Annotated in this window: 62 protein-coding genes (2 of these 62 cut by a window edge); 29 read left to right on the plus strand and 33 right to left on the minus strand. The window is 29.1% G+C overall.

From position 1 onward, the window contains the following. Together LXD69_RS10465 and LXD69_RS10470 are read right to left on the minus strand one after the other, a co-directional pair. Positions 1-194: the beginning of a hypothetical protein gene (locus LXD69_RS10465; protein WP_045968044.1), read on the minus strand. 457 nt of this gene lie to the left of the window's left edge; 194 of the gene's 651 nt are visible here — the first part of the coding sequence; its start codon is at positions 192-194; its stop codon lies off the left edge, out of view. Between the two features lies 1 nt (position 195). Further along, the gene (locus LXD69_RS10470; protein WP_246915241.1) at positions 196-909 is read right to left on the minus strand and encodes a hypothetical protein; all 714 of its coding nucleotides are present in this window, start codon (positions 907-909) and stop codon (positions 196-198) included. Between the two features lie 347 nt (positions 910-1,256). On the opposite strand from LXD69_RS10470, the gene LXD69_RS10475 reads away from it, so the two are divergent. The 3 genes from LXD69_RS10475 to LXD69_RS10485 all read left to right on the plus strand — a co-directional run bounded on the left by LXD69_RS10475 (position 1,257) and on the right by LXD69_RS10485 (position 5,869). Then, positions 1,257-1,478 carry a class I lanthipeptide gene (locus tag LXD69_RS10475; RefSeq protein ID WP_045968048.1) on the plus strand — a complete coding sequence of 74 codons (222 nt, stop codon included), beginning with the start codon at positions 1,257-1,259 and terminating at the stop codon, positions 1,476-1,478. Positions 1,479-1,571: 93 nt separating this feature from the next. Next, positions 1,572-2,750, plus strand: coding sequence for a lanthionine synthetase C family protein (locus tag LXD69_RS10480; RefSeq protein WP_246915244.1), 1,179 nt, complete (start codon positions 1,572-1,574; stop codon positions 2,748-2,750). 5 nt (positions 2,751-2,755) lie between these two features. Next, positions 2,756-5,869, plus strand: a complete 3,114-nt coding sequence (locus LXD69_RS10485; RefSeq protein ID WP_246915247.1) for a lantibiotic dehydratase — start codon at positions 2,756-2,758, stop codon at positions 5,867-5,869. Here the strand turns inward: LXD69_RS10485 and meaB are convergent, their stop codons facing one another. Then, a complete protein-coding gene (gene meaB, locus LXD69_RS10490; RefSeq protein WP_045968053.1) occupies positions 5,870-6,958 on the minus strand; it encodes a methylmalonyl Co-A mutase-associated GTPase MeaB in 1,089 nt (362 codons plus the stop codon). Positions 6,959-6,986: 28 nt separating this feature from the next. On the opposite strand from meaB, the gene LXD69_RS10495 reads away from it, so the two are divergent. Beyond that, a complete protein-coding gene (locus LXD69_RS10495) occupies positions 6,987-7,967 on the plus strand; it encodes an AEC family transporter (RefSeq protein ID WP_317236289.1) in 981 nt (326 codons plus the stop codon). Between the two features lie 82 nt (positions 7,968-8,049). Here LXD69_RS10495 and LXD69_RS10500 read toward each other — a convergent pair whose 3' ends face one another. Then, positions 8,050-8,250 carry a hypothetical protein gene (locus LXD69_RS10500; RefSeq protein ID WP_045968055.1) on the minus strand — a complete coding sequence of 67 codons (201 nt, stop codon included), beginning with the start codon at positions 8,248-8,250 and terminating at the stop codon, positions 8,050-8,052. Between the two features lie 274 nt (positions 8,251-8,524). On the opposite strand from LXD69_RS10500, the gene LXD69_RS10505 reads away from it, so the two are divergent. Beyond that, positions 8,525-9,928 carry an FAD-binding oxidoreductase gene (locus LXD69_RS10505; RefSeq protein WP_246915250.1) on the plus strand — a complete coding sequence of 468 codons (1,404 nt, stop codon included), beginning with the start codon at positions 8,525-8,527 and terminating at the stop codon, positions 9,926-9,928. A 76-nt stretch (positions 9,929-10,004) separates the two neighbouring features. On the opposite strand, the gene LXD69_RS10510 is transcribed toward LXD69_RS10505, so the two are convergent. Beyond that, entirely contained in the window at positions 10,005-10,424 is a 420-nt protein-coding gene (locus LXD69_RS10510) for a nucleoside-diphosphate kinase (protein WP_045968058.1), read from the minus strand. A gap of 203 nt (positions 10,425-10,627) precedes the next feature. Between LXD69_RS10510 and LXD69_RS10515 the strand changes: the two genes are divergently transcribed. From LXD69_RS10515 to LXD69_RS10530, 4 genes are read left to right on the plus strand one after another with little or no spacing between them, the layout of a single operon-like run. Further along, positions 10,628-12,895 carry a glycoside hydrolase family 20 protein gene (locus LXD69_RS10515; protein ID WP_246915253.1) on the plus strand — a complete coding sequence of 756 codons (2,268 nt, stop codon included), beginning with the start codon at positions 10,628-10,630 and terminating at the stop codon, positions 12,893-12,895. Between the two features lie 28 nt (positions 12,896-12,923). After that, positions 12,924-13,922 carry an isoaspartyl peptidase/L-asparaginase family protein gene (locus tag LXD69_RS10520; protein ID WP_246915256.1) on the plus strand — a complete coding sequence of 333 codons (999 nt, stop codon included), beginning with the start codon at positions 12,924-12,926 and terminating at the stop codon, positions 13,920-13,922. 40 nt (positions 13,923-13,962) lie between these two features. Next, on the plus strand, positions 13,963-14,631 hold the full coding sequence (locus LXD69_RS10525; protein WP_045968062.1) for a copper homeostasis protein CutC: 669 nt from the start codon (positions 13,963-13,965) through the stop codon (positions 14,629-14,631). Next, a complete protein-coding gene (locus LXD69_RS10530; RefSeq protein WP_246915259.1) occupies positions 14,628-17,105 on the plus strand; it encodes a beta-mannosidase in 2,478 nt (825 codons plus the stop codon). The genes LXD69_RS10525 and LXD69_RS10530 overlap by 4 nt, the downstream gene beginning before the upstream one ends. On the opposite strand, the gene LXD69_RS10535 is transcribed toward LXD69_RS10530, so the two are convergent. The 3 genes from LXD69_RS10535 to LXD69_RS10545 all read right to left on the minus strand — a co-directional run bounded on the left by LXD69_RS10535 (position 17,102) and on the right by LXD69_RS10545 (position 21,282). Continuing rightward, positions 17,102-18,073, minus strand: a complete 972-nt coding sequence (locus tag LXD69_RS10535; protein ID WP_246915262.1) for a YeiH family protein — start codon at positions 18,071-18,073, stop codon at positions 17,102-17,104. The two genes, LXD69_RS10530 and LXD69_RS10535, sit on opposite strands and share 4 nt — an antisense overlap. Before the next feature lie 78 nt (positions 18,074-18,151). Further along, positions 18,152-19,045 carry a LysR family transcriptional regulator gene (locus LXD69_RS10540; protein ID WP_045968067.1) on the minus strand — a complete coding sequence of 298 codons (894 nt, stop codon included), beginning with the start codon at positions 19,043-19,045 and terminating at the stop codon, positions 18,152-18,154. A 386-nt stretch (positions 19,046-19,431) separates the two neighbouring features. After that, on the minus strand, positions 19,432-21,282 hold the full coding sequence (locus LXD69_RS10545) for a CocE/NonD family hydrolase (RefSeq protein WP_246915265.1): 1,851 nt from the start codon (positions 21,280-21,282) through the stop codon (positions 19,432-19,434). A gap of 130 nt (positions 21,283-21,412) precedes the next feature. Between LXD69_RS10545 and LXD69_RS10550 the strand changes: the two genes are divergently transcribed. From LXD69_RS10550 to ftsY, 11 genes are all read left to right on the plus strand, one after another. Beyond that, entirely contained in the window at positions 21,413-22,543 is a 1,131-nt protein-coding gene (locus tag LXD69_RS10550; RefSeq protein WP_246915268.1) for a glycosyltransferase family 2 protein, read from the plus strand. Positions 22,544-22,624: 81 nt separating this feature from the next. Beyond that, positions 22,625-23,938 (plus strand): dihydrolipoamide acetyltransferase family protein, encoded by a 1,314-nt coding sequence (locus tag LXD69_RS10555; RefSeq protein ID WP_246915270.1) that lies wholly within the window; start codon positions 22,625-22,627, stop codon positions 23,936-23,938. 25 nt (positions 23,939-23,963) lie between these two features. Then, on the plus strand, positions 23,964-24,215 hold the full coding sequence (locus LXD69_RS10560) for a DUF2306 domain-containing protein (RefSeq protein WP_246915274.1): 252 nt from the start codon (positions 23,964-23,966) through the stop codon (positions 24,213-24,215). Then, positions 24,199-24,972 (plus strand): 3'-5' exonuclease, encoded by a 774-nt coding sequence (locus LXD69_RS10565; protein ID WP_045968077.1) that lies wholly within the window; start codon positions 24,199-24,201, stop codon positions 24,970-24,972. Before LXD69_RS10560 ends, LXD69_RS10565 begins: the two co-directional genes overlap by 17 nt. 53 nt (positions 24,973-25,025) lie before the next feature. After that, entirely contained in the window at positions 25,026-25,637 is a 612-nt protein-coding gene (locus LXD69_RS10570) for a fumarylacetoacetate hydrolase family protein (protein WP_045968078.1), read from the plus strand. 9 nt (positions 25,638-25,646) lie between these two features. Beyond that, positions 25,647-25,991, plus strand: a complete 345-nt coding sequence (locus LXD69_RS10575; protein ID WP_045968080.1) for an Hpt domain-containing protein — start codon at positions 25,647-25,649, stop codon at positions 25,989-25,991. A gap of 15 nt (positions 25,992-26,006) precedes the next feature. Further along, the gene (locus LXD69_RS10580) at positions 26,007-27,254 is read left to right on the plus strand and encodes a competence/damage-inducible protein A (protein ID WP_246915277.1); all 1,248 of its coding nucleotides are present in this window, start codon (positions 26,007-26,009) and stop codon (positions 27,252-27,254) included. Between the two features lie 79 nt (positions 27,255-27,333). Beyond that, on the plus strand, positions 27,334-27,570 hold the full coding sequence (rpmB, locus tag LXD69_RS10585) for a 50S ribosomal protein L28 (RefSeq protein ID WP_045968084.1): 237 nt from the start codon (positions 27,334-27,336) through the stop codon (positions 27,568-27,570). A 26-nt stretch (positions 27,571-27,596) separates the two neighbouring features. Continuing rightward, a complete protein-coding gene (gene rpmG / locus LXD69_RS10590) occupies positions 27,597-27,779 on the plus strand; it encodes a 50S ribosomal protein L33 (protein ID WP_045968086.1) in 183 nt (60 codons plus the stop codon). Between the two features lie 8 nt (positions 27,780-27,787). Beyond that, entirely contained in the window at positions 27,788-27,940 is a 153-nt protein-coding gene (locus LXD69_RS10595) for a DUF4295 domain-containing protein (RefSeq protein ID WP_008253891.1), read from the plus strand. A 95-nt stretch (positions 27,941-28,035) separates the two neighbouring features. After that, positions 28,036-29,016 carry a signal recognition particle-docking protein FtsY gene (ftsY, locus tag LXD69_RS10600; RefSeq protein ID WP_246915280.1) on the plus strand — a complete coding sequence of 327 codons (981 nt, stop codon included), beginning with the start codon at positions 28,036-28,038 and terminating at the stop codon, positions 29,014-29,016. A gap of 34 nt (positions 29,017-29,050) precedes the next feature. Here the strand turns inward: ftsY and LXD69_RS10605 are convergent, their stop codons facing one another. Beyond that, on the minus strand, positions 29,051-30,121 hold the full coding sequence (locus LXD69_RS10605; RefSeq protein ID WP_045968090.1) for a serine hydrolase domain-containing protein: 1,071 nt from the start codon (positions 30,119-30,121) through the stop codon (positions 29,051-29,053). An 89-nt stretch (positions 30,122-30,210) separates the two neighbouring features. On the opposite strand from LXD69_RS10605, the gene LXD69_RS10610 reads away from it, so the two are divergent. Continuing rightward, positions 30,211-30,648 carry a hypothetical protein gene (locus LXD69_RS10610; protein ID WP_246915283.1) on the plus strand — a complete coding sequence of 146 codons (438 nt, stop codon included), beginning with the start codon at positions 30,211-30,213 and terminating at the stop codon, positions 30,646-30,648. Further along, the gene (locus LXD69_RS10615; RefSeq protein ID WP_045968094.1) at positions 30,632-30,928 is read left to right on the plus strand and encodes a DUF721 domain-containing protein; all 297 of its coding nucleotides are present in this window, start codon (positions 30,632-30,634) and stop codon (positions 30,926-30,928) included. Before LXD69_RS10610 ends, LXD69_RS10615 begins: the two co-directional genes overlap by 17 nt. A gap of 7 nt (positions 30,929-30,935) precedes the next feature. Here the strand turns inward: LXD69_RS10615 and LXD69_RS10620 are convergent, their stop codons facing one another. The 4 genes from LXD69_RS10620 to rmuC are packed head-to-tail and all read right to left on the minus strand — an operon-like array spanning position 30,936 to position 34,268. Next, positions 30,936-31,487 (minus strand): acyl-CoA thioesterase, encoded by a 552-nt coding sequence (locus LXD69_RS10620; protein ID WP_045968096.1) that lies wholly within the window; start codon positions 31,485-31,487, stop codon positions 30,936-30,938. Beyond that, positions 31,477-32,514, minus strand: a complete 1,038-nt coding sequence (locus tag LXD69_RS10625) for an isoaspartyl peptidase/L-asparaginase family protein (protein WP_246915286.1) — start codon at positions 32,512-32,514, stop codon at positions 31,477-31,479. Before LXD69_RS10625 ends, LXD69_RS10620 begins: the two co-directional genes overlap by 11 nt. 3 nt (positions 32,515-32,517) lie before the next feature. Continuing rightward, positions 32,518-32,892: a hypothetical protein gene (locus LXD69_RS10630; protein ID WP_045968100.1), complete on the minus strand. Its 375-nt coding sequence runs from the start codon at positions 32,890-32,892 to the stop codon at positions 32,518-32,520. A gap of 5 nt (positions 32,893-32,897) precedes the next feature. After that, the gene (rmuC, locus tag LXD69_RS10635) at positions 32,898-34,268 is read right to left on the minus strand and encodes a DNA recombination protein RmuC (RefSeq protein ID WP_045968102.1); all 1,371 of its coding nucleotides are present in this window, start codon (positions 34,266-34,268) and stop codon (positions 32,898-32,900) included. Positions 34,269-34,460: 192 nt separating this feature from the next. Between rmuC and LXD69_RS10640 the strand changes: the two genes are divergently transcribed. The 3 genes from LXD69_RS10640 (at position 34,461) to LXD69_RS10650 (ending at position 36,803) form a co-directional block, all read left to right on the plus strand. Then, positions 34,461-35,030 carry a pseudouridine synthase gene (locus tag LXD69_RS10640; RefSeq protein ID WP_045968104.1) on the plus strand — a complete coding sequence of 190 codons (570 nt, stop codon included), beginning with the start codon at positions 34,461-34,463 and terminating at the stop codon, positions 35,028-35,030. Positions 35,031-35,263: 233 nt separating this feature from the next. After that, the gene (locus tag LXD69_RS10645; RefSeq protein WP_246915289.1) at positions 35,264-35,815 is read left to right on the plus strand and encodes a hypothetical protein; all 552 of its coding nucleotides are present in this window, start codon (positions 35,264-35,266) and stop codon (positions 35,813-35,815) included. 10 nt (positions 35,816-35,825) lie between these two features. Beyond that, the gene (locus LXD69_RS10650) at positions 35,826-36,803 is read left to right on the plus strand and encodes a hypothetical protein (RefSeq protein ID WP_045968107.1); all 978 of its coding nucleotides are present in this window, start codon (positions 35,826-35,828) and stop codon (positions 36,801-36,803) included. Between the two features lie 62 nt (positions 36,804-36,865). Here LXD69_RS10650 and LXD69_RS10655 read toward each other — a convergent pair whose 3' ends face one another. Continuing rightward, positions 36,866-37,630: a dienelactone hydrolase family protein gene (locus tag LXD69_RS10655; protein WP_246915292.1), complete on the minus strand. Its 765-nt coding sequence runs from the start codon at positions 37,628-37,630 to the stop codon at positions 36,866-36,868. A 142-nt stretch (positions 37,631-37,772) separates the two neighbouring features. After that, entirely contained in the window at positions 37,773-38,552 is a 780-nt protein-coding gene (locus LXD69_RS10660; RefSeq protein ID WP_246915295.1) for an ABC transporter ATP-binding protein, read from the minus strand. Between the two features lie 372 nt (positions 38,553-38,924). On the opposite strand from LXD69_RS10660, the gene LXD69_RS10665 reads away from it, so the two are divergent. Together LXD69_RS10665 and LXD69_RS10670 are read left to right on the plus strand one after the other, a co-directional pair. Then, positions 38,925-39,677 carry an arylamine N-acetyltransferase family protein gene (locus LXD69_RS10665; protein ID WP_246915298.1) on the plus strand — a complete coding sequence of 251 codons (753 nt, stop codon included), beginning with the start codon at positions 38,925-38,927 and terminating at the stop codon, positions 39,675-39,677. Between the two features lie 312 nt (positions 39,678-39,989). Then, on the plus strand, positions 39,990-40,448 hold the full coding sequence (locus LXD69_RS10670; RefSeq protein ID WP_246915300.1) for an SRPBCC family protein: 459 nt from the start codon (positions 39,990-39,992) through the stop codon (positions 40,446-40,448). A 398-nt stretch (positions 40,449-40,846) separates the two neighbouring features. Here LXD69_RS10670 and LXD69_RS10675 read toward each other — a convergent pair whose 3' ends face one another. From LXD69_RS10675 to LXD69_RS10750, 16 genes are all read right to left on the minus strand, one after another. Continuing rightward, a complete protein-coding gene (locus LXD69_RS10675; RefSeq protein WP_246915303.1) occupies positions 40,847-41,551 on the minus strand; it encodes a hypothetical protein in 705 nt (234 codons plus the stop codon). A gap of 102 nt (positions 41,552-41,653) precedes the next feature. Then, a complete protein-coding gene (locus LXD69_RS10680; RefSeq protein WP_246915306.1) occupies positions 41,654-42,172 on the minus strand; it encodes a DUF4468 domain-containing protein in 519 nt (172 codons plus the stop codon). Positions 42,173-42,334: 162 nt separating this feature from the next. Beyond that, positions 42,335-42,817 (minus strand): hypothetical protein, encoded by a 483-nt coding sequence (locus LXD69_RS10685; RefSeq protein ID WP_246915309.1) that lies wholly within the window; start codon positions 42,815-42,817, stop codon positions 42,335-42,337. A 1-nt stretch (position 42,818) separates the two neighbouring features. After that, positions 42,819-44,183 (minus strand): hypothetical protein, encoded by a 1,365-nt coding sequence (locus LXD69_RS10690; protein WP_246915311.1) that lies wholly within the window; start codon positions 44,181-44,183, stop codon positions 42,819-42,821. A 1,331-nt stretch (positions 44,184-45,514) separates the two neighbouring features. After that, positions 45,515-46,948 (minus strand): hypothetical protein, encoded by a 1,434-nt coding sequence (locus tag LXD69_RS10695; protein WP_246915314.1) that lies wholly within the window; start codon positions 46,946-46,948, stop codon positions 45,515-45,517. A 717-nt stretch (positions 46,949-47,665) separates the two neighbouring features. Continuing rightward, positions 47,666-48,127 carry a hypothetical protein gene (locus LXD69_RS10700; protein ID WP_246915317.1) on the minus strand — a complete coding sequence of 154 codons (462 nt, stop codon included), beginning with the start codon at positions 48,125-48,127 and terminating at the stop codon, positions 47,666-47,668. A 216-nt stretch (positions 48,128-48,343) separates the two neighbouring features. Beyond that, a complete protein-coding gene (locus LXD69_RS10705) occupies positions 48,344-48,727 on the minus strand; it encodes a VOC family protein (protein WP_246915320.1) in 384 nt (127 codons plus the stop codon). A gap of 56 nt (positions 48,728-48,783) precedes the next feature. Next, the gene (locus tag LXD69_RS10710; protein WP_045968123.1) at positions 48,784-49,392 is read right to left on the minus strand and encodes a hypothetical protein; all 609 of its coding nucleotides are present in this window, start codon (positions 49,390-49,392) and stop codon (positions 48,784-48,786) included. A 97-nt stretch (positions 49,393-49,489) separates the two neighbouring features. Continuing rightward, complete coding sequence (locus LXD69_RS10715; RefSeq protein WP_246915323.1) at positions 49,490-49,864, minus strand: iron chaperone; 375 nt, start codon at positions 49,862-49,864, stop codon at positions 49,490-49,492. After that, positions 49,842-50,504, minus strand: a complete 663-nt coding sequence (locus tag LXD69_RS10720; RefSeq protein WP_246915326.1) for a DUF998 domain-containing protein — start codon at positions 50,502-50,504, stop codon at positions 49,842-49,844. The genes LXD69_RS10715 and LXD69_RS10720 overlap by 23 nt, the downstream gene beginning before the upstream one ends. Positions 50,505-50,521: 17 nt before the next feature. Next, a complete protein-coding gene (locus LXD69_RS10725; RefSeq protein ID WP_246915329.1) occupies positions 50,522-51,019 on the minus strand; it encodes an SRPBCC family protein in 498 nt (165 codons plus the stop codon). Beyond that, positions 51,009-51,341 (minus strand): metalloregulator ArsR/SmtB family transcription factor, encoded by a 333-nt coding sequence (locus tag LXD69_RS10730; protein WP_246915332.1) that lies wholly within the window; start codon positions 51,339-51,341, stop codon positions 51,009-51,011. Before LXD69_RS10730 ends, LXD69_RS10725 begins: the two co-directional genes overlap by 11 nt. A gap of 364 nt (positions 51,342-51,705) precedes the next feature. Then, complete coding sequence (locus LXD69_RS10735) at positions 51,706-52,080, minus strand: VOC family protein (RefSeq protein WP_246915335.1); 375 nt, start codon at positions 52,078-52,080, stop codon at positions 51,706-51,708. Between the two features lie 253 nt (positions 52,081-52,333). After that, positions 52,334-52,534: a hypothetical protein gene (locus tag LXD69_RS10740; RefSeq protein WP_246915338.1), complete on the minus strand. Its 201-nt coding sequence runs from the start codon at positions 52,532-52,534 to the stop codon at positions 52,334-52,336. A 196-nt stretch (positions 52,535-52,730) separates the two neighbouring features. Further along, positions 52,731-53,546 (minus strand): DNA alkylation repair protein, encoded by an 816-nt coding sequence (locus LXD69_RS10745; protein ID WP_246915341.1) that lies wholly within the window; start codon positions 53,544-53,546, stop codon positions 52,731-52,733. Further along, on the minus strand, positions 53,540-54,163 hold the full coding sequence (locus LXD69_RS10750; protein ID WP_246915343.1) for an FMN-dependent NADH-azoreductase: 624 nt from the start codon (positions 54,161-54,163) through the stop codon (positions 53,540-53,542). Before LXD69_RS10750 ends, LXD69_RS10745 begins: the two co-directional genes overlap by 7 nt. Before the next feature lie 95 nt (positions 54,164-54,258). Here LXD69_RS10750 and LXD69_RS10755 point away from each other — a divergent pair, with 95 nt between their 5' ends. Next, complete coding sequence (locus tag LXD69_RS10755; protein ID WP_045968146.1) at positions 54,259-54,594, plus strand: winged helix-turn-helix transcriptional regulator; 336 nt, start codon at positions 54,259-54,261, stop codon at positions 54,592-54,594. Positions 54,595-54,760: 166 nt separating this feature from the next. On the opposite strand, the gene LXD69_RS10760 is transcribed toward LXD69_RS10755, so the two are convergent. Next, positions 54,761-55,783 carry an iron ABC transporter permease gene (locus LXD69_RS10760; protein WP_246915345.1) on the minus strand — a complete coding sequence of 341 codons (1,023 nt, stop codon included), beginning with the start codon at positions 55,781-55,783 and terminating at the stop codon, positions 54,761-54,763. A 1-nt stretch (position 55,784) separates the two neighbouring features. Further along, positions 55,785-56,921, minus strand: a complete 1,137-nt coding sequence (locus LXD69_RS10765) for an ABC transporter substrate-binding protein (protein ID WP_246915347.1) — start codon at positions 56,919-56,921, stop codon at positions 55,785-55,787. A gap of 81 nt (positions 56,922-57,002) precedes the next feature. Between LXD69_RS10765 and LXD69_RS10770 the strand changes: the two genes are divergently transcribed. Then, positions 57,003-57,289, plus strand: the 5' portion of a protein-coding gene (locus LXD69_RS10770; RefSeq protein ID WP_246915349.1) for a DUF5522 domain-containing protein. 76 nt of this gene lie beyond the right edge of the window; only the first 287 of its 363 coding nucleotides appear in the window; the start codon lies at positions 57,003-57,005; its stop codon lies beyond the right edge, outside the window.

Genomic DNA, 57,289 nt, shown 5'->3' on the forward strand with positions numbered 1-57,289 from the left:
AATTTTTTATATTGTAAAAAATTCGCAAAACCATATTTACCATTTAATTCTAATAGAAATATAGTAATCAAATAATAAGCAAACCATTTCCAATAAGTGTTTTTTATTTTATTATATTTTAAAATTGCAATTACTGCACTTAAAAATTCTATATATAAAGATGAACTACTTAAAATTGCTTGAAAAGTTGTCATATTAAATATTAAAGATTTGATTATAATCTATATCTGGAGGAAATAATTGTCCGTGATTCTGAGCACTCATAAAGACATCTGGATCTGTTCCATCATCCATTTTTGCTATTAATAAAGCAGCAGTTCTTGTATTTGCATAATTATAATGATATCCAGATCTGTCATATAGTCCATTTGCATAAGTATCATAATCCAAAGGATTAAAATCAAATGTTTTACCTCCTCTACTCCTAGTAGGAATCATTACTAGTGTATGTAAATGACCATATTTATTTGTTATTGGGTTTAAAGCTTGAAAAGAAATTAAATCATCATATTTACCCCAGTCTTTAATTTCTGGATAAGCTGCATAATAAACTCTGATTCCAAGTTCTTTACTGGTAATCTCTTCATTGTTTTCTAAACCTTTATTTTTAGATTGTTTTTCAATATTGTATATGAATTTTTTTAAAGTTTCTAAATCAAACCAAATAGAGTGAGCATCACTTTCTTCTTTAAAATCATTAAGAGCATTTATACAATTCAATTGTTTTCCTCTATACTTATTAACCATAGTATGTATCAAATCTACAGATAAATCACTCATAGGAGTGCTATAATCCATACATATTTTGTCTGAACATGGACAAGGTGTTGACGTTCTTTTGGTTGGTGGAAATTTATAAATATAAACTCCAAAAACAAGTAGTACAGCGATTAAAATTCCAGTTATCATATTGTTTGTGTTTTAAATTATGAAATTACTTTTTTTATTCTTTACAAAGAAATAACTCTTGTGTTTTTTTATTAGAAGTTGATAAACGTTTTCTTTTAAGGTTAAATGACCCTATTAAAAATAACCTTGAATAAATGGGTAATGTTTTTTAAAATAAGGCACATACTATAGTATTTAATGGTGTTAAAAAATATTTCATGGGTAACAATTATTTATCCTTGTTGATATAAAAATAGAAAAGTTATAAAAACATACATGTACGTGCACATACATGTTTAGGAGAAAACCTTAGAATCCGTTTAGTCCACGTAAAAGGATAAACAATATTAATTTTAAAAATTTTAATTATGAAAAAATTTAAATTTTCAGGAAAATTAAACCTGAACAAAGAAACAGTAGCAAAATTGAGTCAAGATCAAATGAAAGAAGTTAATGGTGGTGCATTACCTTCAAAATATGAAAATGCAGGTGGTTCTATGGCATGGGCAGTGGGTACTCGCAATACTTGTAACTGTGAAGGATTTAGTTGTGTTGAAGGAATTCCTTCTAGATTGAACTATGGGAGATAAATAAGTAATTGATTTTGTTAAAAAAATCAGATAATAAGAGGCTGATATTTATATCAGTCTCTTTTATTTTCAATCCTATTTAAATAAAATATTATGTTGCATAAAGTCAGAGATTCGGTTTTTATAATTGAAAAAAATATACAATTACAAAATAATCTAGAATATAATTTATACTATTCTCATGGTGGTTTTTTGTTGTTTCAACTTTTGTTTACCAAATTAAGATTAATAGAAAAGAATCATGATGTTTTTGAAACTAAATTGATAGACTTTTTAGAACATTTTCAAAATTCTAAAGAAGTTACTTTTAGTGAAGGAATTTCAGGAAATATTTGGTTATTGAATTATTTAGTAGAAAATGATTTAATAGATGACTTATTACCAACTATAAAAGAAGAAATACAAGATTTATTGTCTTTGAATAGTGAAAATTTTAATAAAATAACAAATTACGATTTTTTGCATGGTTCTCTAGGTCTTTTGTTTGTTGCAAATAGTTGTAAGAAACTGTTAGGAGAAAAATTCATAACAGACTTAGTAACTGACCTTTTAAAAGGACTAAAATCTAACGAAAGAGGTAAATATTATAATAGCTGGATGAGCCTTTTTAAAGCAAATAAATATATTGCTGATAGTACTGATATCAATTTTAGCTTGTCACATGGATTACCCTCAGTGGTTATTATTTTATCTCAGATAAATATTCCAAAAAATAAAGAAATAGTTAGGGATATTTTAAAATTAATTAAATCATATAAAACAAATACCAATACACTTTCACTTTATCCAAGCGTAGTAAAAGTGGGTTATGAAATTGAATATAAATCGAGGTTAGCTTGGTGTTATGGAGACACTGGTGTAGCATTTGCTTTTTGGCAAGCTGGAAAAATATTTAAAAATGAAGAATGGAAGAAAGAAGCAATTCAAATCATGCTACACGCTTCAAAACGAAGGGATTTAAAAGAAAACTTGGTTGTTGATGCAGCTTTTTGTCATGGTACTTCTGGATTAGCTCATATTTTTAATAGATTTTATAAAGAAACAGGAATTAAAGAATTTGATGAAGCACGTTGGTATTGGTTAGCACAAACATTTTTAAAACTTGAAGGTGAAAATAATTTAGAAAACTTTAAATCATTTCATGGTTTAAAAGGATGGACTCCAGACAGTAGTTTGTTAGATGGAATAACAGGAATTGGATTAGCTATGTTAGGATTTTTAACAGAAGATGTAGAAGATCTGAATTGGGACAAATGTTTATTATTAAGTTAGAAAGTATGAAGTTTTTACCACAATTTATAGTTAGAACACCATTAGTAGCCTTTGGAAATAGAACAGACAATGCTGTTTTTTCTGAAGCATTATATTTATCGACACCCGTTTTACATGATGAATATAAAAAACACCTTATAAAGCCAATTGAAACCGAAAAAGAATTAAAAAAACTTAAAGTTTCTTTGTATAAATACGAATCTAGAGCTAGTCAACGTTGCACACCGTTTGGCTTATTTGCAGGATTAAGTATAGGTGAATGGCAAGACAAAAATCAAATTATACTAAATTCAGATTTAAATAAAACACTAATTCGCAACACACGACTAGATATGAATGTATTAAATTCACTAGTACAAGAATTAGCCAAACTAGAAAGTATAAAAACACACTTGAAATTTTTTCCTAATACAAGTATTTATCAAGTAGGAGAAAATTATAGATATATTGAATATTACTACAACAATGCAAAGCGATTTCATAAAATTTGCAAAGTAGATTATTCAGAATATTTAGCCTATATTTTGAATCAATCAAATAAAGGATTAACCATTAACGAACTAATAAACTTACTTATTGATGATGAAGTAACATTTGAAGAAGCATCAGAATTTATACAAGAATTAATAGATGCTCAAATTTTAATAAACGAACTTGAGCCAACAGTTACAGGAACAGATTATTTTAATTCAGTATTAAATAAATTACAAAAAATACATGATTTAAATAGAGATGCTAATTTATTTCAAATAGTAAATACATTAATTTCTGTAGATCAGTCAATCAAAAAAATAGATGCCAATATTTTAAATAAAATTGAATCATACAGGCAAGTTCACGAACAACTTAAAACAATTTTACCTAATTTAAGTGAAACCAATTTGTTTCAAACTGACTTGTACAAGCAAACCGTACAATCGGAAATACATAGTAAAGTTCAAGAACAATTAAAAGATGCATTACAATTTTTAAATAAGATTACACCAATAAATACTAATGAAAAACTAGAAAGTTTTAAAAAACGCTTTCAAAATAGGTTTGAAGATGATGCTATTCCTTTATTACTAGCACTTGATGTAGAAACAGGTGTTGGTTATATAGAAACAGGAAATCATGGAATTAATGATTTAATAGAAGATATTTATACTCCAAATGCAAATTACGGAAGCGAATTAAAATGGAATGAATTACAATCTTGTTTATTACAGCTATTAACAAAAAGTAGAGAAGAAAAGAAAAAAAGTGTTGAAATATCAGAAAAAAATTTTCCATCAATAGATTTTTCAGAAAACAATTTACCATCTTCATTTTCAGCTATGTTTAAAATGTTGGATGTAAAAACGAATAAGATATACATAAATGGAGCAGGAGGAAGTAGTGCTGTAAATTTATTAGGAAGATTTGCAGTAGGAAATGAAGCCGTAAACAAAATAATAAATACAATTTCAGAATTTGAACAAGAGCAGTTTCCTAATAAAATTCTTGCTGAAATAGTACATTTACCAGAAAGTAGAACAGGGAATATTTTAGCCAGATCTGCTTTTAGAAAATATGAAATCCCTTATTTAGCAAAAAGTGCAGTTGCAGATGATTTTCAAATAAAAATGGAAGATCTCTATATAAAAATAAGAAACAATAAAGTTATATTATTTGATAAAAGATTACAAAAAGAAATTATTCCTCGCTTAGGAAATGCTCATAATTTCGGATTTAATAGTCTACCCGTTTATCATTTTTTATGCGATTTACAAACCCAATACTTTTCAAAACCTTATGTAGGTTTTCATTGGGGAATACTTTCTAATCAATTTGATTTTTTGCCAAGAGTCGAATATCAAAATACAATATTAAGTGCTGCAAAATGGCAACTAAAACAAAAAGATTTAGAACCCTTACAAGACAAGAAAAAAACTAATGTTGAAAAACATCACTATTTTTTTGAACTGAAAAATAAAATAGAATTACCAGATTTATTTTTAATAGTACAAAGTGATAATGAATTATTGATTAATACGAACAACCCTATTGCAATTGACACTTTCATAGATACAATTAAAAAGAGTAATGAAGTTGTACTTGAAGAATATTTATTTACAAGTAAAGACGCATTAGTAAAGGACACCAATGGAGAAATGTTTACCAATGAGTGTATTGCAATTGTTTTAAACGAACAAACTGAAAAATATCAAGGTCATCAAGATGATTTTAAATTCACATATACTACTAAGCAACAGTTTTCAATAGGAAGCGAATGGTTGTACTACAAAATATATAGCGGAGCTAAAACAGCCGATTATATATTAACTGAAAAAATAAAAAAAATCACTGAAAAATTGGTTGAAGAAAAAGTAATTGATTCCTGGTTTTTTATACGGTATTTAGATCCAGATACACATTTAAGATTCAGATTACACATCATAGATTTAGAAAAATATAGTTACATTCTGAATTATATACATTCTGAATTAGAACCACTTGTCAATCAAAATAGTATTTCTAAAATTCAAAATGATACATATAAAAGAGAATTAGATAGATACGGAGATAATACTATAGAACTTGCAGAACAGTTTTTCTATAATGATAGTAAGTTTGTTGTAGAAATGTTAGACTTACTAGATACTGAAAGTGGTGGAACTATTCGATGGCAAATGGCAATACGATCAGTAGATGCTTTTTTAGACGATTTTGGATTTAATTTAAATCAAAAATTTGATATTATTGATATTCTTAGTGATTCCTTTTTTAAAGAACATGGAGGACAACAAACATTAAAAGTTTCATTAAACACAAAATATAGAAATCTTAGAGAACAAATAGAAAAAATATTAGATAAAAACAATGAAACAGAAGAAGATTATTACCCAATTATTGAATTAATACAGAAAAGAAGTTTGTTAAATAAACCTTTAGTTGCACAATTATTGCAAATTGAAAAAGAAAATAGGTTGCAAGTAAGTATCAATAACTTAATAGCAAGTTTATTACACATGAATTTAGATCGATTATTCATGGGAAGAAATAGAACTAATGAGTTTGTAGTGTATGAATTATTATCACGATACTACAAAGGACAATTGGCTAGAAAGAAATACGAGGTAAAAGAGCAAATAGTGTAATTACTTGTAATAGTTTTCTAATAAAATTTTAGCAGCAGCAAAAGGTGAAATTTCATTGTTTTGTACTGCTTTTTTATTTTGCTCCAATAAGGAAATAATATCAGGATGATTATAGAAATGTGTTTTCAATTGTTCATTAATCGTTTCCATCATCCAAAACTGATTTTGCTCTTGTCTTTTATTTTGAAAGTATTGATTTTCTTTTGCTAAATCAAAATAATCAGAAATAATTTTCCAAACATCGTTAATTCCTTCTTTGGTAATAGCGCTACAAGTTGTCACTTTCGGAATCCAACCACTTTTTTTAGCAGGAAATAAATGTAAAGCTCTGTTAAATTCGGTTTTGGCTAGCTTTGCTTTTGAAATATTATCACCATCAGCTTTATTAATTACAATAGTATCAGCCATTTCCATGATTCCCCTTTTAATACCTTGTAATTCATCACCAGCTCCAGCAATTTTAAGTAATAAAAAGAAATCAACCATACTATGAACAGCCGTTTCACTTTGTCCAACTCCTACAGTTTCTATAATAATAGTATCAAAACCACAAGCTTCACACAAGATAATAGCTTCACGTGTTTTTCGAGCCACACCGCCTAAACTGTCACCAGAAGCACTAGGACGAATAAAAGCATTCTCATCTTTTACCAATTCTTCCATTCTCGTTTTGTCTCCTAAAATACTACCATGGCTTATAGATGAACTTGGGTCAACCGCTAAAACGGCTACTTTTTTGCCTAGTGAGGTTAAATGTTTACCAAATGCTTCAATAAAAGTACTTTTTCCAACACCTGGAACACCTGTTATTCCTATTCTAACAGAGTTATTAGCATAAGGCAAACAACCTTGAATAACCTCATTAGCTTTTTCTAAATGTTTAATATTTGTGCTTTCAATTAAGGTAATGGCTCTACTTAAAGCAATCTTATCACCTTTAATAATCCTAGTAATTAATTCATTCGCAGATGGTTGTTTTCTACGAAATTGCTGAATTTGTTTTGCAACAGCATCACTAATCGAATCAGGCTGGTTAATACCATTGATTTCAGATAAAGCCGATTTGTTTTCTGGTGTTTCCAAATGCATTGAATCTTTGTGTAAAAGTACGAATTTTTTGAAAAATAGTTCTCCAAACTATAATTATCAAATAATGCTTTCTAACTTTGCAATTCAGTTTAAAAATATGGATAATATCATTTTAATATTTCTTTGTTTGTTCACAGGAATTGCCTTTCAATTTGTAAAAGTCTTTCCAAAAAACATGCATGTTTCTCTAAATCAATTTGTAATTTATGTATCACTTCCAGCATTAGCTCTATATTATATTCCTAAAATTGAAATCTCTTCTGCCTTATTATACCCATTAGGAATTGCATGGATAGGATTTGGATTATCATTTCTTTTTTTCTATTCATTAGGAAAATATTTAGGTTGGTCAAAAAAATTAATAGGTTGTTTAATTCTAACAGCAGGATTAGGAAACACATCATTTGTGGGTTTTCCAGTAATTGAAGCGCTATATGGGAACAAAGGATTAGAAATAGCAATCATTGTAGATCAACCAGGTTCATTTGTAGTAATGGCAACATTAGGAATTATTACAGCAACATTATTTTCAAGAGAAACATTAAACACAAAATCAATTGTTTTAAAAATAATTTTATTTCCACCATTTATAGCCTTTTTTATAGCTTTAATACTAAATTTTCTCCAACAAGATTTTCCAGAAATGTTTCAAAATGTATTTCAAAGGGTAGGAAACACAGTTACACCAATTGCATTAGTTGCAGTAGGATTACAATTAAAAATTGAGAAAAAAAGTAAACATTGGGGGTTTTTAGTATTAGGACTCTTTTTTAAATTAATGATAACACCTGCTTTTTTCTATGTAATTTATAGGAAAGTATTTAATGGAACAGGTTTGTTGATTGATGTATCTATTATGGAAGCAGCAATGGCGCCAATGATTACAGCTACTATTTTAGCTTCTAGTTATGGGTTAAAACCAAAGTTAAGTAGTATGATGGTAGGAATAGGAATTCCATTATCATTTATTACTTTGGCTTTTTGGTATTGGGTTTTAACTAGTTTTTAAAAATAAATACACAATAAAAAAACAAATTCTTATTGTGTATTTTGGATTAAGAGGGGTTAGTTTTAGTGTTTAAAGAGTAATTTTATACTTCATTAGCAGAAATTTTAACGTTTTGCAATTCAGGTTTACCTTTTGTGAAATTTACAAACCAAATAGCTAGTTCTTCTAGTTCAGTAGCTAATAAAAATTTTATTGCTTTTAATAATTCTCTGCTAAATAAAGCAGGATCAAAACTAACTTTTTCTAAAGCTAATTTAGTACGATTGATTAGTGTATTAGGCATAATTTTAATTTATTGGGTTAACCAAATTTAATCAAAAAAAAATATTAACCAAAAAATGTTGAAAAAATAAATAGAAAAAAGAAGTGTTTTTTTGTAAATAATTTAGTATGAAGTAATCATTATAATTGAGTTTTTATTGTAAGTTATTGATTTTTAGTTGCTTTGGCTATTGTGATTCAAAAAGTATATATTTTTTAAAAAATAAGCATAATGAGATAGTTTTAGGCAAAAACGACTATTTTTTCTACTTTTACACCATAATTCCTTTAATAAAATGCAAATTATTCCTAAAATTCTTAATGAACTTCAACAAATTGTAGGAGAAAAGTTCGTTTTCATTGATGATGAAACTAGATATGATTACGGACATGATGAAACGGAAGATTATAATTTTCCACCTCATGTTGTGGTTAAACCAACGACAGTTGAAGAAGTTTCTGCTATAATGAAGATGGCTAATATTAATAAAATTCCAGTTACGCCTATAGGAGCAAAAACAGGATTAAGTGGTGGAGCATTGAGTATTCATGGAGGAATTGGGCTTTCTATGGAGCGTTTCAACAAAATTATAAATATTGATGAACAAAACCTTCAAGTTATTACAGAACCAGGTGTTATTACTCAAATACTTAAAGATGCTGTAGGAGAAAAAGGATTGTTTTATCCTGTAGATCCTAGTAGTATGGGAAGTTGCTTTATAGGTGGAAACATTGCCGAGAATTCTGGTGGAGCAAGAGCTGTAAAATATGGTGTAACGAAAGATTATGTTTTAAACTTAGAAGTGGTTTTGCCTAATGGTGAAATTATTTGGACAGGAGCTAATACCTTGAAAAATTCAACAGGTTATAATTTGACTCAATTAATGGTAGGAAGTGAAGGAACACTTGGAGTGATTACTAAAATTGTATTAAAATTAATCCCAAAAGTAAGTCATAATGTATTAATGTTGGTTCCTTTTTATAAAGCCGAACAAGCCTGTGAAGCGGTTTCTGCTATTTTTAGAGCAGGAATTGTCCCAAGTGCTTTAGAATTTATGGAAAGAGATGCGATTGACTGGACTATGAAGTATGTAGAAGGAGTAAGTGTCTCAATAAAGGACGAAATTCAAGCACATTTGCTAATTGAAGTAGATGGAAATTATACTGACATCTTGTTTCAAGAAGCTGAAAAAATAATGCAAGTAGTAGAACAATTTGAAATAGATGAAGTATTATTTGCAGATTCGGACGAACAAAAAAATGCATTATGGAAATTACGTAGAGCAGTAGGAGAAGCTGTAAAATCAAATTCAGTTTATAAAGAAGAAGATACTGTAGTACCAAGATATGAATTACCAACATTACTAAAAGGAGTAAAAGATATTGGTAATAAATACGGATTTCAAACTGTTTGTTATGGTCATGCAGGTGATGGTAATTTACACATCAATATTGTAAAAGGAAACATGACTGATGAAAATTGGCAAACAGAAGTACCAAAAGGGGTTGTTGAAATATTTGAATTAACCGTAAAATTAAAAGGAACACTTTCAGGAGAACATGGAATAGGCTATGTGCAAAAAGATTTTATGCCAATAGCTTTTAGTGAAATGGAATTGGAATTAATGAAAGGAATTAAAAAGGTATTCGATATAAATAATATTATGAATCCAGGTAAAATTTTACCACATAGTTTATAAAAAAATCCCATTTTGATTTTCAAAATGGGATTTTTTATTTCTAAGTAGTCAACATTACTGTTAACCGACTTTAATATTAGAATTGCTCTCTTCCAGCAAAATGAAAAGCACCTTCAATAGCAGCATTCTCATCAGAGTCTGAACCATGAACAGCATTTTCACCAATTGATTTAGCATATTTTTTACGAATAGTTCCTTCAGCAGCATCAGCAGGATTTGTTGCACCAATTAATGTTCTGAAATCTTCAACCGCATTGTCTTTTTCTAAAATAGCAGCAACAATAGGACCTCTTGACATAAACTCTACTAATTCACCATAGAAAGGTCTTTCACTGTGAACAGCATAAAATTTTTGAGCATCTGCAACAGTTAATTGAGTTAATTTTAAAGAAACAATTTTAAAACCACCTTCAGTAATCATGTTTAAAATTCCACCAATGTGTCCGTTCTCAACAGCATCTGGTTTAATCATTGTAAAAGTTCTATTCGTTGCCATAACGTTTATCTATTTTTAAATTTTGTGCAAAAGTAATCTTTTTTATTGAATCTAGAAATTTCGATTTAAAAGTTTAATAATTTAAAAACGTTTAACACATATTATGTGTTGAAATATGTGTTTTTTGTGAGATATATTTTATTTTATTCACTTTTTTAAGTATAACTCTTTTATGTATATTTGAAATATATAAAGATTGAAATATGAAAATAAAACACTTTTTATTTATTATACTTAGCGTTACTTTTTGCTACAGCCAAAAGGAAGTACTACCTATAATTCCAAAACCTTTATTTAGTGAAAACACAAACGAACAATTTACTTTAAATTCTAAAATAAAGATTATAGAGCAATATCAAGATTCTTTTGAAGCAATATACTTGAAAGAGCATATAAAAAAACAAACAGGATTAGAAATTGATATTGAATCCAATAAGAAAAATATAAAAACAATAACTCTTCAAATTATAGATTCTAATTCAGAATTACAATCAGAAGAAGCTTATAGTATAAAAATTGCAAACAATGAAATTCTAATTAATGCCTTAACAAATAAAGGACTGTTTTATGGAGTTCAAAGCTTATTACAATTAATTCCTTATGAAAAAACCAAAGCCATAAAGCTACAAGGAATAAAAATTATAGATCAACCTAAATTCTCTTGGAGAGGAATGCATTTAGATGTTTGTAGACACTTCTTTTCTACCGATTTTATAAAAAAGTATATTGACTATTTAGCATTATTAAAACTAAACACTTTTCATTGGCATTTAACAGAAGATCAAGGATGGAGAATAGAAATAAAAAAATATCCAAAATTAACGTCTGTTGGAGCTTGGAGAAATGGAACAATGATAGGAGCTTATAACGATCAAAAATTTGATACTATTCGATATGGTGGATATTACACACAAGAAGAAATTAAAGACATTGTTGCTTATGCACAAGAAAGGCATATAACAATAGTTCCAGAAATTGAAATGCCTGGTCATGCTTTAGCAGCTCTAGCAGCATATCCTGAATTAGCTTGTACGAATGGTCCATTTGAAGTGGCTCAAAAATGGGGCGTATTCGATGATGTATATTGTCCAAAAGAAGAAACATTTACTTTTTTACAAAATGTTTTAGATGAAGTAGTAGCATTATTTCCTTCAGAATATATACATATAGGAGGAGATGAATCTCCTAAAACTCGTTGGAAAAATTGTAATCATTGTCAAAACTTAATAAAAAAAGAAAATTTAAAAGACGAACATGAATTACAAAGTTATTTCATAACCCGAATAGAAAAATATCTAAACACAAAAGGACGTCAAATTATAGGTTGGGATGAAATATTAGAAGGAGGATTAGCTCCTAATGCAGCGGTTATGAGTTGGAGAGGAACAGAAGGAGGAATAGCGGCTGCAAAACAAAATCACAATGTAGTCATGTCGCCTGGTGGTTATTGTTATTTCGATCACTATCAAGGAAATCCTAAAAATGAACCTTTAGCTATAGGAGGTCATACAACATTAGAAAAAGTATATGGTTTTAATCCTATTCCAGAAGATTTATCTGAAGAAGAACAAAAATATATTTTAGGAGCGCAAGCAAATGTATGGACAGAATATATCTTAAATGATAAACATGTAGAATATATGATTTTCCCAAGAATCTTTGCTTTATCAGAAGTTGTATGGGGAACATCAGATAAAGAAAACTATGAAAATTTTGAAAAACGAGTAGTTTCTTTTTTTCCAAGATTAGAAAAAATGGATGTAAAGTATAGTAAGGCAATATATGAAGTTTCTGCCCAACCCAAAATTAAAAATGGGAGATTATGGGTTCAATTAAAATCAGGGAAACTAGATAGAATTAGATATACATTAGATAAATCTGAACTTACTAACTCTAGTCAATTATATACAAAACCTATTGAAATTTCTACGAGTTGCACCTTAAAAGCAGCTTATTTTGAAGATAATGAACAAAAAAGTACAATTTACTCACAAGATTTTTATGTATCAAAATCAACAGGAAGAAAAATAGAACTTTCAGAACAACCAAATCCTAATTACTTTGGACAAGGAGCAACAACTCTAGTAAATGGAATTGTTGGAGAAACTTCAAATCACGGAAGTGATTGGATTGGCTTTTCAGGTAAAAATTTAGAAGCTATCATCGATTTTGAAAAGCAAGAAACGATTTCAAAGTATGAAATTCAATTTTTTCAAAGTAAAGCTAGTTGGATTTATTATCCTCAATCTGTTGAGATATTCATTTCTAATGATGGGAATACTTTTAATAAAATAGCACAATGTGATGCAAATTACATTCGTAATAATAGAGGAAAGGTAGTATTAGAATTTCCTGTTTCCAAAGCCAGATATGTAAAAACAATAGCTAAGAATTATGGTAAAATTCCAGAAGGAGAACCAGGTTCAGGAACTACTGCATGGTTATTTGTTGATGAAATAGAAATTCATTAAAGAAAATAAAAAATAGTAATGCAAACAAATGAAAAATAATAGAAGAAACTTTTTAAAGACGTCAGTAATAGCTACTGTAGGAATGGCTATGAGTTCTTTTCAATTCAAAGAAGAAAATCAAATTGATACAAAATATAAAAAAGTTAAGAAACCAATTGTACTTTCTACATGGCGATTTGGTATAGAAGCAAATGTTGCAGCTTGGCAAATTTTAAGTCGAAAAGGAAAAGCTTTAGATGCAGTTGAAGCAGGAGTAAAAATACCAGAAGGAGATCCAAATGAAAGAAGTGTAGGATATGGAGGAAGACCAGACAGAGATGGGAAAATAACACTCGATGCCTGTATTATGGATGAATTTTCAAATATAGGATCAGTTGCATGCTTAGAACATATAAAACATCCTATCGCAGTAGCTAGAGCAGTAATGGAAAAAACACCTCATGTAATGCTAGTAGGTGATGGAGCTCTACAGTTTGCATTAAGTCAAGGTTTCCAAAAAGAGAACTTATTAGTTGAAGCATCTGAAAAAGAATGGAAAGAATGGCTTCAAAAAAGTCAATACAAACCAGAAGTGAATATTGAAAACCATGATACCATAGGAATGATTGCTTTAGATGAATTTGGAAATCTATCAGGAGCTTGTACAACTAGTGGAATGGCGTATAAAATGCATGGAAGAGTAGGAGATTCTCCTATTATTGGTGCGGGTTTATATGTAGATAACGAAATAGGAGCTGCCACGGCTACAGGACATGGAGAAGAAGTAATACGAATTGCAGGTTGTCATTTAGTAGTAGAATTAATGCGTCAAGGTCATACACCTCAAAAGGCTTGTGAAGAAGCAGTTATGCGTATTGTAAAACTGACTAAAAATAGAAATAAAAGCCTAAAAGATATTCAAGTAGGATTTATCGCTTTAAATAAAAAAGGAGAACATGGTTCTTATTGTGTACAAGGTGGATTTAATTATGCAATTCATGATACATCAGGTAACAGATTAGTAGATGCTGATTTTTACTTAAAATAATAAGCATTGATAAAGAGTCTTTTCCGAACTTAAATATAATATGAAAAAAATAGAGATAGCCTGTTTCAATGTAAAATCAGCAATAATAGCTTCTAAAGCAGGAGCAGATAGAATTGAATTCTGTGAAGGATATGAAATAGGAGGAATTACTCCCAAAATAGAAGATGTAAAAGAAGTTAAAAATAAAATTCGTACAGACTTATATGTAATGATAAGACCTGTAGGAGGTAAATTTAATTACACAGAAAAAGCTTTTTTACAAATGAAACAATCCATCCAAGAAATGAAGTTATTAGGAGTTGATGGCTTTGTTTTTGGAATATTAACACCACAAAATACAATAGATATTGAGAGGAATAAAGAACTATTAGAACTTGCTAAACCATTACCTTGTACTTTTCATAGAGCTTTTGATACTATAGAAGATAAGAAAACAGCTTTATCAATACTTATAACATTAGGATTCACAACAGTACTTACTTCGGGAATAATTACAACTGCTTTAGAAGGAAAAGAAATATTGAAAACACTTTTACAATTATCTAAAAATAAAATAACAATAATGCCAGGAGGAGGTATTCGCGCTACAAATATTCAACTTTTAGATAGTTATATAAATGCATCATATTATCATAGCGCAGCTTTAAAAAAAGAAGAAGAAATAACCGATTTTGATGAGGTAATTCAATTAAAAAAGAATTTATCATGAAGATAAAATTTGAAACTATAAAAATTTATACACTTTTATTTATAGTCCATTTTTCTTGGTCTCAACAAAATATTAAAAATTTAGCAAATGAAGAATGGTATTTTAAAAATGCTAAAGACAGTATAAAATATAAAGCTTCAATTCCAGGTACAATTCATACCGATTTGCTAGCGAATGCATTAATTCCTGACCCTTTTTTAGAAACAAATGAAAAAAAAGTACAATGGGTTGAAAATGAAGATTGGATATATGAAACGGATTTTTATCTATCTAAAAAAGAAAAGCAGTTTAAAAATATTGATTTAGAATGCTTTGGACTAGATACTTATGCAATACTTTATGTTAACGGAAAAGAAATAAGTAAAACAAATAATCAATTTAGAAAATGGACTTTTTCTGTACAAGAATATCTAAAAGAAGGAAAAAATAAAATCGCAATTTATTTCCAATCGGCTGTTAAAAATGGGAGAAAAGAGAGCGAAAAGTTAAAATATACATTACCAGGAGAAGAAAAAATTTTCACACGAAAAGCGCAATATCAATATGGATGGGATTGGGGGCCAAGATTAGTAACATGCGGAATAATTGACACTATTCAGTTAAAATTTTGGAATAAATCAATTATCGAAAACCTTCAATATGATCAAAAACAATTAGAAGATTCTTTTGCAGAAATAGAATGGATGGCAGATATTATTTGTGAAGAAGAAGGAACATATCATTTCCAGTGGAATGAAAATACTTTTATAAAACAATTAACCAAAGGGAAAAACAAAATAAACTGGACCGATACAATTCATCAACCTAAAAAATGGTGGTGCAATGGTTTAGGAGAGCCAAATTTATATGGTTTCGGATTAACCTTATCTCAAAACGGAGATATACTCGATAAAAAAGAATTAAAAATTGGATTAAGAACAATTGAATTAGTTCGAGAGAAAGATGCTATTGGTAGTAGTTTTTATTTTAAAATAAATGGTATTCCTGTTTTTATGAAAGGAGCTAATTATATTCCACCAGATAGTTTCATATCTAGAGTAACAGATAGTATTTATCAAAGTATTGTAATCAATGCCAAAAAAGCGAACATGAATATGTTACGAGTTTGGGGTGGAGGAGTTTATGCTTCGGATAGTTTTTATAAAGCATGTGATGAAAATGGAATATTAGTTTGGCAAGATTTTATGTTTGCGTGCGCCATGTATCCTGGAGATGACTCTTTCTTAGAAAATGTAAAATTAGAAGTAATCGATCAAGTAAACAGATTACAACATCATCCCAGTATTGCTTTATGGTGTGGAAATAACGAAATAAACGAAGGATGGCATAATTGGGGTTGGCAAAAACAGTATAATTATACAAAAGAAGAGGAAAATATTATCTGGAACGACTATGAAAAAATGTTTCATGAAATTATTCCAAATGCAATAAAAGAAACTGTTGCTAATAAACAAACCATTTATTGGCCGTCGTCACCTTCTATTGGATGGGGAAAAAAAGAAAGTTTATATCAAGGAGATTCCCATTATTGGGGAGTTTGGTGGGGAAAAGAACCTTTTGAAATCTATGAAAAAAAAGTCGGACGTTTTATGAGCGAATATGGCTTTCAAGGTATGCCAGCATTGTCAACAATAACCAGTTTTACAGATAAATTATCATGGAAAAATGAAGCAATAAAAACCCATCAAAAGCATCCTGTAGGGTATGAAACCATTAAAGAGTATATGGAAAGAGATTATCATGTGCCTAAAGATTTTGATAATTATTTATATGTTTCACAATTGTTACAAGCAAGAGGAATGCAAATAGCAATAGAAGCTCATAGACGAGCTAAACCTTATTGTATGGGAACATTATATTGGCAATTAAATGATTGTTGGCCAGTTACTTCATGGAGTTCTATGGATTATTATGGTAATTGGAAAGCTTTTCATTATCAAGTAAAAAGGAGTTATGAATCGTTACTTTTATCAGTGTGTAAAGAAAATGAAAAGTACGTAATTTATGGAATAAACGATGAGGTAGAAACAAAAAAAGGGAACTTAAAAATTCAATTGATAGATTTTGATGGAACCATATTATGGCATAAAGAAGAATATATCACTATTAAAGAAAATAAAAATAAAATAATAACTGTTTTAGATGATTCTTTGTTACAAAAAGTTAATCAAGAAAAAGTAGTCCTATCTGTGAAATTAGAAACAGATAAAGAAAAAATAACATCAAATTATTACTTCGTAAAACCAAAGAAATTAAAATTAAAAAAACCAACTATTATTATAAAAAGACAAAACGAAACAACTATAGAAATAACCACCAATACGTTAGCTAAAGATGTTTTTTTATTTTCAGAAGGAGTTCATTTTGAAGAAAATTATTTTGATCTTTTACCTCATGAAAAACGAATTATTCATTTATCAAGTCCAATAGAAAATATAATAGTAAAATCATTATTTGACACACTTAAAAATTAAACTACAAGTGAAATAATCATAAAAAGTGAACCTAGCATAATAACTAACCAAACGATTAAGCCTTGTATTAAAGGTTTAAAGCCAACAGAAGTTAAGGTTTTTCTGTTTAATCCGCATCCTATAAGAAATAGAGTTAATGTTAATCCTGCTTTTGCAAGTCCTGTTACATAATGATTATATTGCTGTACTATTGGAATATAAGTATTTGCTATCATTGCCAAAACAAATAATCCAATGAAATAAGGAATTCTTATTTTGATGCCTTTATTCTTAAAAAGGAGAGTAGATAAAAAAGCAAGAGGAATAATCCATAATGCTCGTGCAAGTTTCACTGTAGTTGCAATTTCTAATGCTTCCGATCCATATTTGTTTGCAGCACCTACAACCGAACTTGTATCATGTATAGCAATGGCACACCACATTCCAAATTGTGTTTGAGATAAATTCAATTGATGTCCTATAAAGGGAAATAAAATTAAAGCAATAGAATTTAAAATAAATATAGTGCCTAATGCTACTGATATTTGTTTTTCATTTGCCTTTATTACAGGAGAAATAGCAGCAATTGCACTTCCACCACAAATAGCTGTTCCTGTTGAGATTAAATACGATGTTTTCTTTTCTATATTTAAAAATTTTCCAATGAAAAAACCAGCAATCAGAGTTCCTATAATAGATAATATAGTGAAAAATAAACCTTCTTTGCCTACTTGTAAAGCACTTGTAATATTCATTCCAAAGCCTAATCCAACAACAGAAAACTGTAATAAAATATGAGTAGCCTTATGATTAAGATGTAAATAGGGATGGCCAATAAATTGTGCAATTATTAATCCCATTAATAAAGCAATAGGAGGAGTAATTAATGGCGATAAACAAAATACAACAGCTAATAAAAAAATCAATTCTCTAGTTGTAATACTTTTGTTCAATATAGATTCAATTCCCTTTTTATCTTGATTTTTCATTACTTAAAACTAATTTTTGTTTGATACAAAATTCAGTCAAGAATATTATAAAAGGAAATGGTTAAATATTATACACCATTACTTAAAGTTATAGTGACTAGCAAATTTCATAAATAATTCAGGTAATGCTTCTGTTTGCCCTTGTTGTTGAATAAAATAGAAATCGCGTTCTATCACAAAATCTTTAATATCAATAATACTATATTTGTTTTCTTTAAGTTCTGTAAATATAGAATGAACAGACAAAAAAGCCATGCAATTACTGTTAAGAATATAATTCTTTATGCTTTCAGTACTTCCTAGTTGCATTTCAATATTTAAATCGGAAATTTTTATTCCTAATGGTTTTAAATGATGCGCAATTACTTCTAATGTTCCAGAACCTTGCTCTCTAAACAAAAGTGGAATGTTTTTCAATTCATCAATAGTAATATTCTGTTTTTTTGAAATAGAATTATTACTATTTGCAACCAAAACAATTTCGTCTTTTACAAACTGAGTATATTTAAGATAGGATTTTTTAGATTTCCCTTCGATTACACCTAAATCAATCTCATTGTTCTGTAAAGCAATTTCAATTTGTTCTGTATTATTAGCAACTAGGGAAACTTTAAGATGATCAAATTTTTCATGAAAACGAGCTAAAATTTGCGGCAAAACATATTGTGCAATTGTAGTACTTGCTCCAATTCTCAGTTTTCCATTAAACTTTTGAGTCACAGTATTGAGTTCAAACTCTAAATCACGGTAAATTTCAAAAAGTTTTTCAGTATGAGAAAGTAAAATAATTCCAGCTTGCGTTAATTTAATTTTAGATCCATTTCTTTCAAACAGTTTTATTTTAAGATAACTTTCAATTTCTTGAATATGTTTAGAAACAGCAGGTTGAGTAATAAATAACTCATCCGCTGCTTTTGTGAAATTGAGTCGTTTTGCCACTTTATGAAAGACTTGTAAACGAAAATCAAACATAATACTTAGATATAATTTTTATTTGATAAGCAATAATATTGTTTATAGCTTAATCAATAATAGTTTTATTGTTCAAAGATAAAGCATTTAAAGTTTTTTATATCTTTAAAAACAGACAAGGTACTTTATTTCCAATCGGAAATTAATTTTTCTAAACCTTTTTTAATTCCGTTATAATAATTTTCATTTTTTTAAGAATAGGATTCTCAAATTTTAATAACGTATTTGATTCGTTTGTTTTACAAGAAATTAAACTTATAATTACAAAACCACTGTAAATGATACGCTTTGTTTAATCATTTACAGTGGTTTTAATTCAAAAACAGTTTAGTATTCATAATCTATTTCATGAATATAAAAAATTATTGGGCTGTTTCTGTAAATTTCTATTTCAAAACATCAACTTCAATATAGCTATCATTAAATACTTTAATAAAAGCTTTAGTATAATCTTCTTTGTTTGCTAAATATGGATTTTCTAAGAATTTTTGAGGATTTACAGCAATTAAAGGATACCAAGTGCTTTGAATCTGGATTTGGATTTTGTGTCCTTTCTTGAACGTATGTAAAACATCTTGTAACCTAAAATTAACTTCAGTAGTCGTATTTGGAGTTAGCGCTTCTGGTTTTTCAAAACTGTTTCTGAAACGCGCAGGCATAATTTCACTTCTCACCATTTGATGATAATTTGCATAAATCACATTAGGTTTGTCTTTATTTTCTGGCTCATCAAGCGGATAAATGTCAATTAGTTTTATCACAAAATCAGCATCAGTTGAAGAAGAAGCAATTTTTAATTTTGCCATAATTTCTCCCGCAAGCGTAGTGTCTTCAGTTAAATAATCGGTAGTAAAAGTTATTACATCAGGACGACTAAGAGCAAAACGTTGATCTTCGCTCATGTAGTTTCTTGGTGTAAAACCATTAAAATCAGCATAATTTATACTACTTGGAACAGGATTATTCGGGTCGCTATAGTATTCGGTAAATTCAATTTTACTTGATTTGTTAGTTTCTAATTTACCATTTGAACTTAAATAAAAATTAAGTTTACTTGCTTTATTTGGAGGCCAATTTGTAAATTCATTCCATTCTTTTTTACCAGTATCAAACATATAAGCTTCTGGTAGAGCAACAGTAGTTTTTGAATCTCCTTTTAAATAGTGATCAAAGAATTTGTATTCAATATTTTTTTGATAAAAAGTAGCAATACTATCGCCAAAATAAATGTCATTATGAAAATGTTTTCCTTTTTCTCTACTCCATCCACCATGTGAAAAAGGTCCCATAACAATAGTGTTTTTAGCTTTTGGACTTGTTTTTTCAATTGTTTTGTAAATATTTAAAGGACCTGTTAAGTCTTCTGCATCATACCAACCTCCAACAGTCATCACGGCATGATTTATTCCTTTTAAATGAGGTAATAAATTTCTTTTTTGCCAAAAATCATCATAATTAGGATGCTCAATAATTTCTTGCATAAAAAAGTTGTCTTTGTAATATTTATCGGTTGCTTCTTTTACTGTGCCTAATTCATTATAGAAAACCGAACCGTCTTTTGAAGTAGGTCTAATATATTGATCCATGTACCAAGCTTTGTCTTCTGCTTTTGTTTTTTGTACTCCAAAAACAGGAAAAGTTTTAAAATATCCCATTAAGAAAGCACCATTATGGTGAAAATCGTCAAAAAAGAAATCAGAAATAGGAGCCTGTGGAGATGAAGCAACTAAAGCAGGGTGATTTGCTAATGTTCCAACAGCAGTGTAAAAACCTGGATAAGAAGTACCATATTGACCTACTTTTCCATTGTTGTTTTTAATATTTTTTATAAGCCATTCTATTGTGTCATAAGTATCGGTGCTTTCATCAACGTTTTTCTTGTTTTTGTGTTCCACTTGTGGTGTCATGTTAGTAAAAGTTCCTTCACTCATATATCTTCCTCTAACATCCTGATATACAAAAATATATTTATCTTCAGATAGAAAAGTATTCGGACCAATCGATTTTTTGAAATTTTCTTCTCCATAAGGTGCTACACTATAACATGTACGTTGCATTAAAAAAGGATATTTTTTATCCTTTGAAATATCTTTAGGTATATAAATAGAAGTAAACAGTTTTACACCATCTCGCATAGTAATATAAATCTCTTTTTTGTCATAATTTGATGCCAAATCTTCTTGTGAGAAAGCACTTAAAGACAAAATCAATAATAAGGTTTTAATTAAAAATTTCATTTAATAGATATTAGTGAATTAATAGATGTTTATTTAGTTCTTCGAAGATATTAAGTTTTTTTGAATAAATTTAATGGTATGATTATATATTAGTTTTTAAAAAGTTTGTAAGAATAACTATATTCGCAAAATGCAATTATCCGTAATCATTCTTAACTATAACGTACGCTATTTTTTAGAGCAATGCGTTCTAAGTGTCCAGAAATCACTTGAAGGTATTCAAGGAGAGATTATCGTAATAGACAATGATTCATCTGATAGTAGTTGCGAAATGATGAAAAATCGATTTCCAAATGTGAAATTGATTGAAAATAAAGAGAATTTAGGTTTTCCAAAAGGAAACAATATAGGAGTTGCTGAAGCTAAAGGAGAATATATTTGTATTTTAAATCCAGATACTGTTGTTGCAGAAGACACATTTAAAAAGATTTTAAATATTAAAAATTGGAGCGATAACACAGGAATTATAGGTTGTAAATTAGTTGATGGAACAGGAGAATTTTTACCAGAATCTAAAAGAGGAGTGCCAACACCATGGATTGCTTTTACTAAAATATTTAGATTGTATAAAATCTTCCCAAAATCAATGTGGTTTAACCAATATTATGCTCAACATATTAAAGAAGATCAATCTGGAATAGTTGATATATTAGTTGGTGCTTTTATGGTAATGAAAAAAGAATTATATCTCGAAGTAGGCGGATTTGATGAAAGTTGCTTTATGTATTCTGATGATATAGATTTAAGCTATATGATTAAAAAGCTAGGAAAAAGCAATTATTACTATCACGAAACAAGTGTAATACATTATAAAGGAGAAAGCACAGTTAGAGATGGAACTTATATGAAGCGATTTCAAGAAGCAATGCAGTTCTTTTATAAGAAACATTTTAAAAAATCTGTTTTTTTTGATGTAATAATGCGTGTTGGAACTTTCTTATTTAGTCTTTCTAAGAAAAACCAACAAAAAAATAAAATAAACATAATTGATGAATATGTGTTTTTTACAAAATCAGATGCAAAATTAAATGTATCAAAGCCAATTAAAAGATTAGATTCTTTTAATCAATTTAAAAGAAACGAAGAAAGAAATATTGAAGTTATTTTTGATACAAATTCATTTTCATATAAAGAAATAATAAAATTTATGACTGAGAATAAATCAAAGAAAATGACATTTAAGAATTATTTTAGTAATTCAAGTTATATAATTGGTAGTAATAATTCAAATGATAGAGGAGAAGTAATTGTATTAAAATAATTTATGATATTCTTTATAAACAGATGGAAAAATTAGTATTTTTGCAAATCAAATAGAAAAACACAACTATAGTTTAAAAATATGGCAAAGTTTGAATTGAAATTACCCAAAATGGGAGAAAGTGTTGCAGAAGCAACTGTAACCAACTGGTTGAAAAACGTTGGAGATAAAATTGAAATGGATGAAGCAGTACTTGAAATTGCTACTGATAAAGTAGATAGTGAAGTACCTTCTGAAGTTGCAGGAACACTTATAGAAATTCTTTTTAATACAGATGATGTTGTCCAAGTAGGGCAAACAATTGCAATAATTGAAACAGAAGGAGAAGGTCAAGTTGAAGCAACTCAAAGTGAGGCTGTGGCTGCTCCTGTAGCTATAGTAGAAAAAACAATTGAGGCTGCAAAAGAAACGGTTTCCGCACCACAAGATTTTTCAAGTTCAGATAAATTCTTCTCACCATTAGTAAAAAATATTGCAAAAGAAGAAGGAATTTCTCTTCAAGAATTAGAAACAATTCAAGGTTCAGGGAAAGACGGACGTGTAAATAAAGAAGATATATTAAATTATATAAAAAATAGAGGAAATCAACCTGTTGTTGCTTCTTCGTCTGTTGTTGCGGCACAAAAAGCAGCTCCAGTAGCTCAATCTCAAACAGTTTCATCAGCTACACCAGTATCTGTTAATGGTGGAGATGAAATTGTAGAAATGGATAGAATGCGTAAATTAATTTCGAAGTATATGGTAGAATCTATTCAGACTTCTGCTCATGTGCAATCCTTTATCGAAGTTGATGTTACTAATATCGTAAAATGGAGAGAGAAAGTTAAAAACTCTTTTGAGAAAAGAGAAGGTGAAAAACTAACTTTTACACCTATTTTCATGGAAGTAGTAGCAAAAGCATTAAAAGACTTCCCTGGAATGAATATTTCTGTAGATGGAGATTTCATTATTAAAAAGAAGAATATTAATTTAGGAATGGCGGCTGCTTTACCAAACGGAAACTTAATTGTTCCTGTAATTAAAAATGCAGATCAGTTAAACCTAGTAGGAATGGCTAAAGCAGTAAATGATTTAGCAAATAGAGCAAGAAATGGAAAATTAAAACCAGACGATACACAAGGAGGAACTTATACTGTTACAAATGTAGGAACATTTGGTTCTGTTTTTGGAACTCCTATTATAAATCAACCTCAAGTTGGTATTTTAGCACTTGGAGCAATTAGAAAAGTTCCAGCAGTTATTGAAACACCAGAAGGCGATTTTATTGGAATTCGTCAAAAAATGTTCTTGTCACACTCTTATGATCATAGAGTAGTTGATGGAGCGTTAGGTGGAAGCTTTGTAAAAAGAGTAGCAGAATATTTAGAAGCTTGGGATATAAACAGAGATGTTTAGTCTAAATAATATTTAATAAATATATATGACAGGTTTATTGCCTGTCATTTTTATTTTCAAAAAACATCAAAAATTTGCTATACGTAGCTTTGCTTTAACATTATCTGCTATTTCTCTTAGATTGTTTAAATACATTATTGTATTTTTGCTCCAAACATCACCAATGGATACTTACAGAATAGTATCTTGGTTAGGTTGGATTTTTAACTTAGTAATTGCAGAAGTTATTATACTTTACCTTCTTAAAAATAAAAAATATAATGGAATTAAAACTTAATAGACCTATTTGCTTTTTTGATCTTGAAACCACAGGAATTGATGTTGCTAGAGATAGAATTGTAGAAATTTCAGTTTTTAAAGTATATCCAAATGGAAATAAAGAAAGTAAAACATGGTTAGTAAATCCTACAATTCCAATTCCTCCACAAACGACAGCCGTTCATGGAATTACTGATGAAAAAGTAGCAAACGAGCCTACTTTTAATGAATTAGCGTCTCATGTATATAATATGATTAAAGACTCAGACTTGGCAGGCTTTAACTCAGATCGATTTGATATTCCTTTATTAGCTGAAGAAATGCTTCGTGCAGGAGTAGATTTTGACATGAAAAATAGAGTTTCAGTTGATGTGCAAACAATTTTTCATAAAAAAGAAGAACGTACATTAAGCGCTGCATATAAATTCTATTGTAATGAAAGCTTAGAAAATGCGCATAGTGCGGAAGCAGATACAATGGCAACGTATGAAATTTTAAAAGCACAATTAGATAGATACGAAGATTTAGAAAATGATATAAAAACATTATCTGAATTCACAACACGCAAAAAATCAGTTGATTTTGCAGGATTTATAGCATTAAATAAAGAAGGAAAAGAAGTTTTCTCTTTTGGAAAACATAAAGGAGTACTTGTAGAAGAAATCTTAGAAAAAGAACCAGGTTATTTTAGTTGGTTACAAAACGCAGATTTTCCTTTATATACAAAGAAAGTGCTAACAGCAATAAAATTAAGAAAATTAAACACAAAATTATAAGAAAGCTATTTTTAAGTCGTTTTGTAATTTTTAAACTTAGGCAACATAATAAAATGAAAATTATTTGTATTGGACGCAATTATGCAGACCATATCTCAGAGCTGAACAATGAAAAACCTAGTGAACCAGTAATTTTTTTAAAACCAGATACAGCTGTTCTGCCTAAAAAAAATCCATTCTATATTCCAGACTTTAGTAAAGATGTTCATCATGAAGTAGAGATCTTAGTTAAAATAAATAAAGTAGGGAAATATATTAACTCAAAATTTGCTCATAAATACTATGACGAAATAGGATTAGGTATAGATTTTACAGCACGTGATTTACAAAGTGAACTAAAAAGCAAAGGGCTACCTTGGGAAAAAGCAAAAGCATTTGACCATTCGGCGATTATTGGTGCCTTTTTACCGAAAAAATCGTTTGCATCATTAGAAAATGTTAACTTTGAGTTAAGGAGTAATAATAATGTTGTACAAGCAGGAAACACTTCTTTGATGCTTTGGAAAATAGATGAAATTATTGCTTATGTATCGCAATTTTTTACACTAAAAAAAGGAGATATTATCTTTACAGGAACTCCTAAAGGTGTTGCATCTGTCAAAGAAGGTGATGTTTTAGAAGGATATATAGAAAAGAACCAGATGTTTAAAATACAAGTTAAATAAATATAATTTATGGCATTGCAATACAATTTATCTAAAGTGTATGAAATTTCCGAAAACGATATCGATTTTGCACTTCAAATTGTAAATCTTTTCTTATTAGAAGTACCAGCAGAAATAAAATCAATAAAAGTTGGTGTTGAAGAAAAAGATTACTCAAGAGCGTATGCTGCGGCTCATAAAATTAAACCCTCATTAGATTTACTTGGAATGGATTTAGCTTATGAAGAAAATCTTCAAATTATGACATGGGCTAAATCAGAAGGGAAAAAGAAAGAAATTAAAGAAGTTTATAAATCTTTAAAAGAACGAGTAGACCTAGCAATAAAAGAGCTAAAAAAAGACTTCAAAATTTAATTACACCACATTTTAATGAAAGCTACAATTGTTACCATTGGTGATGAAATATTAATTGGTCAAATTATAGATACCAATTCATCTTATATTGCAAAAGCCTTAGACAAAATAGGAATTGCTACTTACGAAATGCTTTCTGTATCTGATGAAAAGGAACATATCTTAGAAACACTTGAAAAACTACAAAATAAAGTTGAGTTAGTTATCATAACAGGTGGATTAGGACCTACAAAAGATGATATTACAAAAAAAACATTTTGTGATTATTTTGAAGATAAATTAATTGAAGATCAAGAGGTATTAAAACATGTTAAATATTTAATTGAAGGTTTCTATAAAAGACCTATTAGTCAAATAAACAAAGAACAAGCTTTAGTTCCTTCTAAAGCAACTGTGCTTTTTAATAAAATGGGAACAGCACCAGGAATGTGGATGCAAAAAGAGAATACTGTTTTTATTTCTTTACCAGGTGTTCCTTATGAAATGAAATACCTTATTGATGAGGTAATTGTTCCAAAATTGATAAATGAATTTAACAGATCTTCTATCGTTCATAAAACAGTGATGACTTATGGAAGAGGTGAAAGTTTAATTGCAGAGCAAATTGAAGATTGGGAAAATAATTTACCTAATTATATAAAATTAGCTTATTTGCCATCGCCAGGAAAAGTTAGATTAAGATTAACGGCAAGAGGGAATAATGAAGAAGGTTTAAAAAACGAAATCGAAAATAGAATAAAAGAACTATACAAAATTATAGGAGAAATAATTGTAGGAACTGAAGATGATCAACCTATAGAAAATGTTATAGCAGAACTTATTACAAGTAAAAAGAAAACGTTATCCATAGCAGAAAGTTGCACAGGAGGAAAAATAGCGCAAAGTTTAACAGCAATTTCAGGTGCATCAAGTTACTTTAAAGGAAGTATAATAAGCTATGCTACTGAAACAAAGATTAATATTTTAGGTGTTCCAAGAGAATTAATAGAAACATATTCTGTAGTTAGCAAGCAAGTTGTAGAAAGCATGGCGCTTCAATCTCAAAAAATATTTGCATCAGATTATGCAATTGCAACAACAGGAAATGCAGGTCCAAATAAAGGAGATTCAGAAGCAGAAATAGGAACAGTTTTTATTGCTTTAGCAACACCAGAAGGTGTTTATTCTGAGGAATTTAATTTCGGACAACCAAGGGAAAAGGTTATAGGTAGAGCGGTTAACAAAGCTTTTGAATTACTTTATAAAGAAATTTTAAAAAAATAACAAAAGTTAGTTGTATAATTCGATTCAATTTTGTTTCTTTGCACCCTGATTTTGAATAACGAAATAAAGATTATAAATAATGTCAAGAGTTTGTGAACTTACAGGTAAAAGAGCAATGGTAGGAAACAATGTTTCTCATGCTATGAATAAAACTAAGAGAAAATTTTCTGTGAACTTAGTTAAGAAACGTTTCTATATTCCTGAAGAAGATAGATGGGTAACTTTAAAGATATCTACTGCTGCGTTAAAGACAATCAATAAAAATGGTATTGCTGCTACTTTAAAACAAGCAAAAGCAAATGGATTTGTAAAATAATCCGTAAATCGTAATAATATATCAAGATGGCAAAGAAAGGTAATAGAATTCAGGTTATTTTAGAATGTACTGAGCATAAAGCTTCTGGTGTTCCAGGAACTTCTCGTTACATTACTACTAAAAATAAAAAAAATACTCCAGATAGATTAGAGATTAAAAAATTTAATCCAATCTTAAAGAAAGTAACTGTTCATAAAGAAATTAAATAATATAAGTCATGGCAAAGAAAACCGTAGCAACTTTACAAACAGCTTCTAAGAGATTAACTAAAGCTATTAAAATGGTTAAATCTCCAAAGTCAGGTGCATATACATTCGTAGAATCAGTTATGGCTCCTGAATTAGTTGATGAATTCTTAAAAAAGAAATAATTCTTTTTTTTAAATAATATATAGAAAAGCTACTTTCGTTTGAAAGTAGCTTTTTTATTTTTACATTTGTTACTAAATTTATAAGTACTATAAAAATGAGTTTTTTTAAAAGAATTTTTTCTTCTGAAAAAAAGGACCCTAGCCTAAGTGAGCAAGAAAAGCAAACTTTAGATAAAGGATTAGAGAAATCTAAAACTTCTTTCTTTTCAAAATTAACTAAAGCTGTTGCTGGAAAATCGACTGTTGATGATGAGGTTTTAGATAATCTTGAAGAAATATTAGTGTCTTCCGATGTCGGTGTAAATACTACGTTGAAAATTATTGAGCGAATAGAAAAAAGAGTATCTACAGATAAATATCTTGGAACAGACGAACTCAATAAGATCCTTAGAGAAGAAATAGCTGGACTATTATCTGAAAATAATACAGATGACAATGCCAATTTCGCTATATCTCCAAGTAAAAAACCATACGTAATCATGGTTGTAGGAGTTAATGGAGTTGGAAAAACAACAACAATAGGGAAATTAGCAAATCAATTTAAAAAAGCAGGATATAAAGTGGTTTTAGGAGCTGCAGATACTTTTAGAGCTGCTGCTATTGATCAATTGCAAATTTGGGCAGATAGAGTAGGAGTGCCAATCGTTCGTCAGCAAATGGGTAGTGATCCTGCATCAGTTGCTTTCGATACACTACAATCAGCCGTGTCTCAAGATGCAGATGTTGTTATAATTGATACTGCTGGACGTTTACATAATAAAGTAAATTTAATGAATGAACTTTCTAAAGTAAAACGTGTAATGCAAAAAGTGGTTGAAGATGCACCACATGATGTAATGTTAGTTTTGGACGGATCAACAGGTCAAAATGCATTTGAACAAGCAAAGCAATTTACAGCAGCAACAGAAGTGACGAGTTTAGCAGTTACAAAACTAGATGGAACTGCAAAAGGTGGAGTTGTAATTGGAATTTCAGATCAATTTAAAATTCCTGTAAAATATATAGGTGTTGGAGAAGGAATTGATGATCTACAAGTCTTTAATAAAGTAGAATTTGTAGATTCATTTTTTAAATAAAAATAAAGAAGAGGATTCGTTTAGAATCCTCTTTTTAGTTTATAACCGCATTTATTTTCTCCCATAATTCATTATCAAATCCTGATAATGCAAAATTTGAACCATCTGCTGCATTTCCCATTCTAATAATAACTAGTTTTCTACTTGGAACTACATAAATCTTTTGATCGTCTTTTCCTAAAGCACAATACATGTCATTTGGAGCATTTGGAATTAATTTTCCTTGAAATTCAAACTGTGTTTGTGGTAAATGATATGAAGTTTTACCATTTAACCACCATAAATAACCGTATGCAATGTTAATATTTTGCGATGTTGTTGTGGCGTTATTAAAATAGCTCGTGTTTAAAACTTGAGTGCCATTCCAATTTCCTTTATTTAAAGCGAGTAACCCAAAACGGGCCATGCTTCTAGTGTTGCTCCAATAAACACTAAAATCATTACTTTGAGCCCAATATCCAGTCATACCAATGGGTGTTTTTAATTTAGTAGTAAAATAGTTGTTCCAAGTTTCACCAGTTGCTTCGCTTACCACATCTTGTAGTTTTACATAAACATTATGATACGCCCATCTTGTTCCAGCATCTGCTTTATATTGAAGATTTGAAGGTGAAACATTATCGCCTAAGCCATCATCTAATCCAGAAGTCATAGTTAAAAGATGTTTGCAAGTAATTAAGTTTTCTTTTGTTATAGAGGTGCTAGTCCAGCCAGTTCCTATGTAATCAGATACTTTGTTGTTACTATTTATATAATTTTCTTGTTCAGCAATACCAACTATTGTAGCGGTTAAAGTTTTTCCTGCACTAGCCCAATACCATGGAGAAGTACTTGTATGTCCATTAAAATAATTCTCTAATACAATTTTCCCATTATAAAGAATTATAAAACCTTTTGTATTTTTCAATTCTAAGTAGTTAAGTAATGCTTGCACATTATTCTCATTCCAATTTAAACTAGAAAGACTTTTTGTTTCCCATGACATTCCAGCATTAGGAGGAAAATACATTATTTCTTCAGAAGTTGTTGTATCAGAATTGGTATCATCAGAAGAGCTGCAACTAATGAAAATAAATAATATAAAGAAATTGATAGCGTATTTCATGGTGTATATTTGTCTTATTTGACAATAAAAGTATTAAATAGTTTAATTAATTTATTTTAAAAATGTAATTTTATTTCAAATTTTAAAAAATGAAAAAAGCCATATTTTATATCCTTATAACTTTTATAACACTATCTTGTACAAAGTCTATTAAGGATTCTGATTTAGAGAATATTAAAGGATATTGGGAAATAGAAAAAGTAATATTACCAGAAGGAACTTCGAAAGAATATAAAATCAATGAAGAAGTTGAAAAAGTAGAATATAATAATGGAAAAGGAGTTAAGAGAAAAGTGATTTTACTTTATAATGGTAATTTTTTAGTAAATAACATAAAACAGCAATTCTCAGTTGAAAAGAGAAAAGATTCTTATTTTATTATGAATAAAACAGATTTTTCAAATTGGGAAGAAGAAATATTAACATTGTCTCCAGAAAAGTTGATAGTAAAAAATGAAGAAGGAATAGAGTATTATTACAAAAAAAGAAACGATATAAAACTAGAAGACAATGGCAAAAAGAATTAATGAAGAGCTTCCTATAAAAGACATTCTAAAAAACTTCATTACACAAAATAAATTAGAAACAGGAATTGATAAAGTAGATGTAAAAGATGCTTGGCAAAAAATGATGGGAAATGGAGTTGTTAGCTACACAGAAGCAGTTGAGCTAAAAAACAATACCTTATATGTAAAATTAACGTCATCAGTTTTAAGAGAAGAATTGTCTTATGGAAAAGAAAAAATAATAAAAATGATTAATGATGAGATGGGGAAAGAACTAATTAAATATTTAGTTTTAAGATAATAGTATACTATTTCATGTTCACAATTACATTATGTTTTTTTAGTAATTCTAATGACGACTCAGATAAATGATCAAATTTTTCTTCAAGAGTAATTAAGTTTTTCTTTTGATTAATACGCCTCAAAGCATCAAAAAAACGTCTAATTTCTTCCGAATTTGACAAAACTAAATGAGGAACTTTTGTAGTGTTTCCATCCTTATCTTTTGCAACCATTGTAAAATAACTAGAATTGCAATGCTTTACTTTTCCAGTTTGAATATTTTCAGAAACAACCCTTATACCAACAAGCATTGAAGAATTACCAACATAATTTACAGATGCTTTTAATGTGACTAATTCACCTATTTCAATAGGATTTAAAAAATTAACGACATCAACAGAAGCTGTAACACAATAACAACCAGAATATTTTGAAGCACTAGCAAATGCAATCTGATCCATAAGTTGTAACAAGTAACCTCCATGTATTTTACCACTAAAATTAGAATGAGACGGTAACATTAATTCAGTGAATGTTACCTTTGAAGCGTTTACAGAGTTACTTTCTTTATTTTTCATATATACCTATGGTTAACTTTTCATTTTTATCTATAGCTGCTCTATACATTCCAGAAGTATTAAACTCCATTACAATATTTCCATTTTTATCAAGAGCAATAATCCCACCTGTACCACCTATTTGGGTTAGCTTCTTTTGAATTACTTCTCTCGAAGCTTCTTCAATACTCATATTTTTATATTCCATTAAAGCAGAAATATCATAAGCTACTACATTTCTGATAAAAAATTCTCCCCAACCAGTTGCAGAAACACCACATGTTTTATTATTTGCATAAGTACCAGCTCCAATAATTGGAGAATCACCTACACGTCCCCATTTTTTATTTGTCATACCACCAGTAGAAGTTCCCGCAGTAATATTCCCATTTTTGTCTAAAGCAACACAACCAACAGTTCCAAATTTGGAGTCTTTTATATTGGAATCATAAAAAGAAGCTTTTCCATCATGGTCAAGTTCTATTTTTTCTTTTTCCTTTGCTTTTAATAATGATTGATATCTGTTTTCTACATAAAAATAAGAAGGATCAACAATTTCTAATCCGTTTTGTTTTGCAAAATACTCAGCACCTTCTCTCGCAAGCATAACATGCTCTGATTTTTCCATAACAGCTCTGGCAAGGTTTATAGGGTTTTTTACAGTTGTTACACCAGCAACTGCACCCGCTTTTAATGTTTTGCCATCCATAATAGATGCATCTAATTCATTTTTCCCATCATTAGTAAAAACAGCCCCTTTACCAGCATTAAAAAGAGGAGAATTTTCTAAAATATTTATTGTTTTTTCTACTGCGTCAATACTTGTTCCACCATTTTTTAGAATAGAATACCCTTCTTTAACTGCTATTTCTAAAACTTTTTTATATTCTAATTCAAGTTCAGGAGACATATTTTTCTTTAAAATAGTACCTGCTCCACCATGAATCACAATTGCAATGTTTTGATTTTCACGGAGATTATCAGCCTTGTCAATAGTTTTACATTGAATAAAAACAATTGAAATGAGAATTAAAATGTATTTTTTCATGTTTTATTTATTAAAATGAGGCGATTTTTCAGGAGTAACTTTGGTAATAAAATAACGAGTTTCGCCCCACCAAAAAAAAGTACGATAGCGTTCTACGTATTCTACTTTTACATATTTTCCTTGTAAATCTTTTAAAGATTGTATTACCTCAGGTTGATTATCCATTATAGAAAAATTGAAAATTTGTGCACCCGATATTCCTTGACTAATTTCCCCTTCCCAAGTTTTTGTAATATATCCTTTATGGCTTATTTTAATCAACTCTCCAGATCTAACACCTTCGCTATATGGAATATAATAGACAAAAGTGAAATAACCTATGATAGATAATACAAGAGTTAAAACACCATAAACAAGTATTTTTTTTAGTATAGACATATTTTTTAATTTATTAAATCAATTTCGTTTTCTGTGGCTCTTTTTATAATATTTTCAGGAAGAGCTTTTTTGGCCTTAGCGCCCATTTTCTTTAATTTCTCCACACTGGTTACTAAATTCCCTTTTCCATCAACAAGCTTATTCATAGCATTGCCATATTCACCCTTAGCCTCATCCATTTTTTTACCAATCTTAATCAAATCGGAAACAAACCCTTCAAACTTATCATATAATGCACCTGCTTGTCTTGCAATTTCAATAGCATTTTCTTGCTGTTTTTGATTTGTCCACATGCTATCTATAGTACGTAGCGTAGCCAAAAGAGTAGAAGGAGTAACAATTACAATGTTTTTCTCAAAAGCCTTGTTATATAGCGTGCTATCTTCATTAAGAGCTAAAGCAAAAGCAGGTTCAATAGGAATAAATAATAACACAAAATCAGGACTTTCCATTTGATAAATATCCTGATAATTTTTATCACTTAATTGATCCACATGACGCTTTACAGACGTAACGTGTTCCTTTAAAATAGCCACTTTCAAGTCATCATCATCTTCATTCACAAAACGTTCATAAGCGGTCAAAGATACTTTAGAGTCAACAACCATTTTCTTTCCATCAGGAAGATTAATAATCACATCAGGCATTACTCTGCCACCTTCTTCAGTACTAAAACTCTGTTGAACCTCATATTCACGCCCTTTCTCTAATCCTGATTTTTCTAAAACACGTTCTAAAACCAGTTCACCCCAGTTTCCTTGCATTTTACTATCGCCTTTTAATGCTTTAGTAAGGTTTACTGTTTCTTTACTCATTTTATCATTCATTTCTCTAAGACCAAGAATCTGTTGGCGCAAAGCAGCATGATAATCAATACTCTCTTTGTGGGTGTCTTCTACTTTCTTTTCAAACAATTGAATTTTTTCCTGAAGTGGATTCAGAATAATTTTCATGTTCTCCTTATTCTGTTCTGTAAACTTATTTGTTTTTTCTTCTAATATCTTATTGGCCAAATTTTCAAATTCCTTAGTGAATTTTTCTTGTAATTCATTAACCTCTTGTTTTTGCTCTTTATTGCGCTCTAGTAAATTATCAAAATCGTTCTCCTTTTTAGCTAAATGAATAGCCAAAGCCTCTTTCTCTTTTTGAATACTTTCTTTTTCAGTAGTTATTTGTAAGATTGTTTTTTCAAACTGATTTTTTTCAGACTGAAACTGCTGCTTAAATTGCTCAATTTGACTCAGTAACCCATTGTTTCGCTCATTTAAGCTTGATTTTTCGGCTTGAGATTGCGTTTTAGAAAGTAATTTACCAAGGTAAAAACCAATAGCTAAGGCGATGATAAAAGCGGCTAATACTATAATAATCTGTGACATAAAAAATAACTAATTTTAACCGTAAATTTAAGGAATTACTTTTTAATGAATAAAGATTCTGATTGATGATTTTAAAATATTTATGTATTTATAAAAAGCGATTTTAAATATCAATAATAATATCTTGAACTTATATTCATTTTCTTTATTTTTGAAACAATCTTCAAAATAACAATCCATTAATATCAATGTATGGAACATCAACACTTTATGTTGCATAAACCACACGGCTATTTGAGTCAGTTTGTGTATGAATTGAAACGAAAGAAAAAACTACTGGGCGAATTATATCCTTTTCCAGAAGGAACCATGGCAATAGGTCGTTTGGATGAAGACTCAGAAGGTTTACTTTTATTAACTACTGATGGAAAAGTAAGCGAACAAGTACGTAGAAAAACTGTAGAAAAAGAATATTACGCTCAAGTAGATGGTATTATTACACAAGAAGCGGTAGAAAAATTACAAAAAGGAGTAGAGATAGGAGTAAACGGTACAAAATATTTGACTCGAAATTGTTCTGCTAAATTGATTATCGATTTACCTAATTATATAGGACCAGGTAGAAGAATTAGAGATGATAGACATGGTCCAACTAGTTGGGTTTCAATCACAGTTACAGAAGGTAAATTTCGTCAAGTAAGAAAAATGACTGCTGCTGTAGGCTTTCCTACATTAAGACTGATTCGTATTCGTGTGGGAGAAAATTATCTTGAAGGATTAAACGTTGGAGATGTTAAAAAAGTAAATGTTTTTCCGCTATAAGGAAGTAAATTAGTCAATAATCTTAAAAAAAATACTGTTAAAGTAAGAAACAGTGTCAAATTTTTGATGCTGTTTTTTTTAAAGCTATTTTTATTATCAACAGTATATAAATTAAATATAGTATTAACAATACTAATCATAGGGTAGTTTTTAAAAATGAGAAATTTTAATTATGATTTTTCTTGATTTTTTCAATAGATTTGCACTCAATTATTTAAGCTATTAGTTACTTTATGAGAACGATTATTATTATGGCATTATTGATTACAGAATCAATAGTTGCCCAAGTTGGTATTGGAACAACTGCACCAAATTCAAATTCAATATTAGATATTTACGGAACAGATAAAGGTATTTTAATACCGAGATTAACAAGTGTACAAATTAATGGAATTACATCACCTCCACAATCATTAATGGTTTATAATACAGATGTTAATTTATATTATTATTACAGTTCTGCAAGTAATTCATGGATGCCCGTTAATGTAGGTTCAATTGTAAATGTTTCAAGTACAACATATACATTGTCGGCTAGTGATAACGGTAGAATTTTAGATTTTACATCTAATTCAAATATAACATTGACAGTGCCTAACACATTACCAGTAGGATTTCAAGTTAGTATTACCCAAGCGGGAACAGGTCAAGTAGTTTTTGTAGGAAGTGGAGGAATGACTATAAATAACCGTTGGGGAGCTAAAGCAACATCTGGACAATGGGCGAAAGCAGGTATTGAAGTAAGAGCAACAAATGTAGCAGTATTAAGTGGCGATTTACGTTAAGTGTAGAAAAATGAAGATAAAAAAATACTTTTATAGCTTAGTTTTAAGCTTAATTACACTGACGTTTTTTGGACAGTCTTTACCTGCAAACAGATACCACGTACCATATTTATTAGATCAAGTATCTGTATCACCTTCTTTTGCATATAGTTTAAGAAAACTAAGCAGAGGTTATACAGGATTTGCAGTTAAGATTAGAAGAAGTACAGATAATGCAGAAGCAAACGTTAGTTTTAATAATAATGATATTGTTGCAAATGATAGTCAAGTTGTTATTACCTCGCAAGGATCTAGCTCTTTAACTGTTGGACAAAAAATAACCTATTCAGCTTTTGTCGGAGCAAGTAACGTATTTGTTACAACATGGTATGACCAAGGAGCAAACGCTTACAATGCTATTCAAACGATTAATGCTAATCAGCCTAGATTAGTTTTAAATTCCGCAGGATCTTCAAATACTTTACCTTCAATTCTTTATAATGGAGCAGTTGAACCAGATTGTTTGGTGGTTAATCAGCCTATTCAAAATTTAATTAATTCTGGAATAAATGGATCATTTATGCTGTTATGTAAACCTACTCAAAATACAGATCAGCATTCTTTTGGAATGAGATCAGCTTCAAATTGGCGATGGTCTATACATATTAATTGGAGTGATGAATATTGTTATTTTGATGCATCAGAAGAATGTTGTGCAACAAATAGACGTTTTTATAATTCCTCAAGTTTAAATATTTATAAGCAATATTCTTTTGTACGTGGAACAGCCTATAAAACAATTCGTTTAAATAATGTAGTAACAACATTGAATAATGCATCAGCTACATCATATTCTCAAACAGGAGGTGCTTTTTATCTAGGTTCATGGGGAGCAACTAATGCAAAAGGTTTTTATGGTAATGCACCAGAAGCTATTTTATTTCCTACAGATCTTGCTACTTCAGAGTTAGATATAATAGAACGTAATCAAATGAATTTTTGGTTATAGAAAAACATAGTATATAAAAAAAGAGTTGAAATTATAATTTCAACTCTTTTTTTATGCCTTATTTATTTAAAAATTTCATTAAAAAAATCTTGCATCGCTTGCCAACTTCTTTTATCGGCTAATTCATTATAAGCAGCACCTTTACTATTGTCAGTATCTAAATCTTTATGAGTAAAAGCATGAACAGCATTAGCATAAAAATTCATTTGCCAATCGGCTTTTGCAGTTCGCATTTCATCCTGAAAAGCAACAACATCCTTTTGCGGAACATAAGGATCATCAGCACCATGTAAAACCAAAACCTTTGAATGAATCAATTTTGTTTCACGCATAGGATCTTTCCCTAAACCACCATGAAAAGAAACAACTCCTTTTACATTTAAATTACCTCTAGCCGCTTCAATAGCACCTGTTCCACCAAAACAATATCCTATTACTACAATTTCATTTGCATTTGCACCTTGTTTTATTAGTTGATCAATAGCCAATTGAATTCTTTTTTGATAATCTTTATAATTGTTTTTAAAATAACCAGATAATTTTCCAGCTTCAGAAGTATCTTTAGGATTGTTATTTGTTCCATAAATATCTGCTACAAATGCATGATAGCCTAATTTAGATAAATTCTCTGCCGATTCTTTCGCATGCGCATCAATACCCATCCAAGCAGGAAGTATAATAACTCCAGCATTTTTAGGATTGTCTTTTTGAGCTTTAGCAAAAAAGCCTTCTAATTTTTGATTAGTGTCTGAGTAGTTAATTGTTTCAAGTTGAGCCATCATAGTAAAGCTAATAGAGAATAGTAAGATAATTGCGTATTTTTTCATTGGTGCTTATTTATTGTTCTGATTATAAAGTAATATTATTTCGTATAACTTCTTTTTTAATTTAGTTTCAGATTGTAAATTTTTATAAAAATAATGAAATCTTATCAGTTTTTCTAAAACAAAAGACAAAAGAGTTTTAAAACTAAACCACTTTAAATTTACCTATTGTTTTATCAAACACAACCGATTCATTTTGAAACAATTCATTAAAAACATCTTGTTCAATTAAATTGCAAGGTTGATCTTTAACTAATCTATTTTCGGTTAAAACAATCATTTCATCACATAATTGTATAGCTAAATCAATATCATGCGTAGAATATAAAATTGTTTTCCCTGTTTCGTGAGTCAATTTTTGAAGTAGTTTAATTAATGATACTTTATGAACTAAGTCTAAATGAGTAGTAGGTTCATCTAATATAATGATAGCAGTATCTTGAGCCAAAGCCCTTGTAATTAATGCTTTTTGAAGTTGTCCGTCACTAATTTCAAAATGTCTTTTTTCAATAAAATTACCAATGCCCGTTAATGCAATTGCATTTTCTATTTTTTCTTTATCTTCTGGTGTTAAAGTACCTAGCCAATTTGTATAAGGCTGTCTGCCTAAAGCTACAATTTCATAAACCGTTAAATTACTAGGAGGTAATGACTCTGTAAGAACAATACTAAGTTCTTGAGCTAACTCTTTAGGATGATAGTCTGATATTCTCTTTTGATTAATAAAAGTATTTCCCTTAATAGGAGGAATAATTCCAGTAATTGTTTTTATTAATGTTGATTTCCCAATTCCATTAGCACCAATTAGCGCAATTAATTTGCCAGATTCTAAACTAATATCACACTGTTCAATAATTGTTCTGGTATTGGATTTTGTAGTATATCCTATAGAAAGGTTTTCGCTATGTAATACTTTTTTTGACATGGTAAAGTTCTTATTGACTTTAATAGCAAAGCTAAAATATTTAAAAATAGAAATAACCGTAATCTCTTTATTTTTTTGATTTATCTATTGAATAATATGGAGAACCACAAACTTGTCGTGCTGTAAGCATCCTAATTAGTAACTTCATAATAGTATGTATTAGTTTTAGGCATCTTTATGAAAAGAATATTGAGGTTTTTTATAATTTAGCGATACACTTCGCTCTCTTTTAGTACATATAAATACACACAAAAACATAAAAAATACGTGTTTATATGCGTTGCGAGTTTAAAATGAATAGGTTACGGTTGTAAATAATACGCTTTATCATACATAATAAATAAGTTGGTAACAAATTAAAAAATATTGAAAATGGACAAAGAAAAATATCTCGATAGAATTAAATATTCAGGAAAATCTAAACCTAATCTAGATTTATTAAAAAAACTACAAAAACAGCATCTTTTAAATGTTCCTTTTGAGAATTTAGACATACATTATAATATTCCGATTGAATTAAACATTAATCGAATTTATAAAAAGATTGTACTCAATAATCGCGGAGGATTTTGTTATGAACTTAACGGATTGTTTTTTGAACTGTTACTTGCATTGAATTTTGAAGCCAAGCGTATATCTGCAAGAGTTTATAGTCAAGAAAAAGGATATGGAGAAGAATTTGACCATTTTGCAATTATTGTTAAAATTGATGGTGAAGAATACTTAAGTGATGTAGGGTTTGGCGATTTTACTTTTGAGCCTCTAAAAATAGATATTGGTAAAATTCAAAATGACGAATGTGGGACTTACCTTATAGATAAATATGATGAAAAATATTTTCGTGTAAATAAAGTGGAAAATGGAAAAATAACACCCGAGTACATTTTTCAGAAAGAAAAAAAGGATTTTAATGATTATCAGGAAATGTGTAAATATCACCAAACTAGTCCCGATTCTCATTTTACACAGAAAAGATTAATCTCATTGCCAACAACAAACGGAAGAATTACTATAACCGGAAATAAATTAAAAATCACAGAATCGGGTTCAACAACTGAAAGTGAAATTAAAAATGAAATAGAATTCAGACAGCATTTAAGGAATTTATTTAACATTATAGAATAAAGCCACTTGACAACAAGTATATAATTTATTTTACTAGTTTTTGCATACTTACAAAAATCCTCATGGACTTACATAATTTAATATTTATCACAATAGACATTATAAATAGAAAAAACACTTTATAACAACCATCTGTAACAATTGCTAGGCTTGTATTTAGACTTTTACTTCGTTTGTTCACTTCGCTCAAGTCTCTGAAAATTATACGAGTAGTTTTGTACTTGTAAACTTTTGTTATAAATTTACATAACTACCAAACTATTAGATGCAATTGTATCAAACTGATTTTAAACTTAAAAAAATAAACAAGCAATGCAAAAAATACAATTTAGAAAAGAAATAAACGCATCCGCTCAAAAAGTATATGAAACAATGCTGGGCTTGAAGAATAAGGCTACTTACGAATATTGGACAGCAACTTTTAATCCTACTTCTACTTATGAAGGAAGTTGGGACAAAGGAAGCAAAATTCTTTTTGTAGGAATAGATGAAAACGGTAAAAAAGGAGGAATGGTGTCGGAAATTGTAGAACACAAACCTGCTAGTTTTATTTCCATTCGTCATTACGGATTTTTGAACGAAGGTATTGAAGTAACAACAGGTGAACAGGTAGAAAAATGGGCAGGCGGACACGAAAATTATAACTTTCAAGAAAGTAATGGTATTACAACTGTAACTGTGGAGATGGATACTATTGATGAATATTTAGATTACTTCAATAACACTTATCCAAAAGCATTAGATAAATTAAAAGAAATTTCAGAACAATAAAAGACATAAGACTTTTATATCCAATGAAAAGATTTGTGAGATAGGTTTTATATTACCAACAATGCATTGATTTTTTTAAGTAAAAAACGAACAACTTCTCGATACACATCATACCCGAAGAGACGTAGTTTGTGTAAAGAAAACTAAACGTTATCCCAACCGTCAGGTCGAGTTTTTTAACGTAGAGAATCGAAGTTAAAAAGCATTGAGAACTCCTCTATAGAGAACTCCAAACTTGTCATGCTGTAAGCATCTCATTAGAAGGTTTACGCATTCTATGATAACAACAACCTCGTTTAAATCACTTTAAAATAAAAGTTGTTGTTATTTATTAATCATTTTAAAAAATTAGCTTTTTAGAAGGGTTGTGAAACAGTTACTTGTGTTAGCAGCTGGCTTTATATTTTGACGTCCTTGTTTTCTTCCTTAATAACTTCTTTTTCCAATTCTTTAACTAGCAATTCAACTAATAGAGTTTTTAAATCAATATAGTTAACTGTCAAACTTGTTTCAAAAATTATTAAATTTCCCTTCTGCCAAACAGTATTATAGTCACTAATAATTCCAGTATTAACAAGCGCTTTCTTTAAATTTTCGTTTGTTGACTCTTCATATTTTTCTTCAATTTTATCTTTTAACCAATTTGGTTTGTCGATTGAATAATCACTATCATTCCAATCTTCAAATGGTAAAATGTTCAATTGTGATAGTTTACCATTTTTATTGTAAATAGGTTCTATAAAATATTTGCCTTCACCAGTTATTGTTTTCCCCTCGCTTTCATCTGAAATACTTGTCTTAAACGTGTAACCTGCTCCAAGATCAAATTTACCAGCAATTGATGTAAATCTATTTGATTTTGAAAAAGTTATAGTTTTTCCTTCACTTTTAATTTTATCTATCTGAATCTTAAAATCTGATTTCGACATTCCAATTGTAAAACCAAGAAATATAGTGTCATTTGATTGCGATGTAGATTTTATTAAGCTATCCAAGATAGTTTTGTTTGAATAGTTTATACTTTTTTTGATTGAAAGGTTTGATGATTGCTTACACGAAATTAAAAGTATAAGAGATAATAATACCTCAGTGACTTTTTTCATAAGTTGTTGTTTTTAGGATTTTGTTGAAGCTTGTTGCTAACGTGTTTGTATAAGATTACGTGGTTTAATCAATTAATTATACAGAGTGTTGTGTGTAGTTTTTTACCAATCATCATTTTTCTTTTCACCAAGTATATAGTTTCTTAAACTTTCATTAAGGTTATTTAAATAGTTTTCTATTCTTTTTGGTGACTCACCAAAATTTTTAATTAGTTTGTTGTCAGTTTTAAAGTTTGGAATTTTTTTATAATCAGTTCCTCCTGCTGTTAAGGAAATTAATTCAAACTTATATTTACCATCCTTGATTGATAGTTCAATAATATAATCTAAGCTAAAGCTCATTTTTTTTACAAATAGTAAATTAGAAGCAACACTATTAATTCGTACCTTTTCATTTTCTATTTCCATTTTTATTACTTTATCTGGATTTTTGTAAGTTTCTTTTATCCAATTAATTGTTTTACTATAAATTTCATTTGTCGTTTTATCTTCAATTTTAGTAACAATATAATCGTTAATTCCAGTTTCTGAATATTCAAATTTTTCGAGATGTTCTGTTTGTCCAAATGTAAATACTGAAAATGTTAAGAATAATGTGAATGATGTAATTAGTTTTTTCATGTTTATTTGTTTTAAATTATACACAGGTTAGTATATGAAAAGCAGGTGATTTCGAAGGACTAAACTTTCGATTAAACACAAAGTTTGATGTGAACCAAAAGCTTTGAATTTATTACTGTTTCGTCTATTTTTTATATACATTATTATGTGGTGTTTTGTTTTTTATTGGAATTTATTTTTTGATATAATGAAGTTTTTGAGTAACGATTTTAATTCTTGCGGTAAATCATTTTCTTCATAACTTAATGTCCAATTTATAAGATTACCATTATCTAAATAAATAGTTACATCAATATATTCTCCATCATTTTCAGGGTAATAATTTAAGTATGTAAAATCTTTTGGAATTAAATATTTCTCTGGAATTTCTCTGAATAATTTTTCATTAGAATTAGAGTAAGATTTTATTTTATCTGATTTTACCAATTCTTCTCCCTCATATTTTTCTGTAAAAAAAGAAACACTATCTAAACTAAATTGTATTGTGTTTTTTACATAAAATTCATTACTTATAGGTTCAGAAGTGTTAACCTCTGAAAAAATTATTTTCTCAATAATGTAATTTTGTACTGTTTGTTTTTCTTTTTTTTGAGAATTACATGAAGTAAAAAAAAGAATGCTCATTAAACAAATTATTATTTTCATACTAGTAATTTAATATTAAACTTCTGTCTGTGCGGACAATGTTCCATTGCCACTTAAATAATGAATACATATTCCCTTTAAATTTGTTATCTCCTGAGCTATAATAACTGCCATTAGGAGCTCTATTTCCTTTTTGCCATTCATAATCCATATAATTATCGGTATAACCATGATAAAATTCGAATGAACTCAATGCTGATGAAAAAATATGAGGCAAACTTAATGAATGACCGCACTCATGTATAACTGTTCTTTTACTATTAAGTCCTTGGTTGAATATAACATAATGATTTCCCCAAACATTTGTTGCGTTATCTAAAGAACAAATACCAGATGTTCTACCTGCATTTAAATCTGTATAAAACAAATAAGTTCTAGTGGTAGTATTATCATCTATTTGACCTGAAACTGGTTTGTGCTTTCCATATTTTAAATACAAATTTTCTATAGAACTTCTAATTTGGTTAGCCGACATAGTATTTTTGTTGTTTATGAAGTTTTGAACATCTACATCCGTGCTTGGCAAACTATTAATATCAAATTTTGTATCTACTTTGACTTCTGCTCTGATAAGTGCTTGGTTAAAAGATTGATTTTTAAATAAATATTGGTAATCGTTTCTTAAATTGGCTAAATTACTACTAGTTATTACATTTATAGCTACAATTTCGGCTTTTGGTATTACATTGTTTTTGTAAACCATAAGTTTACCAACTTCTTCTTTTTGTACACCTAATTTTGCGAATATTTTTATTTCTTCGTGAGAATTTAAAGTACCTCCTTCACATTTTATGTTCACTTTTTTTTCTGCTAAATAATAATCTCTAGCTGTTGTGCCTCCTAAATTTTTAGTTCTTTTGGAACTAATTAAATCTTTTAAGTTTAATTTTGAAGGAGTTATTTTTAAAAATGGATTGTTGCTTTTAAATAAAATTTCGGTAGCATCATCTACCAATGTCTCTAATTCTTCTATTTCGAGGTCTAAGTATACACCATTTTTGTGCATTCTAGAGCCATGAGAGAATTGTGCTGTTGTAGTGTATGGGAAAATAGATAACCAAGCAGGATAATAATCATTAGCATATGGAGAAATTGGATTTACAACATCAGTTGTTTTATATTCCATTTTTAGAGCAGCAACATCTTTACATAAAGCGGTAGGTGTGCCAATTGCAGTCCCATTATTATCATTTGTTACTGTTTCGATAGGATAGATATATTCATCCCTTAACCAATCAAAACCATACTTGCCGTTGTAGTCTGATGGTCGTCTAAAATGAACCATAAATTTTTTAAGTGTGGTGTTTTGAAATATTTTTCTTTTCGTTGGTTTGTATTCCCCAAATTTAATACTTGGATTTTCCATAATATTGGTATTAATGGCAACTAGTTTATATGTATGACAAAATCATACAAAACCATCTATTTTTTAGGTAGATCAATATGATAAACCCTGTTTGTTTTATTTGTTCTTTACAAACTTAAACTATTCTTTTTACTCTTGCAATACGTATAAATACGTATTTTTCATTCTTTTTTGTACGTATTTATACGTACTAAAGGCTAAATGGTTTGCGAATTTTCTTTTTACAGTGTGTTTTGTTTATTTTGTTTTGGTAAAAATAAGATGCTTTTTTTTATTTGTTTTACGGTTTTCCGTAAAGAGGTGTTTTTTTGTGGTTCTTGAGTTCTCGATACTTTTTAACTCCGATTCTCTACGTTAAAAAACTCGAACTGACAGATTGCTAAATACAAGCTACGTTTCTTTGAGTGCAAAACGTATTGAGAAGTTATACAAGAACTCAACATTCTTTTTATAAAGACGTTCAAACTAATGTATAGTATTACGGAGTTGTTAATGAGATGCTTACAGCATGACAAGTTTGTAGTTCTCGATACTCGTCACTTTGAGTGTGCAGCGTATCGAGAGTTTTACTCCAATTCTCTGCGTTTTTAAGTTAATACTTGCTAAATAGCAATATGTATTACTACTAATCGAGTTTGGTTTAATAGTAATTAAATTTTGTTTACTACTAATTAAATTATGCTTATTACTAATTGAGTTTGGTTTAATAGTAATTAAGTTTTGTTTACTACTAATTAAGTTTTGTTTACTACTAATTAAATTATGCTTATTACTAATTGAGTTTGGTTTAATAGTAATTAAGTTTGGCTTAATAGTAACTAAGTTTTGTTTACTACTAATTAAATTAGGTTTATTACTAATTGAGTTTGGTTTAATAGTAATTAAATTTTGCTTAATGTTAATTAAACTAGTTTTACTACTAATTAAATTTGGTTTAAACCTAAAGTATTTTGTGTCTTGCTAATTGAAATTCTTTTTAATGATAAATTTTCGTCAGTTGGAGTGATTTTATTCCTACTCTTAGGAAAGAAAATTGTATTGAGAAGTTATAAAAAAACGCAATATTCTTTTCATAAAAATGTTCAAACTAATGTATAGTATTACGGAGTTGCTAATGAGATGCTTACAGTATTACAAGTTTGTGGTTCTGGATATACGTTTCTTTGAGTACAAAGCGTATTGAGAAGTTTTACTCCAATTCTCTACGTTAAAAAAAATCGAACAGAGGAAGTGGTGGTTTTGTGTTGCATGTGTGTAAAAGTGTTTGTTATAATAAAAAAAGCAACTTGTTTGAAAAGTTGCTTTTTAAAGTATATAGTTAGTATTGGGTATTATTTTTTAGACGCTTTCATATTCTTGATAAACAGTTTTATTTCGTCTAAATGTTTTTGTTTTGTTTGTGTTACGCTAAGTTTACTTTCATAGTCAACTGCTCCATTGAAGATATGACTAATGTTTAGCGATGAACCTCTACTTGCTGAGTGACAAGAGAAGCAGTTACCCATTCCTTCTACATTTTGACCGTGAATGCTTGTTGGAGAAAAGCCAAGTTGTTCATAAGTTTCCATAGTAATATTGTAGGCAGCTACAGAACCTCTTGGTAATTTACCAGGAGCAGAGTTGCTTAAAGCACTACCTAATGAAACTAATAATTTTGCTTGTTCGGTTGGGTAATTGTGTCCTTCGGTATTAATCCAGATAGAACCATTGTAAAAATAATTTTTCCAAACGTCTGTTAGTTTCTCTTTTACAGATGTATTAATAGCTGCGATGTTGTCATAATTTAAAGGTTCTTCTTGACTTGTTGAAAGAAAAGTATCACCAGCGTGACGTGGTACTCCATATTGGTTTACTGCAAAAACACTAGTGCTATCTGCATTTGGAGCATTACTTGTAATATTTGCAAGTGTAGCTGTTGCATGAACATCGAATAAAAGTTTGTTGGTTTTTGAAGTTACAGGAACATCGGATGTTGTGGTTGCTTTCCAATCATAATAAGGTGCAAGGTCATGATGTTCGAAAGTAGCCCAAACAAACTCAGGATGGTTATAGACTATGCCTACAACATGCATTCCTAGTAGTGCAATTTTTGTGTCTTTTCCTTCTACAACTGCATCTGTTACAAAATAACCAGTAGTATCTGGAATGGCATCAGCACTTACCCATGCTATTTTTAATTCTAAAGAACCCACAGGGAAAGTAGCATTGGAATAATCGCTTTTTTTCATTTTAGCATATTTCCAAATACTGTTGTATAAACTATCGTTCACATGGATGGAGTAGTACACAGGGTAACTAGTAACATTAGAACTAAACGATTTGTTTGTATTTAGAATGTCACTAGTTGCTTGTTTTTTGTCTGATGCAGTTAAAACAATTTTATTGTTTGTAGTTGGAATACGTACTGTTTGAGAGGTAACTTGAAATAATTCCTCAAGGAATAATGGTTGCCCCGAAACATCATTGGTTAACCAAAGAAACTTTTGCCAAGACCATTGATGAAAATCACAGTTACTAACGGTAGTATTGTCTCCAAAAACACTAGTTTTGTCTTCTCTAGGTGCTGGTGTTTTTCTTTTTCCAGTAATTGTGTCTACTGTAAACCAACTAGAAGGAGCTAAGCAGGCTTTATCTTCTTCTTTAATGTAGGTTGCTACTGTTTCCTCTTTTTCTTCTTCTTCTTTTTGATTTTTTGGATCTTTACAGGATTGGGTGGAGAGTAAAACAAAAAGTAACAGCCCCGTTAGATTTTTAAATTTTTTCATGTTTTCTGTTTTAAATTAATTAAATGTTTAGGATTTGTTTGTATATAATGAATTGTATAGGGATTTGAATGAATATAAAATTAAAGCTTGTTTTGATATTAGTTTGTTTTTATTATATTTTGTTTTTTGATGACCAATACAACTATTTGATGAAAATAGATTTTACGCGTCTAATTATCAATAATTCAGCAGTATAGGTTTTTGTTGTTATCATTTCTACACAAATCTAAACATTGTTTTGTAAATATATACAGGTATTTTTACTTGTTTTTTAGAAAAAAAATATTTTAATTTTAGTTTAAAATGTATTGAAATAGAAGAAGTTATGATTTGTATCGAGAAATTTTGTTTTAGGACACAGGTTCTCGATACCTTTTTTATGAAATTGATTCTGAAATAAGTCAACTTAAATCTATTCCAAAGAACATAGATAAAAATGCAATGGAAAATTAATCTATAGTAGATTAATCAAAAAAATAGATATTGAAGAATATTAAAGAGTGTATTATGAAGGTAATATTTAAATAGTATTAACTCGTTGGATGTAATTAATTTTGATGATTTTTTTTATCAATTCGAGTGTTTTTCGACAGAAAATCGTATCGAAAACAAGAAAAATTTCATTAAAAACGGTTCTCGATACATTTTTTGTTCCGTTTTACTGCACAAAAAATACTCGAACTGACGTTTTTAATAATTGCACCCAACGGGTTAGTATTATTTTTTTATAATTACAATTGCTTTATTAACTTTAATACTAGGGTTTTTTGTTGTTTTCAATATTCCTTTGAAAGTGTAATTTCCATCCTCTTTAATCTTTAATGTTTTATTTTTTCCAGTAAAGTGCCACTTTGTTTCATCTCCAATTGTTGTTTTGACTTCTCCAATTGTTACATTTTTTTCAGTAGGGTTAAATTCTAATATTCCGTAAGGTTCATCATTTCTGTAAATTCTAAATCGAAACTGGAAATGTGCTTCATTTAAATATTCTAAATCCATTTCAGACCAGAAAGCTATTTCTTCGTCTTTTTTTAAGTTTAGATTAGTTTCTTTCTCGAAAATGTTTTGTTCACTTGTACTAACTTTATTTATAGATAATCTTGCTATTTCTTCTCCTGTTAATAGATCACAAGACATTAATGTTAAAAGAGAAAATAATAGAATTGTTATTTTTTTCATGTTTGTTTCGTATTATATGAAACTAATCTGTATACTTCGTTTTTGATTATTTATTAAGTATATGTAGTTTATATCTGTTTTCACAAATCTAGTTTTTCAAATTGAAATTTACAATATTTATTTGTAGATGTTTTGAAAAGAATATTCTAACATAAAGTAGAAAAAAAATAAGTGTTTATTTATGGCATTATATTGATATACTTAGCTATATGTTTCTTAGCTAGTTTTGTTTGCACAGATAGATATAAAATAATCGTCTAAATCGCGAATTGAAAATTCTATTCGTCCAGAATTAATGTTCAAATGAGGTTCTTCTTCTATTTTTGCATTAAGCTTTTTTGCATTTTTCCAAATTAGGTTTAAATCATCTACAACAAAGTATAAAATGAGTCCGTTTCCTGCTTTTATATTCGGGTTAGATAAGGTTGGATGTTCGTGAGCGCTCCATTTATGCAATGATAAAATTTGTCCATTGTTATCGTTTGTCAAAATTTCAAATGTGTCTCCACCATGTCCACTTTTACAGTTTAATAGTTTTTGATACCATTCTGAACTTTCGTGTACATTTTTAACTGCAATTATAGGTTCTGTTTTTATCATTTTGAGTCTCAATATTTATAAATTCTAAAAAAAATATCATTAATTCATAGTACGTTTTAATCAAAGGAATTAATCTCTTGAATAATTTTACCTTCTCCGTTTAACATTTTAAACAATGGATTTCCAATGCTATCTACTGAAATAATAATTCTTGGTTTTTCATCGGGACCATTAATTACTAGGCTAGAATTACCATTATTACTCATTAAATTAATTCTATTTATGTTACTTCCTATTTTACCCGATGTGTCTTTGTCATTAATGATTAATCCAGATCTATAGGTGTTATCATTGTTGCTTTGTTGAGATAATAGTCCAATAGCATCTGCATTATTATAATCTAAGGCTAAAGCATAAGTACTGGTTTTTGGATTTTTTGAAAGTGCTATTCCACCACATTCATCTCCTTTTTCATTATAAAAGATTATACCTGCTGGATTAAGAGCTCGTTTGTATTTTTTACCTAAAATTATAGGTGGTTCCATTTTTTCCTGATTGGATAAAACTATTCTATTAATACCATTTTCGTCTACTATATTAATGCGTTTTACAGTAATTTCATCAAAGGTTTCATTCATTGTTTTGAAAGAGTAAAGAAGCATTGAAAATGCTAGAGTAATTATTCCAGCATAAAACCCAAGTATCCATTGTGATGTTTTTTTCATTTTTAATTATTTTAATTTATTAAGTTTTGTATAAGTCAAATTTTATTTTGAAAATGCTAAATAGTATAATAGTAGAAGGGTTTACATAAGAAAGGATTTAGTGATTGTTTTTATTTTCTAATAATTGGATCCGGTATTTAATCATTCTTTCAACTAGGTCAATAGGAATAGGTTTATCTAATGGAAATTGAACCGAACCTTTTCCTTTTTTATATTCGCTTAATTCCAAGTCGAATTTTTCCATAGTAGTAGGGTGTGGATAAAGACCAACGTGTTTTTTATAGCCTGCAATCATAATTTGCTGTTCTCTTTTTCCATCTTCTACTAATGAATATGCTGGAATATTATAATTGAACAATTCAGTTGCATTTGGTTTAACTTTAAGAATACACTTTTTTAACTCTATAAGTGCTTTTTTCGTTTTTTCAGGTTGAGTATTAAAATAGTCATCAACCGTTTTCGGCTTGTCCATTTTTATATTTTTTAGTTTGTAATGATATTGTAATTAACCATAACACGCAGAATAACAGAACTATTCTTCCTGACCAACCAATTAGTACATTCGGACCTAAATTTCCATTGTTCTTTGGTAATTCTGTAGTCATATCTATTATTGTGTATATTTCTGAAATCCAAAGTAGAATTGTCATTATTAATATTGGACCTTTATATTTTTTGTAATTCGGATTTTTAATAAAAACCCAAGCGAATAGCAATGAAGCCATTATTAAGAATCCTAAAAATCCAGCTCCTACACTATGGATTAATCCGCTTGTAGTTGCTTGTTCCTGAGGAAGAGTTGCTGGGTCAGTGTTAAAAAGACCTGCCAATAAAAATCCGATTGCAGAAATAGCTAAAAATGTTTTTCCAATTTTTCCTCCAAGATTTGTGTAACATTTTCTTGATTGTATAATGAAAGACACAATGCTAAAAGTCATTAATGAAAATGCAATATTCATTAACCAACCATAATTACCAAGCGCTGTTTCGCTAATTGGTTGCCAAGATGGGTTGATTTCGGGGTTAGCAAAATGAGCAATGATTGTTATAACAATAGTAAGAATGCTCAAAAACACTGAAATGTTACTAAAGTTTGTCTTCTGTGATTTCATGTTTTTAGAGTTGGTTTTTAAAGATTTAATAGAAATTTATCTAATCTTTCCAGAGTGGAAAGCATTCCGTCTTGCATTCCCATTTTGATTATAGTTTCTAAATCTTCAAGAGAATCATACACTATTATGGTTTTTACTATTGTATTATCGCCTTTATCAGTAAATGTAACTTCCCATTTTGCTTGTGGTAGTTCTTTGCTTATTTCGCCTTTTTCATTACTAAAAGCATCTAAACTTGTGTAATACTCAATAGGTTTAATTGTAAGATATTTTGTCCAACCCCAATATTCTGTTCCATTTGGTTCAATCATTGCATAATGCCAATGTCCATTTTCTCTAAAATCCATAGATTTGGTTTTAGTTGATAAGGGTTCAGGTCCAAACCATTGATCTAAAAGCTCACTTTTTGTATAGCAATCCCAAATGAGTTGTCGTTCTGCTAAAAATTCTCGATTAATTGTAATTGTGTTTTTTTCCTTATCTACAAGGAAATCGAATTGCAAATTAGTTTTCATTTTTCTTGTTTTTAATTGTTGATAATAAGTTGTCTAAATTATTGAAACGGTTTTCCCATATTTCTCTGAATTGTTCTAACCATTTATCTATTTCTTTCATTTTATCAATTTTTAGTTGATAGTATATTTCTCTTCCTTTTTGATTTGCTTCAACAAGTTCACATTCATTTAATATTTGAATGTGTTTTGAAATTGTTGGCCTTGCTACATCAAAATTTGACGCTATATCACCTGCTGTCATAGATTGTGATGTAAGCAATACTAAGATTGCTCGTCTTGTTGGGTCGGAAATAGCTTGAAAAATATCTCTTCTTAGTTTCATTGTGAAGTCATTTGACTACAAATATATATGAAGTTATTTAGCTACACAAATATTTTTATGATTTTGTGAAAATTATTATAGATGAATTTCAAAAAAAATAAAAAAGAGTATTGGGTTTTCAAATTTCATTGTTTATCATCGTTTGGATTTATTAGGTTCTATTAAAACAAACAATTTTTGAATGAATTGAAATAAGATATTGATAAGGTTGCGCATTTCAAAGTGATGGAAAAGTCTATTTTCGAATATCAGTTCCATATCATCATTATTATAGAAAAAATAAAGACCTCCTTTTACATCCAAAAAAAGGTCTTTATTAAAAGTGAAAATTCTTTTTACTAAAGAAAGATTCTTGTTCTCAAATTTATTTTAGTTCTCTTTTTTGTAAGTTGAATACTGTTCCTGCTGGGTCTTGAATCCAATGCATGTCTTTTGGAAGTTCTTCGATTTCGTCACAAGTTTCTACACCGTTAGATATTAAATAATTTGTTGCTTCTGTTACATCGGGAACTGTAAGTTGCAGCCAAGTTTCCGAATGGGTATAGTTGTCTACACAGTCTAACCATATAATATTATGACCAAATTTTACTTCGTGCGTCCTAGAAACAGTAGGGTTGCTTATAGGTTTTTCTTGGACTTCCAATTTTAAAATATCTTTATAAAAAGCTACTGTTTTGTCGTATTTGCTTTTTGGAATTTTTATTGCAATGTTAATTCCTGCTTCAAATTTTGTTTCCATGTTTATCAATTTTGTTTGTTTAAGTTGTTATCAATTGAAATGACGGCTTTTTAGTAATTAGTTGCATTTCTATAGTTTTTGTTACGATATCATCTTTATCCCTTTTTCTTGTATTGAGAATTAGTAAGGTTAAAATGTATATTAAAACAATTGTGAATGGTATCGATATTGAATAGACTAGAATAGCTTGTCTGGCAATAAAAAGGAAAGTGTATCGAATTCATTTTTTGGTTTACTTTTATATAGGAAATTTTCACCTGTAAATTTTGAGAGAAATAAACCTAAAACATACAATGCTTCCAGTTTCAATAAAAATTGTCCAAACCGTTATAAAATTAGAAAAAAATACTCCAGAAATTCCAATAATTGTCCAAACAATTAATCCAATTATTGGTGTAGCAAGAAATTTTTGATTTGAAAATTCAATTCGTTGCTCTTCAAGTGTTCTTTTCATTCGTTCGCACTATTTTAGGGCTTATAGTTGTTACGTAAATGTATAATAAAAGACTACAAGTGCAAAATTACGGATGCACTTTTTAAAGAAGAATTTAGAAATAAGCTAAATTAAATAACTGATAATGTTGTAGTTGGTTTGTGTAATGACGTATGTGAATAGAGGTGAAACTTTTGAAAGTCTAATACTATCGGTTTTATTTCATAATTGTTCTTAATGCTCGCTTTATTATCTTTTCTGTTTCTGCTGTTGGCGATTCTGATTTCCATTTTTTGCATAACTTGATTACAAATTCAGGTCTAGACTTACTGGCATCGTTTAACCAATTTCCAACGCTGTCTTGAACATATTTTGATTGATCTGATTTTAATTCTTCTAAAATGGGTAACATTTGTTCAGGATTTTCTTTTAATTCTTCAATATGTTTGCACCAAACACCTCTTGGTCTTGTTGACTCCGTTGTAAAACGTCTAATGTTTTCATCCGAGTCGCTAGTCCATCTGCTTAATATTTTAATGGATTCAGTAAGATTTTTTTCAATTTCAGGTCTTAAAGCCATCCAAACAATTTCTCTAACTCCAAAATGCTTGTCGGCAATTAGTTTTCTGGATTGGTTAAGCTTTTCTGAAATATTCAAATCACTATCCAAAGCTATTAGATATGTGACATAACATCTTAACGTATCTGATTCGTGATTGCTTAAAAGGCTAATTGTTGAAGTTATAGTTTTAGATTGTTTACAATATTCATAAAGATGTAGTCCGATAAGTTTTATTAAACTCATTGTAGAAGGTTTTTTTTGTAGCTCAATTGCTTTTGTGATAGTATCAATACTTTTTTCTAATCCAATTTTTTGGAAAGTGTTTTGAATCAATTTAACTTGATTGATGGCTAACCATTCTGTAAGATTAACCGTTGGAATTTTACCTTCGTTGAGTAATTTTAGTACGTTATCTGGAATGTCCTGTGCTTTTTTTGCACCTTTTCTATTTTTGATTTCTTCGCTTACCATATTTTAGCCAATTCTGATAACTGTTTTTTAGATTGTTCAAAGTTACTATTTTTTAAATCTTCTGTTCCAAAATCTTGTGCCTCTGTGTTTACAAAAGTGATGTTTGTTATTCCTATAAAATTTAACAATGCTCTTAAATAGTTTTCTTGAAAATCGAAAGATTCAAGTATTTCTCCGTTTTTATAGGACATTGCACCTCTTGATGTGATTACTAAAGCTTTTTTACCGCTTAACAGTCCTTTCATTGCTCCATTTTCGTCTAATTCGAATGTTCGTCCAACCCTTACTATATTGTCAATATATGCTTTTAAAGTTGCAGAAATGGAGAAATTATACATTGGAGATGCTATTATTATTTTGTCGCTATTTGTTAGTTCATCTATTAATATATCGGACAATGTAAGTATGTTTTTCATTTCTTGCGTTCTGTTTTTTTCTGAGGTATAATTTGCTTTAATGAATTCGTCAGTTGGAAAATTTGGCGGATGAATGCCAACGTCTCTACTTTTCAATGAGTATTTTTTGTGGTTTTTCAACTGTTCCAAGAAATAGTCGGTTAGCATTCTTGTTTTTGAATTTTGAATTCTTACACTTGAATCGATTCTTAATATTTTCATAGATTTGTAGTTTAAATTTTGTCAAATTTATGATCTTGAAACAAAGTAATCAATACCGCATATTTTTGTCAATAGGGGATAAAAAAGTCAATATTATGGATACAAAGGAATTAGTTGTTGAAAATAAAATTTGTCCGTTAGAAAAAGCGGTTAACACAATTAGTGGAAAGTGGAAAATTCCTATTATTTGGCAAATTAATGAAGGTAAAAAAAGACCAAGTGAATTTTTAAGAGGAATTGATAAAGTTGATAGAAGAGTGTTAAATCAACATTTGAATGAAATGGTTTCGGATGGTTTATTGACTAAAGAATCATTCAATGAATTACCTCCTAGAGTTGAATATCAATTAACGGATTTAGGTCGAGAATTGGTTGATGTTCTATGGAAATTAAACGATTGGGGGAAATTGCTTCTAGATAAAAACGAATAATACTGATTTAAATAGATGATAATTTGTGTGTGTATTGTTCTTTCGTTTTGTATAAAAGCATAATTAGAGAATTATCGATACATTTTGGGAACTATTTAGTACATTCAAATTAATGGTTGAAACTCTACATTACTTTGATTGTGAATTGTATGAATTATTATAGTAATTATGCAATTCTTCTTTTTCTGATTAACAACCAAACTACAATAGGAGCACCAATGATAGAAGTAATGGCATTAATAGGCAGTGTAAGGTCATTGCCAGGAAATTGGGCTACAATATCACAAAACAACAAAATAATGGCTCCTAACAGTGATGTACTCCAAAATAATACAAAATGATTACTCGTTTGGAAAAGTAATTTAGCTATATGAGGAACTGCTAAACCTATAAAAGCAATAGGACCAACAAAAGCAGTAATACTACCTGCTAAAATACTCGTTGCAAAAAGAATAATATAACGTGTTCTTTTAAAATTGACTCCCAAACTATTGGCATATTTTTCACCTAATAAAAGAGCGTCTAAAGGTTTAATAACTAAAAAACTTAATACAATACCTATAAACGTAATAATAGAAAGTAAAGAAACATCATTCCAACTCAAATTCCCCAAACTGCCTAATGTCCAGAAAGTATATTTCTGTAATTGTTCAGCCGTTGTAAAATAAGATAGAATTGAAACTACAGCATTTGTAATACTACCAAACATTAAACCTACTATTAAAATAGACATAGTGTCCTTTAAACGTTGGGAAACAAATAAAACAGCCATTAAAACCATGGCGCTTCCTAATCCAGAAGCTATTACTAATCCATAAGACGATAAAAATAAGGAAGCAAGAGTAGCAGGCAAAATACTAGAACCTAATAGGACTGTAGCTACACCTAAACTTGCACCAGAACTTAGACCTAATACATAAGGACCTGCTAGTGGATTTCGAAATAGGGTTTGCATTAATAAGCCACTTATTGAGAGGGCAATACCTACTAATATAGCAGTTATAGCTTTGGGTAAACGAAAATTAAGAATGATATATTCCCAAGATGTTTTTGAAACTTCATTCCCTACTAAGCAATTGAAAACTTCTTTAAAAGGTATTTTTATAGAGCCTAAACTAATGTTAAGAATAGTTAGAAAAAGTAATAATGCAATTAAGCTTATAAATAATATGGAAAATTTTCTAGTCACGTTATTCTAACTTTTTAGCAAAGGTAAATTGATAATCAGGAATTACTTCAGGGTGAAAAATTTTAATATAGTCTTTCAAAACTAAATCAGGTCTACTTGGAGCCAATTCATAATAAACGGTGCCACCTGTTTCTCCTTTTTCGCTTTCAAATGAGTAAATTTGTTTTGCAGTGTAAGCATCAAATTTTTGATAATGATGGTTCTCTTTTAGTAATTGTGCTATCGTTTCAATAGAACCATTGGTAATCCAAATATCAGCATGTTCTGCTTTCTCAAAAACACTTTCAAAAGATAAAGGTTCACTTCCCATTCCAGGTAAATCTTGCCATAAATAATTTGCTTTTGCATCATGTAAAAATTGTGCAATCCAGCTATTTCCTCTTGCCACAAACCATTGGTCTTTATACATGGAACCATATAAAACGGTTTTGTTAGGTTGTTTGTCTTTAACTAGTTTTAAAGCATTATTATAATTGTCTTCAATAGAATTAAATATTTTTTCACCTTCTTTTTCTTTTCCTAATAGTGCTGCATAAAATTTAATCCATTCAGCTTTTCCCAGTGGTGATTGTTCCATCCAATCGCCTTGGAATAACACTTTCAATCCATTAGAAGTTAATTTATCAACCATCTTATTTGTATTGTCAATTCCAAAAGTTACAATTGCTTCTGGTTGCATATCAAAAAGTAATTCAATATTTAAATTTTCATTCTGACCTACATCTCTAATTTGTCCACTTTTAATTAAAGCTCTCGATTTTGGAGATGAAATATAATCAGTATGAGGAAAACCAATAAGCTTAGTTTCACTTTCTAACATTTCTAAAAAAGGGATGATTGTGGTAGATGTAACAACTAGTTTTTCTACAGGAGTAGTAATGGTTGTATACTCTTTTAAACTATCAGGAATAATTCCGTTTTTGTTTTTTAAAACATAAGTAAAGGCTTTTTCAGCATTTGGCCAAGGATTTGTTACTTTAACAATAGAATACCCTTCATATTTATGAATAGCGAAACCAGTTGCATGTTTGATTTGATTATCAGAATGTTGCGTGATTTTAGTTTTTGTAGTTGATTTTTCTTGGCAACTAATAATTATAAAACTAGTTAAAAATAAGACTCTAAAAAGCAATTTCATGGCATTAATTATGTTTGCGCAAATGTATGAAAAATTATAGGCTTCAATTTTATTAAAGTTTAAAAATAGTATCTTTACGCAATGAATACGGTTAGAGAAAAAATATGTAGTGTTTGCCAAATTCCCTTTGGTTGTGGCAATCCATCGAAAGAAATTTCATGTTGGTGTAATGAATTGCCTCCTATTTTTTCATTGGATCAAATAGCAGATTGTTTGTGTCCTGCTTGTTTAAAACAAGCAACAATTAAGAAAATAGACGAATATGTTGCAACTATTACACCTGAAAACAGCCTAACTAATAAGGCAAAAGATTTGCCTAAAACAACTCATTTAGTAGAAAATATAGATTATTATTTAGAAAATGGAAA

It is taken from the genome of Flavobacterium sediminilitoris, from assembly GCF_023008245.1.
Classification (GTDB): Bacteria; Bacteroidota; Bacteroidia; order Flavobacteriales; family Flavobacteriaceae; genus Flavobacterium; species Flavobacterium sediminilitoris.

Bases quoted from the DNA above. Each gene is read 5' to 3' on its own strand.
- LXD69_RS10470 (WP_246915241.1), bottom strand. From the start codon at position 909: ATGATAACTGGAATTTTAATCGCTGTACTACTTGTTTTTGGAGTTTAT.
- LXD69_RS10475 (WP_045968048.1), top strand. From the start codon at position 1,257: ATGAAAAAATTTAAATTTTCAGGAAAATTAAACCTGAACAAAGAAACA.
- LXD69_RS10480 (WP_246915244.1), top strand. From the start codon at position 1,572: ATGTTGCATAAAGTCAGAGATTCGGTTTTTATAATTGAAAAAAATATA.
- LXD69_RS10485 (WP_246915247.1), top strand. From the start codon at position 2,756: ATGAAGTTTTTACCACAATTTATAGTTAGAACACCATTAGTAGCCTTT.
- meaB (WP_045968053.1), bottom strand. From the start codon at position 6,958: ATGCATTTGGAAACACCAGAAAACAAATCGGCTTTATCTGAAATCAAT.
- LXD69_RS10500 (WP_045968055.1), bottom strand. From the start codon at position 8,250: ATGCCTAATACACTAATCAATCGTACTAAATTAGCTTTAGAAAAAGTT.
- LXD69_RS10505 (WP_246915250.1), top strand. From the start codon at position 8,525: ATGCAAATTATTCCTAAAATTCTTAATGAACTTCAACAAATTGTAGGA.
- LXD69_RS10510 (WP_045968058.1), bottom strand. From the start codon at position 10,424: ATGGCAACGAATAGAACTTTTACAATGATTAAACCAGATGCTGTTGAG.
- LXD69_RS10515 (WP_246915253.1), top strand. From the start codon at position 10,628: ATGAAAATAAAACACTTTTTATTTATTATACTTAGCGTTACTTTTTGC.
- LXD69_RS10520 (WP_246915256.1), top strand. From the start codon at position 12,924: ATGAAAAATAATAGAAGAAACTTTTTAAAGACGTCAGTAATAGCTACT.
- LXD69_RS10525 (WP_045968062.1), top strand. From the start codon at position 13,963: ATGAAAAAAATAGAGATAGCCTGTTTCAATGTAAAATCAGCAATAATA.
- LXD69_RS10530 (WP_246915259.1), top strand. From the start codon at position 14,628: ATGAAGATAAAATTTGAAACTATAAAAATTTATACACTTTTATTTATA.
- LXD69_RS10535 (WP_246915262.1), bottom strand. From the start codon at position 18,073: ATGAAAAATCAAGATAAAAAGGGAATTGAATCTATATTGAACAAAAGT.
- LXD69_RS10540 (WP_045968067.1), bottom strand. From the start codon at position 19,045: ATGTTTGATTTTCGTTTACAAGTCTTTCATAAAGTGGCAAAACGACTC.
- LXD69_RS10545 (WP_246915265.1), bottom strand. From the start codon at position 21,282: ATGAAATTTTTAATTAAAACCTTATTATTGATTTTGTCTTTAAGTGCT.
- LXD69_RS10550 (WP_246915268.1), top strand. From the start codon at position 21,413: ATGCAATTATCCGTAATCATTCTTAACTATAACGTACGCTATTTTTTA.
- LXD69_RS10555 (WP_246915270.1), top strand. From the start codon at position 22,625: ATGGCAAAGTTTGAATTGAAATTACCCAAAATGGGAGAAAGTGTTGCA.
- LXD69_RS10560 (WP_246915274.1), top strand. From the start codon at position 23,964: ATGACAGGTTTATTGCCTGTCATTTTTATTTTCAAAAAACATCAAAAA.
- LXD69_RS10565 (WP_045968077.1), top strand. From the start codon at position 24,199: ATGGAATTAAAACTTAATAGACCTATTTGCTTTTTTGATCTTGAAACC.
- LXD69_RS10570 (WP_045968078.1), top strand. From the start codon at position 25,026: ATGAAAATTATTTGTATTGGACGCAATTATGCAGACCATATCTCAGAG.
- LXD69_RS10575 (WP_045968080.1), top strand. From the start codon at position 25,647: ATGGCATTGCAATACAATTTATCTAAAGTGTATGAAATTTCCGAAAAC.
- LXD69_RS10580 (WP_246915277.1), top strand. From the start codon at position 26,007: ATGAAAGCTACAATTGTTACCATTGGTGATGAAATATTAATTGGTCAA.
- rpmB (WP_045968084.1), top strand. From the start codon at position 27,334: ATGTCAAGAGTTTGTGAACTTACAGGTAAAAGAGCAATGGTAGGAAAC.
- rpmG (WP_045968086.1), top strand. From the start codon at position 27,597: ATGGCAAAGAAAGGTAATAGAATTCAGGTTATTTTAGAATGTACTGAG.
- LXD69_RS10595 (WP_008253891.1), top strand. From the start codon at position 27,788: ATGGCAAAGAAAACCGTAGCAACTTTACAAACAGCTTCTAAGAGATTA.
- ftsY (WP_246915280.1), top strand. From the start codon at position 28,036: ATGAGTTTTTTTAAAAGAATTTTTTCTTCTGAAAAAAAGGACCCTAGC.
- LXD69_RS10605 (WP_045968090.1), bottom strand. From the start codon at position 30,121: ATGAAATACGCTATCAATTTCTTTATATTATTTATTTTCATTAGTTGC.
- LXD69_RS10610 (WP_246915283.1), top strand. From the start codon at position 30,211: ATGAAAAAAGCCATATTTTATATCCTTATAACTTTTATAACACTATCT.
- LXD69_RS10615 (WP_045968094.1), top strand. From the start codon at position 30,632: ATGGCAAAAAGAATTAATGAAGAGCTTCCTATAAAAGACATTCTAAAA.
- LXD69_RS10620 (WP_045968096.1), bottom strand. From the start codon at position 31,487: ATGAAAAATAAAGAAAGTAACTCTGTAAACGCTTCAAAGGTAACATTC.
- LXD69_RS10625 (WP_246915286.1), bottom strand. From the start codon at position 32,514: ATGAAAAAATACATTTTAATTCTCATTTCAATTGTTTTTATTCAATGT.
- LXD69_RS10630 (WP_045968100.1), bottom strand. From the start codon at position 32,892: ATGTCTATACTAAAAAAAATACTTGTTTATGGTGTTTTAACTCTTGTA.
- rmuC (WP_045968102.1), bottom strand. From the start codon at position 34,268: ATGTCACAGATTATTATAGTATTAGCCGCTTTTATCATCGCCTTAGCT.
- LXD69_RS10640 (WP_045968104.1), top strand. From the start codon at position 34,461: ATGGAACATCAACACTTTATGTTGCATAAACCACACGGCTATTTGAGT.
- LXD69_RS10645 (WP_246915289.1), top strand. From the start codon at position 35,264: ATGAGAACGATTATTATTATGGCATTATTGATTACAGAATCAATAGTT.
- LXD69_RS10650 (WP_045968107.1), top strand. From the start codon at position 35,826: ATGAAGATAAAAAAATACTTTTATAGCTTAGTTTTAAGCTTAATTACA.
- LXD69_RS10655 (WP_246915292.1), bottom strand. From the start codon at position 37,630: ATGAAAAAATACGCAATTATCTTACTATTCTCTATTAGCTTTACTATG.
- LXD69_RS10660 (WP_246915295.1), bottom strand. From the start codon at position 38,552: ATGTCAAAAAAAGTATTACATAGCGAAAACCTTTCTATAGGATATACT.
- LXD69_RS10665 (WP_246915298.1), top strand. From the start codon at position 38,925: ATGGACAAAGAAAAATATCTCGATAGAATTAAATATTCAGGAAAATCT.
- LXD69_RS10670 (WP_246915300.1), top strand. From the start codon at position 39,990: ATGCAAAAAATACAATTTAGAAAAGAAATAAACGCATCCGCTCAAAAA.
- LXD69_RS10675 (WP_246915303.1), bottom strand. From the start codon at position 41,551: ATGAAAAAAGTCACTGAGGTATTATTATCTCTTATACTTTTAATTTCG.
- LXD69_RS10680 (WP_246915306.1), bottom strand. From the start codon at position 42,172: ATGAAAAAACTAATTACATCATTCACATTATTCTTAACATTTTCAGTA.
- LXD69_RS10685 (WP_246915309.1), bottom strand. From the start codon at position 42,817: ATGAAAATAATAATTTGTTTAATGAGCATTCTTTTTTTTACTTCATGT.
- LXD69_RS10690 (WP_246915311.1), bottom strand. From the start codon at position 44,183: ATGGAAAATCCAAGTATTAAATTTGGGGAATACAAACCAACGAAAAGA.
- LXD69_RS10695 (WP_246915314.1), bottom strand. From the start codon at position 46,948: ATGAAAAAATTTAAAAATCTAACGGGGCTGTTACTTTTTGTTTTACTC.
- LXD69_RS10700 (WP_246915317.1), bottom strand. From the start codon at position 48,127: ATGAAAAAAATAACAATTCTATTATTTTCTCTTTTAACATTAATGTCT.
- LXD69_RS10705 (WP_246915320.1), bottom strand. From the start codon at position 48,727: ATGATAAAAACAGAACCTATAATTGCAGTTAAAAATGTACACGAAAGT.
- LXD69_RS10710 (WP_045968123.1), bottom strand. From the start codon at position 49,392: ATGAAAAAAACATCACAATGGATACTTGGGTTTTATGCTGGAATAATT.
- LXD69_RS10715 (WP_246915323.1), bottom strand. From the start codon at position 49,864: ATGGACAAGCCGAAAACGGTTGATGACTATTTTAATACTCAACCTGAA.
- LXD69_RS10720 (WP_246915326.1), bottom strand. From the start codon at position 50,504: ATGAAATCACAGAAGACAAACTTTAGTAACATTTCAGTGTTTTTGAGC.
- LXD69_RS10725 (WP_246915329.1), bottom strand. From the start codon at position 51,019: ATGAAAACTAATTTGCAATTCGATTTCCTTGTAGATAAGGAAAAAAAC.
- LXD69_RS10730 (WP_246915332.1), bottom strand. From the start codon at position 51,341: ATGAAACTAAGAAGAGATATTTTTCAAGCTATTTCCGACCCAACAAGA.
- LXD69_RS10735 (WP_246915335.1), bottom strand. From the start codon at position 52,080: ATGGAAACAAAATTTGAAGCAGGAATTAACATTGCAATAAAAATTCCA.
- LXD69_RS10740 (WP_246915338.1), bottom strand. From the start codon at position 52,534: ATGAAAAGAACACTTGAAGAGCAACGAATTGAATTTTCAAATCAAAAA.
- LXD69_RS10745 (WP_246915341.1), bottom strand. From the start codon at position 53,546: ATGGTAAGCGAAGAAATCAAAAATAGAAAAGGTGCAAAAAAAGCACAG.
- LXD69_RS10750 (WP_246915343.1), bottom strand. From the start codon at position 54,163: ATGAAAATATTAAGAATCGATTCAAGTGTAAGAATTCAAAATTCAAAA.
- LXD69_RS10755 (WP_045968146.1), top strand. From the start codon at position 54,259: ATGGATACAAAGGAATTAGTTGTTGAAAATAAAATTTGTCCGTTAGAA.
- LXD69_RS10765 (WP_246915347.1), bottom strand. From the start codon at position 56,921: ATGAAATTGCTTTTTAGAGTCTTATTTTTAACTAGTTTTATAATTATT.